This window comes from Rhizobium sp. M10, from assembly GCF_002531955.1.
Taxonomy (GTDB): domain Bacteria; phylum Pseudomonadota; class Alphaproteobacteria; order Rhizobiales; family Rhizobiaceae; genus Rhizobium; species Rhizobium etli_C.
The window spans coordinates 563183-620853 of sequence record NZ_NWTA01000002.1; the positions used below are offsets into that span (position 1 = coordinate 563183).

Sequence of the window (57671 nt, forward strand, 5' to 3'; positions counted from 1 at the left end):
TTTCCTCAAGCACGCCAATTGCTTGTTTCAGATCGAAAACAGCGCCTTGCGGCGCTCAAAACACAGGAGAGGGAAATGAAAAACACTGCTCTGAAAAGCCTGCTGCTTGCCTCCAGCCTGCTGACGTCGGCCGGTCTCGTGCATGCCGCCGACGTTACGCTGACGGTCGAAAGCTGGCGCAATGACGACCTGCAGATCTGGCAGGAGAAGATCATTCCGGCCTTCGAAGCGAAGAACCCGGGCATCAAGATCGTCTTCTCGCCGACCGCGCCGACCGAATACAACGCCTCGCTGAACGCCAAGCTCGATGCCGGCTCGGCAGGCGACATCATCACCTGCCGTCCGTTCGACGCCTCGCTCGAACTCTTCAACAAGAAGCAGCTCGTCGACATCACCAGCCTGCCGGGTATGGAGAACTTCTCGCCGGTCGCCAAGGCCGCCTGGACGACCGATGACGGCAAGTCGACCTTCTGCGTGCCGATGGCATCGGTCATCCATGGCTTCATCTACAACAAGGATGCCTTCGACAAGCTCGGCATCTCCGTGCCGAAGACCCAGGACGAGCTCTACGCAGCGCTCGACAAGATCAAGACGGACGGCACCTATATCCCGCTCGCCATGGGCACGAAGGACCTCTGGGAAGCCGCCACCATGGGCTACCAGAACATCGGCCCGAACTACTGGAAGGGTGAAGAGGGCCGCGAAGCCCTGATTGCGGGCAAGCAGAAGCTGACCGATCCGGAATGGGTCAAGCCCTATGAGGAGCTTGCCAAGTGGAAGCCCTATCTCGGCGACGGTTTCGAAGCGCAGACCTACTCGGACAGCCAGAACCTCTTCACGCTCGGCCGCGCCGCGATCTATCCGGCCGGCTCGTGGGAGATTGCGCTGTTCAACACGCAGGCGCAGTTCAAGATGGGCGCCTTCCCGCCGCCGGTTCCGAAGGCCGGCGACACGGGCTACATCTCCGACCATCCCGATATCGGCGTTGCCCTGAATTCGAAGAGCAAGCATGCCGAGGAAGCCAAGAAATTCCTCAGCTGGGTCGCTTCGCCCGAGTTCGCCGATATTTACGCCAATGCGCTGCCGGGCTTCTTCAGCCTGAACTCCACCCCGGTCAAGATGTCCGATCCGCTCGCTCAGGAATTCGTTTCCTGGCGCGGCCCGTACAAGTCGACCGTGCGCTCGACCTATCAGATCCTGTCGCGCGGCACGCCGAACCTTGAAAACGAGACCTGGGTCGAGTCGGCCAACGTGATCAACGGCACAGATACGCCGCAGGTCGCTGCCGAAAAGCTCCAGAAGGGCCTCGACAGCTGGTACAAGCCGGCCAAGTGACGATGCGGAGGGGCGGCGTTTGCAGCCCCTCATCCGGCCTGCCGGCCACCTTCTCCCCGCTCGCGGGGAGAAGGAGACTCGCAGCGACCTCCCAGAGCCCAATGTCATCAGGGCGTGTACCCTCTTCCAGGCGGATAGAGGGTTAGGGCGGGAGCATATTTTCCATCTCAGCTGCGCCTCGCGGCCATTCGACAAGAACAGGCAAAAGCCATGAGCGAAACCGACAAGGCGATCGATATCGTCCCGATCAAGCGCCCGGTGCGCTGGCACATCTTCGTCTTCATGCTGCCCGCGGTGATCGTCTATTCCGCCGTCATGGTGCTGCCGCTCATCGAGACGCTCAGGCTTTCGCTCTACAATACGGTCGACGGTCAGCCGGCCTTCGTCGGGCTCGCGAATTTCAAGGTGCTGTTCGGCGATCCGCGCTGGGCGCGTGATTTCTGGAATGCGCTCGTCAACAACCTCATCTTCTTCGCCATCCATATGTGCGTGCAGAACCCGATCGGCATTGCGCTTGCTGCCCTGCTTTCGGTGCCGAAACTGCGCGGGGTGGCCTTCTACCGCACGGCGATATTCCTGCCGACGCTGCTTTCCTTCGTCATCGTCGGCTTCATCTGGAAGCTGATCCTGTCGCCGATCTGGGGGGTGGCGCCCTGGATGCTCGATCTGATCGGGTTGAAATTCCTGTTCGCGCCCTGGCTCGGCAAGCCTGGCTCGGCGCTGATCGCCGTGTCGCTGATCTCCAACTGGCAATATATCGGCATCCCGATGATGCTGATCTATGCTGCGCTGCTCAGCATTCCCGAAGAGGTGATCGAGGCGGCCGAGTGCGACGGCATCACCGGCTGGGCGCAATTCTGGAAGATCAAGCTGCCGCTCATCCTGCCGGCGATCGGCATCATCTCGATCCTGACCTTCGTCGGCAATTTCAATGCCTTCGACCTGATCTACACCGTGCAGGGGGCGCTTGCCGGGCCCGACATGTCGACCGACATTCTCGGCACGCTGCTCTACCGCACCTTCTTCGGTTTCCAGCTGCAGCTCGGCGACCGCTCGATGGGCGCGACGATCGCTACCGTGATGTTCCTCATCATCCTCGCCGGCGTCTCGCTTTATCTCTTCGTCATCCAGCGGCGCATGCGTCGCTACCAGTTCTGAGGAGCGCGCATGTCCAAGGCACGCACATCTCCCATCCGCACCGGCCTCGTGCATCTGGCGCTCTCCGCCTACACGCTGGTCGCGCTGTTTCCTGTCTTCCTGACCATCGTCAACTCGTTCAAGGATCGCGCTTCGATCTTCCGCGCGCCTTTGATGATCCCGACGCCGTCGACCTTCAGCCTGGTCGGTTATCAGACGGTGCTGGGGCAGGGCGATTTTGCCACCTATTTCCAGAACAGCTTCATCGTGACCATTATCTCGATCCTGCTGGTGCTGCTGTTCGGCGCCATGGCGGCCTTCGCGCTGTCGGAATACCGTTTCCGCGGCAATGCGCTGCTCGGGCTCTATATGGCGATCGGCATCATGATCCCGATCCGTCTCGGCACGGTGGCGATCCTGCAGGGCATGGTGGCGGCCGGCCTCGTCAATACGCTGACGGCGCTGATCCTCGTCTATACCGCGCAGGGCATACCGCTGGCGATCTTCATCCTGTCGGAGTTCATGCGCACGGTTTCCGATGATCTCAAGAATGCCGGTCGCATCGACGGGCTTTCCGAATACGCGATTTTCTTCCGTCTGGTGCTGCCGCTGGTGCGCCCGGCCATGGCAACCGTCGCTGTCTTCACGATGATCCCGATCTGGAACGATCTCTGGTTCCCGCTGATCCTGGCGCCCTCCGAGGCCACGAAGACGGTCACGCTCGGCTCGCAGATCTTCATCGGCCAGTTCGTCACCAACTGGAATGCGGTGCTGGCGGCACTGTCGCTGGCGATCCTGCCGATCCTCGTCCTCTACGTCATCTTCTCGCGGCAGCTGATCCGCGGCATCACCTCGGGAGCCGTCAAGTGAGCCAGGAAAAACCGATCCGCGTTCTCGTTGCCGGTCTCGGCAATATGGGCCGCAGCCATGCGCTCGCCTATCACAACAATCCCGGCTTCGAGATCGTCGGTCTCGTCAACCGCTCGACGCCGAAGCTGGAGCCCGAGCTGCAGGCCTATACGGTTCATCCCGATTTCATGACGGCGCTGGCCGAGCTGGAGCCGGACCTCTGCTCGATCAACACCTATTCCGACAGCCATGCCGATTATGCCGTCGCCGCCTTCGAGGCCGGCTGCGACGTCTTCGTCGAAAAGCCGCTGGCGACCACCGTCGCCGACGCCGAGCGTGTCGTGGCGGCGGCGAAGAAGGCGGGGCGCAAGCTGGTGATCGGCTATATCCTTCGGCATCACCCGTCCTGGACGAAGCTGATCGAGGAAGCGCGCAAGCTTGGTCCGCCTTACGTCTTCCGCATGAACCTTAACCAGCAGTCCAGCGGCCCGACCTGGGCGACGCACAAGTCGCTGATGCAGACGACCTCACCGATCGTCGATTGCGGCGTGCATTATATCGACGTCATGTGCCAGATCACCGATGCCAGGGCGGTCGAGGTGCGCGGCATGGGACTGCGGCTCTCCGATGAGATCGTCGCCGGGATGTATAATTATGGCCACCTGCAGGTGCTTTTCGAAGACGGTTCGGTCGGCTGGTACGAGGCCGGCTGGGGGCCGATGATTTCGGAGACCGCCTTCTTCGTGAAGGACGTGATGTCGCCGAAGGGGGCGGTGTCGATCGTCATGGATCCGAACGCCAAGTCCGACGATATCGACACGCACACCAAAACCTCGGTGATCCGTCTGCACACGGCCGAGACCGGCCCGGACGGCAAATTCATCCGGCCCGACCAGGATATGAGGATGACGGGCGAGCCCGGTCATCAGGCGCTCTGCGACCTGGAACAGGCCTTCATGCTGAGGGCGATCCGCGAGGATCTCAACCTCGACCGCCATATGGCGGATGCGGTGGCGTCGCTGCGCATCTGCCTTGCCGCCGACGAGAGCGTGCGTACCGGCCAGCCGGTCAGATTGTAAGGAAAAATCAGTGGGATCGCTTCAACTCAAATCCATCCGCAAGACCTATGGCACGCATGAAGTGCTGAAGGGCATCGACCTTGAAGTCAAAGACGGCGAATTCGTCATCTTCGTCGGGCCGTCGGGCTGCGGGAAGTCGACGCTCTTGCGCAGCATTGCAGGCCTCGAGGACGTCTCCTCGGGCGCCGTCGTCATCAATGGCCGCGACGAGACGCTGACGCCGCCGGCCAAGCGCGGCATCGCCATGGTGTTCCAGTCCTATGCGCTCTATCCGCATCTGACGGTCAAGGACAATATGGGCCTCGGCCTCAAGCAGGCGGGCACGCCCAAGAACGAGATCGACAGCCGTGTCGGCAAGGCTTCCGGCATGCTGTCGCTCGCGCCCTATCTGGCACGGCGTCCGGCCGAACTCTCCGGCGGTCAGCGCCAGCGCGTCGCGATCGGCCGCGCCATCGTGCGCGAACCGGAACTCTTCCTGTTCGACGAGCCGCTGTCGAACCTCGATGCGGCGCTGCGCGTTCAGACCCGCCTCGAAATCGCCCGGCTGCACCGTAGCCTGAAGGCGACGATGATCTATGTCACCCATGACCAGGTCGAGGCGATGACGCTGGCCGACAAGATCGTCGTGCTGAATGCCGGCACGATCGAGCAGATCGGCTCGCCGATGGAGCTTTACAATCGCCCGGCCAATGTATTCGTCGCCGGCTTCATCGGTTCGCCGCAGATGAATTTCATCGCGGGGGAGAAGGTCGGCGACCACAGCGCCAAGACGATCGGCGTGCGTCCCGAGCATATGACGCTGTCGCGCGAGCAGGGGAGCTGGGCGGCGAAGGTCGTGCATGTCGAGCATCTCGGCGCCGACACGATCATCTATCTGGAATCCGATCAGTACGGCCTGCTGACGGCACGCCTCTTCGGCGAGCACCAGTACGAGCCCGACGAGATCGTCTATGCGACGCCGGACCAGGCGCGTGTGCATCGCTTCGACGCGGATGACCGGGCGATCCGCTGAACGATCCCATCATTCCGAGCGATGAAAAAAGGCGCCGTTTTCGCGGCGCCTTTTTGCATGAACGGTATGCGCGAAATCAGTCGCGGATGACCAGCAGATCAGCTGCCATAAAGCGCAGCGTCACGGTTTCGCCGGCCTGCGGCGGGGTGACGCCGGGGCTGTTGAACATGTCGAAGGAGATGACGTTGCCGCCGACATTCATGCGGGTGCGGATGACCGAGCCGAGGAAGTGGGCCGAGACGACCTGGCCGGTCAACGCGGTGTCGCTTCTGGCGGTGTCGGAAAGCGAGCCCGCTTCCGGGCGCAGCGCCAGCGAGATGGTTTCGTCGGCCTTGTGAGCTGCGACCGACTGCTTCAGTGTGATCTTCTGATCACCGATCTGGATGCGGTTGGCGTCGGGATCGACGACCTTGGCCTCGATCAGGTTCAGCGTGCCGACGAAGGAGGCGACGAAGCGCGTGGCCGGCTTGTTGTAGATCTCGAAGGGCGAGCCGATCTGGTCGGCCTTGCCGGCATTCATCACCACGATGCGATCGGAGATCGACAAGGCTTCTTCCTGATCGTGGGTGACGAAAACGGTGGTGATGCCGAGCTGCTGCTGGATCTGGCGGATTTCCTCGCGTAGCGACACGCGGATCTTGGCGTCGAGGGCCGACAGCGGCTCGTCGAGCAGCAGCACCTGCGGTTTCACCGCGAGCGCGCGGGCAAGGGCGACGCGCTGCTGCTGGCCGCCCGACAGCTGGTAGGGATAGCGGTCGGCCAGGTGATCGAGCTTGATCAAGCCGAGCATCTCCTTGACGCGGGCGTCGATCTCAGGCTTCGGCGCGCCGGCGACCTTAAGGCCGAAGGCGACATTGTCGTGCACGGACATGTTGGGGAATAGCGCATAGGCCTGGAAGACCATGCCGATATTGCGCTGGTTCGGCTTCAGCGCGCTCTGGTCCTTGCCGTTGATGGTCAGCGTGCCGCCGGTCGGCGTTTCGAAGCCGGCGATCATGCGCAGCACGGTCGTCTTGCCGCAGCCCGACGGCCCGAGGAAGGAGATGAATTCGCCCTTCTCGATGTTCATGTTGAAATTCTTGACGACCTGGACCGGGCCGAAGGATTTCTGGATGTTGTTCAGTGTGAGAAAAGACATGAGCCAGTTACCTTAAGCCTTTGCCGGGCGGGCTTTGCCGAAACGGGAAACGAGATTGAGCAGGCCCATGCTGAGCCAGGTGATCGAGAAGGCGATGACGGCGAGTGCCGAAGGCTCATAGGCCTTGTTGGCGCCGACGAGCTGCAGGTAGGGGCCGAAGGCCGGGCGGTTGAGCAGGGCGGCGAAGGTGAACTCGCCCATGACGATCGCGAGCGTGATGAAGGCGCCGGAGAGCACGCCGCTCATGACATTAGGGAAGATGCAGCGGAACATGATGGTCGTCCAGCGGGCACCGAGGCTTTCGGCCGCCTCCGTCAGCGTGCGGACGTCGATGGCGCGCATGGCGGTATCGACGGCGCGGTACATGTAGGGCAGCGACAGAGTGATATAGGAGAAGACCAGCAGGGCGTTGGTGCCGGTCGTCGAACCCGTCAAGGGCAGGTAGGACGACGAGTTGTACATTCTGAGGTAGCCGAAGACGATGACGATCGCCGGAATGACCAGCGGCAGCAGCGTGATGAATTCGACGACCGGGCGCATCTGCGGCAGCCGCAGCCGCACCCAATAGGCCGTCGGCACGACGAGCAGCATGCCGAAGACGATGGTCAGCAGCGCCATCAGCATGGAGTAGCCGAAGGTCTCGCGGAACTGGGCGTCCGAGAAGACCGACTGATAGGCGTCGAGGCTGTATTCGCCGCGGCGCATGCGTAGCGAAAACTCGATCGTGCCGAGCAGCGGAATGATGAAATAGGATGCGCCGAGAATGATGGCGATCCAGGCTCCAAGGCGTTGTGTTTTCATTTCTGCCACCGCTCGGCGCGCATGCGCAGCATGAGGTAAAGGACGTTGGAGACGCCTGTGATGACGATCATGCCGAGGGCGATGGCGTAACCAAGATTGGCGTTGTGCAGAACGTCGCCGCGGATCTGCGCGTAGAGCAGGATCGGCACGATGTTGAGCGAGCTGCCGGTCAGCGCGAAGGCGGTGGCGATGGCGCCGAAGGCGTTGGCGAAGAGCAGGAGCGTGGTGCCGAGCAGGCTCGGCCAGAGGATCGGCAGGGCAACCATCGTCCAGTATTGCCGGTTGGTGGCGCCGAGAATCTCAGAGGCCTCGCGCCATTCCTTCTTCATGCCGTCGAGTGCCGGCGTCAGGATGAGCACCATCAGCGGGATCTGGAAATACATATAGGTGATGGTGAGACCGAAGAAGGACAGCAGGTTGAAGCCGGTGCCGTAGAGATTGAAGTCGAACCATTCCCTGAGGAAGACCGTCACGAGGCCCGTGCGGCCGAGTGTTGCCAGGAAGGCGAAGGCAAGCGGCACGCCGGCGAAATTCGAGGCGACGCCGGAAAAGGTCAGCAGCGTCGAGCGCACCGAGGCGGGCAGACCGCCGAGCACGACGGCCCAGGCGAGGAAGAAGCCGATCAGCGCGCCGCCGAGAGCGGACGCCACCGAGACCTTGATACTGATCCAGTAGGCGCTCATGATCGATGGAGTAAAGAGATCGCCGATATTCTTCAGCGTGAAATCGCCCTCGGGCGTCAGGAATGCGCCCGCCACGAGATAGAGCGTGGGGATGATCAGGAACAGCAGAGAAAAAATGATGAAGGGTGCAATGCCCAGCCAGTCGATCACGCGGTCTTTGTTGATCAAGGGGGCGCTGCTCACCATCGGCGTTGAAACGGTACTCATGAAAAGCTCATCCTGGGCATCGGAGTGAGAAAACCTCCCCGCCTTTGGGGCGGGGAGGCAGGATCGGAGTTTACTTAACGTTGGCGCCGACGACGCTATCCCAGTTCTTGGTGATAGCTTCCTTGCCGGCGGCCTGCTCTTCGAGCGTCGGGAAGACAGCCTTTTCATAGGCTGCTGCCGGCGGCAGCTTGTCGAGCAGTTCCTTCGGGATCTTGTTGTTCTTGGCAAGATCGTTGAAGCGGATGGGGTGGCAATATCCCTTCAGCCAGCCGAGCTGACCTTCGTCGGAATAGAGGTATTCCATCCAGAGCTTGGCAGCGTTCGGGTGCGGAGCGAAGGCGGAGATCGCCTGGACGTAGACGCCGGCGACGACGCCCGTCTTCGGAACGACGACTTCGAACGGCGGGTTGCCCTTCAGGCTTTCACCCCAGGACATTGCGTTGTAGTCCCAGGCGACGATGATCGGCGTGGAGCCCTGCGCGAAGGGAGCAGCCTTGCCGACGACGGGCACGAAATTGCCGTTCTTGTTCAGTTCGGCGAAGAATTTCAGGCCTTCTTCGCCTGCCTTGGCGGCGTCGCCGCCCGATGCGGAAAGACCAGCGGCATAAACGCCCTGGACAGCCTGGTTGGCGGTGCGCGGGTCACCTGCCAGCGCGACGCTGTTTGCATAGTCGCTCTTCTTCAGGTCGGCCCAGTCGGCCGGCGATTCCTTGACGAGGTCCTTGTTCACGAGGAACGAGAGAACGCCGTAATAGTCGCCGTACCAGTAGCCTTCGGCATCCTTGGCGCTGTCCGGGATCGAATCCCAGGTGGAGACCTTGTAAGGCTGGATCAGGCCGTCCTTCTTGGCGGACGGGCCGAAGGAGAGGCCGACGTCGATGACATCGGGGGCCTGCGGGCCGGTGTTGCCCTTGTTGGCCTTGATCGCTTCGATTTCGTCGCCCGAGCCGGCATCCGGGTTCAGCTCGTTGACTTCGAGGCCATACTTGGCCTTGAAGCCGGCAATGACGTCGCCGTAGCCGCACCAGTCGTGCGGGAGAGCGATCGTGGTCAGCGTGCCTTCCTTCTTGGCGGCAGCGATAAGTTCTGCGCTCGGTTCTGCAGCGGCAATCGCGGTCGAAGCCACGATCATCGCAGTAGAAAGCGACAGAAGTCGAGAAATGTTAGAGATCACTGTTGTTCTCCTTCGGGTTTTCAGTGTCTGGCGATGCTGTTAATGAGCTTACATGAAGCTTGTGTGACGGCTGCATGACGGTGGTTTTGCATGAATAGCAGGCGCTTGTGACAGATGTTTCATTTGCGACAGCGCGGTCTGTTTCCGCAAAAATCCGCCATTGTTTTTCCTCCCTTTGGTCTTGTCCTCCTAACCCGGTTTGCGGAAGAGCTTGCTCTGCTCGAACAAGCCCTCCAGTGTCTTCATGCGTTCCTTCGTCTCATCCCAGGTGGAGTTCTGAACGGCCTCGATCAGCGCCTCGACGATGAAGAGAGTGACGACGGAGGAATCCCAGGCCGACGGCGCTTCGATCCGGACGCGGAAGGCGTGGCGGGCAAGTTTGGCGGCGGGTGAACCCCATTGATCGGTGAAGACGACGATTTCGGCGCCGCGCTTTCGGGCGGCGGTGGCGAGGCTCACCATCTCCTGCTCGTAGCGGCGGATGTCGAAGATGATCAGAATGTCGCCGGCATTCATGTTGAGGACATATTGCGGCCAGCTGCTGGAATTCGCCGACAGCAGCGTCGTCGCCGGCCGGATCACCTGCATATGGGTGAAGAAATATTCGGCAAGCGCGCCGGTGATGCGGCCGCCGACGAAATAGAGGCCGCGCTTGCGATTGGAAAGCAGCGAAGCAACGCTGTCGAAGGTCGCGGTGTCGAGATCGGTCAGCGTCTGGCGCAGATTGCCCATGATCGCATCGGCAAAACGGTTGAGAATATGGGTGCCCGGCGCGTTCTGCGCCCAGCGATCGTGCTTGGCGATCGGGTTGGAGATGGTCGCCTCGACCTCCAGATGCAAATGCGCCTGAAAGTCCGGATAGCCCTTGAAGCCGAGCTTCTGCACCATGCGCACCACGGTCGGCGTCGAGACCCCCGCATTCTCGGCGATTGTGGTGATGCTGCCGAGGCCGGAAACCGGATAATTGTCGAGAAGGCTTTCGGCCAGTTGCTTTTCAGCACGCGTCAACAGCCCGAAATGCGAGTGTATGACGTCCGAAACCGTCTTCGACGCAACTGTCACCTGATTGCTCCCCGGGATGGTCTGGCGCCATTTTCCCAATCGAAGTTAACAACGCTGTCACAATCCATGTCAACTGCTGTCATGAAAAGAAATTTTCAGAGAATGCTTGACACTCGTCAGAACCTGAAGAATTCTTTTCTAATAAGGAATTTGTTAAGGAGTGGCGCCTTTGGTGCTGGCCCGGCCGAAAATCCTCAGTGAAGCCGACGGCGATTGCGTCGGGATCGAACGCGCCGGCGGCCGGAGCCCGGTGCTTCTCGTCTGTGAGCATGCTTCGAACACGCTTCCCGTCCAATTCGGCGATCTTGGCCTGCCAGGCGAAGCGCTCGCGAGCCATATTGCCTGGGATCCGGGGGCGCTTTCGGTCGCCCGCGGCATATCGCAGGGGCTCGATGCGACGCTCGTCTACCAGCGTTTCTCCCGGCTCATCTACGATTGCAACCGGCCGCCGAGCTCGCCCGGCGCCATGCCTGAGAAAAGCGAGATCTATGCCATTCCCGGCAACAAGGATCTGACCGCCGAGGAACGGCTTGCGCGTACCGACGCGCTCTACGTGCCTTTTCACGACGCCGTTCGCGGGCTGATCCGCGATCGCCGGGCGAGGGGGCAGGACAGCGTCATCGTGACGATCCACAGCTTCACACCGATTTATCACGGCCGCGAACGTGCGGTCGAGCTCGGCATATTGCACGATGAGGACAGCCGGCTTGCCGACCGCATGCTGGACGCCGCCGCCGAGGCACCGCTCTACAGGACGGAACGCAATCAGCCTTACGGACCCGAGGACGGCGTGACCCACACGCTGATCCTGCACGGGCTTTCGAACGGTTTGCGCAATGTAATGATCGAGGTCCGCAACGACCTCATTTCAGACGATGTCGGCCAAGGGGTCATGGCCGACTATCTAAAGGGGCTGCTCCAGCAAAGTCTGGACGCCTGATAAAAAAAGAAGACCCGAGGGAGCAGTTTAACTGCGGACGTCCGCACGGCGCAAATGCCGCGGGCAATTGGCACTGAACCGGCCCGCAATCCCGCGGCCGGTCGTGAACAGGGGGAAGTCATGTCGGACTATACCGATCTGGACAAGAAGCAGGATGTGCACATCCTGCATTCCATGGGCTATGCCCAGGAACTCGAACGACGAATGAGCTCATTCTCGAATTTCGCCGTCTCATTTTCCATCATCTGCATTCTCTCCGGCGGCATCAACTCGCTGGCGCAGGCGACCTCCGGTGCCGGCGGTGCGGCGATCGGCATCGGCTGGCCTGTGGGATGCTTCATCTCGCTCGTCTTCGCCATCGCCATGGCGCAGATCAGCTCGGCCTATCCGACGGCCGGCGGCCTCTACCACTGGGGATCGATCCTCGGCAACCGCTTCACCGGCTGGCTGACCGCCTGGTTCAACCTGCTCGGTCTCGTCACCGTGCTCGGCGCCATCAATGTCGGCACCTATTATTTCTTCATGGGCGCGTTCGGCACCAGCTATCTCGGGCTGACTGACTCGACGACGGTGCGTATCCTCTTCCTCGTGATCATCACCGGCGCGCAGGCGCTCGTGAACCATATGGGCATCGGACTGACCGCGAAGCTGACCGACTTTTCCGGTTATCTGATCTTCGCGACGTCGATCGCTCTGGCGGCCGTCTGCCTCATCGCGGCGCCCTCCTACGAGATCGGCCGCCTTTTTACCTTCGCCAACTATTCCGGTGAAGTCGGCGGCAACGTCTGGCCCTCCACCTCGGGCGCCTGGGTCTTCCTTCTCGGACTGCTGCTGCCGATCTACACCATCACCGGTTATGACGCCTCGGCCCATACCTCGGAAGAGACGGTCAAAGCCGCAGAATCGGTTCCGCGCGGCATGGTTTCGTCGGTGCTGTGGTCGGCGCTGTTCGGCTATATCATGCTGTGCGCCTTCGTGCTGATGCTGCCGAACATGGACGACGCGGCAATACAGGGCTGGAACGTGTTCTTCTGGGCGATGGACAGCCAGGTCAATCCTGTCGTCAAGGACATCCTCTATCTCGCGATCTTCATCAGCCAGTGGCTGTGCGGCCTTGCGACCGTCACTTCGGTCTCCCGCATGATCTTCGCCTTCTCGCGTGACGGCGGCCTGCCGGCGTCGAAGGCGCTGTCGAAAGTCAGCCCCCAGTACCGCACGCCGGTCGCTGCGATCTGGACCGGTTCGATCTTGTCGGTCCTATTCGTCTGGGGTTCGTCGCTGGTGTCGATCGGTGATACGCCGGTCTATACTATCGTCGTCTCGTGCACGGTCATCTTCCTGTTCTTCTCCTTCGCGATCCCGATCACGCTCGGTCTGTTCGCCTGGGGGACAGCGAAGTGGGACAAGATGGGGCCGTGGAATCTCGGCGAAGGCATGTTCAAGCTCTTCGCAGTGCTCAGCGTCATCGCGATGATCCTGATCTTCGTTCTCGGCATCCAGCCGCCGAACGGGTGGGCACTCTACATCACCGTCGGTTTCCTCGTGGTCACGGCGATCGTCTGGTTCGGCTTCGAAAGCCGTCGTTTCAAGGGTCCGCCGATCGGTGCTGAAGTGGCAAAGCGCCAAGCCGAGATCGCGGCTGCCGAAGCGGCTGTCGGCGAAAGCGGCGAAAACTAGGCGTCGACACTTCCCTCTCGAATGGCGGGGCCGCTCCTGCGGCCCCGCCACCGGTTCAACGAAAAGGCATCAGGCCCGCCATCCGGTCGAGCGCATGCGATTTCGTTGCCCCGATTTTCTCAATTCCAATTCAGGCGGATCAATCATGAGCAGCAGCTACACAATCGACGATCTCAGGAAGGATGTCGCCGAAGGGCGCATCGATACGGTTCTGGCCTGCCAGGTGGACATGCAGGGCCGGCTGATGGGCAAGCGGTTCCAGGCGGAATATTTCGTCGAGAGCGCCTGGAAGGAAACGCACAGCTGCAACTATCTGATCGCCACCGACATGGAGATGGAGACCGTCTCCGGCTACAAGGCGACGAGTTGGGAAAAGGGCTACGGCGACTATACGATGAAGCCGGATCTTTCGACCTTGCGCCGCATTCCCTGGCTTGACGGCACGGCGCTGGTGCTCTGCGACGTGCTCGATCATCACACGCATGAGGAGGTCGCCCATTCGCCGCGGGCGATCCTGAAGAAGCAGGTGAAGCGCCTCGAAGATATGGGCATGAAGGCCTACATGGCCTCCGAGCTCGAATTCTTCCTGTTCGACCAGAGCTACGAGGCGGCGCATATGGCGGGCTACCGCAACCTCAAGCTCGCCAGCGCCTATAACGAGGACTACCACATCTTCCAGACCACCAAGGAGGAAGAGGTGATGCGGGCGATCCGCACCGGCCTGCAGGGCGCCGGCATTCCGGTCGAAAACTCCAAGGGCGAGGCTTCCGCCGGCCAGGAGGAGATCAATGTGCGCTATGCCGACGCACTCGCCATGGCCGACCGGCATGCGATCATCAAGAATGGTTGCAAGGAGATCGCCTGGTCGAAAGGCAAGGCCATCACCTTCCTTGCCAAGTGGAATTACAACGCCGCCGGCAGTTCCTCGCATATCCACCAGTCGCTCTGGAGCTTGGAGGAGAAGCCGCTGTTCTTCGACCATACCGGCAAATACGGCATGTCGCCGCTGATGCATAATTATGTTGCCGGGCTTCTCGCCCATGCAAGCGAGATCACCTATTTCCTGGCGCCCTACATCAACTCCTACAAGCGCTTCATGGCCGGCACCTTTGCGCCGACCAAGGCGATCTGGAGCAAGGACAACCGCACTGCCGGCTATCGCCTCTGCGGCGAGGAAACCAAGGGCATCCGTATCGAATGCCGCGTCGGCGGCTCCGATCTCAACCCCTACCTCGCCTTCGCCGCGCTGCTTGCCGCCGGCATCGACGGGATCGAGAACAAGCTGGAGCTCGAGGCTCCCTTCGTCGGCGATGCCTATGGCGGCAAGGACATTCGCGAAATCCCGCGCACACTGCGCGCGGCGACGACGGCGATGACCGAATCGGCGATGCTGCGCAAAGCCTTCGGCGACGACGTCATCGACCATTACACCCGTGCCGCCGAGTGGGAGCAGGAAGAATACGACCGCCGCATCACCGATTGGGAAGTGGCGCGCGGGTTCGAAAGAGCCTAGTACGGGATTGCTGGTTGCGGCCCCTCACCCTAACCCTCTCCCCGTAAAACGGGGAGAGGGGACGTGCCATACGAGACGTAGATGGGACGGAGAGGTTGCGGCTATCCCCCTTCGCCCCGTTTACGGGGAGAAGGTGCCGGCAGGCGGATGAGGGGCTATGGCCCTCGACGGAGTTTTTGATCAATACGAGGACGGAAATCGATCATGGCAATGATCCAATGCATTTCACCGGTCGACGGATCGGTTTACGCGGAGCGTCCGGCGCTTTCGCTCGAGGCCGCCAAGGAAGCTGTCTTGCGCGCCCGCAAGGCGCAGAAGGCCTGGGCGAAACGGCCGCTCGAAGAGCGTGTGCAACTGGTGCTGAAGGGCGCCGCGCGGTTGAACGAGATGTCCGACACCGTCGTACCGGAGCTTGCCTGGCAGATGGGCCGGCCGATCAAGTATGGCGGTGAATATAAGGGCTTCAACGAGCGTTCCAACTATGTCGCCTCGATCGCGGCCGATGCGCTGGCGCCCGTTGTCGTCGAGGAAAGCGAGCGGTTCGAGCGCCGCATCGAGCGCGAGGCGCATGGCGTCGTCTTCGTCGTCGCGCCGTGGAACTATCCCTATATGACGGCGATCAACACGATCGCGCCGGCGCTGATGGCGGGCAATACCGTTGTGCTGAAACATGCCTCGCAGACGCTGCTCGTCGGCGAGCGGCTGGTGCAGGCCTTTACCGAGGCCGGCGTTCCCGAGGACGTGTTCCAGAACGTCTTCCTCGATCACGAAACGACCTCGGCGCTGATTGCCGCCGGCAGTTTCAATTTCGTCAACTTCACCGGATCGGTCGAAGGCGGGCGGTCGATGGAGAGGGCGGCTGCCGGCACGTTCACCGGGCTTGGCCTCGAACTCGGCGGCAAGGATCCCGGTTACGTCATGGAGGACGCCGATCTCGAGGCGGCCGTCGATACGCTGATGGACGGCGCCACCTACAATTCCGGCCAGTGCTGCTGCGGCATCGAACGCATCTATGTGCACGAATCCCTCTACGATGCCTTCGTCGAAAAATCGGTCGCCTGGGTGTCGAACTACAAGCTCGGCAACCCGCTCGATCCCGAAACGTCGCTCGGGCCGATGGCGAACAAGCGCTTCGCCAAGGTGGTGCGCGAGCAGATCGCCGATGCGGTTGCCAAGGGTGCCAAGGCGCTGGTCGATCCGAAGCTCTTCCCGAGGGATGACGGCGGCGCCTATCTTGCACCCCAGGTTCTCGTCGATGTCGACCATTCCATGGCCTTCATGCGCGAAGAGACTTTCGGCCCGGCGGTCGGCATCATGAAGGTGAAGAGCGACGAGGAGGCACTCGCCCTGATGAACGACAGCCAATACGGGCTGACGGCTTCGCTCTGGACCAAAGATGCCGAGCGGGCAGGGCGTCTCGGCCGCGAGATCGAAACCGGCACCGTTTTCATGAACCGCGCGGACTACCTCGATCCGGCGCTTTGCTGGACCGGCGTCAAGGAAACCGGCCGCGGCGGCTCGCTGTCGATCATCGGCTTCCAGAATCTGACCCGTCCGAAATCCTATCATCTCAAGAAGGTCACAGCATGAGCAGCAACATCACCGCAAACTGGAGCTATCCCACGTCCGTTAAGCTCGGCCGGGGCCGCATCAGCGAACTGGCCGACGCCTGCAAGAGCCTCGGCATGAAGAAGCCGCTGCTCATCACCGACCGCGGCCTTGCCTCGATGGCGATCACCAAGAACGCGCTCGATATCCTCGAAGATGCCGGCCTCGGCCGGGCGATCTTCGCCGAGGTCGACCCGAATCCGAACGAGAAAAACCTCGAAGCCGGCATCAAAGCCTTCAAGGATGGCGGCCATGACGGCGTCGTCGCCTTCGGCGGCGGCTCCGGGCTCGACCTCGGCAAGTGCGTCGCCTTCATGGTCGGCCAGACCCGGCCGGTATGGGATTTCGAGGATATCGGCGACTGGTGGACGCGTGCGAGCCTCGAGGGCATTGCGCCGATCGTCGCGGTGCCGACGACGGCCGGCACCGGTTCGGAAGTCGGCCGCGCCAGCGTCATCACCAATTCCGAAACGCATGTGAAGAAGATCATCTTCCATCCGAAGTTCCTGCCTGGAGTCGTCATCTCCGATCCGGAACTGACGGTCGGCATGCCGAAAATCATCACGGCCGGCACCGGCATGGACGCCTTCGCCCATTGCCTGGAGGCCTATTCCTCGCCCTTCTATCACCCGATGTCGGCCGGCATCGCGCTCGAAGGCATGCGGCTCGTCAAGGAATTCCTGCCGCGCGCTTACAGGGAAGGCACCGATCTCGAAGCCCGCGCCAACATGATGGCGGCTGCCGCCATGGGCGCGGTCGCCTTCCAGAAGGGGCTCGGCGCCATCCATGCGCTGTCACACCCGATCGGCGCCGTCTACAACACCCATCACGGCATGACCAATGCGGTTGTCATGCCGGCGGTGCTGCGCTTCAACCGCAAGGCGATCGAGGAGAAGATCGGCCGCGCCGCCGCCTATCTCGGTATTTCGGGCGGTTTCGACGGCTTCTACGATTATGTGCTGAAGCTTCGCGCCGAACTCGGCGTGCCGGAGACGCTGACGGCGATGGGAATCGCCCCCGACCGCATCGACGAATTGTCGGCCATGGCGATCGAGGATCCGAGCGCGGGCGGCAACCCGGTTGCCATGACGCTCGAAAATACCAAGGCGCTGTTTAGGGACTGCTTCTGAGATCAGAGTAGCTATCCCGCAGATTAGCCCGGAGAGCCTTGGCCTTCCGGGCTTTTTCAGTTTTGGGGAGATCCTGAATTTTAGGGATGTGAAAAATACCGGCTGCAATTTCGCCGCGCGTGTTTGGAATTTGTTAACCATGATTAGAAAGGATGGATTAACCGCACGATGCTCCGATGGTGCGTAAAAGAGCAATTCCGGCTCGCACCATTTCCTTCCGAGGACCGAACATGCCTGTCATCACATTCGCAAACACCAAGGGCGGCGCCGGCAAGACGACCGCTGTTCTGCTGCTCGCGACCGAGCTTGCCCGCAAGGGTTTCCGCGTCACCATTCTCGACGCCGACCCGCAGCACTGGATCTCGCGTTGGCACGAAATCTCGGGTCATGTGCCGAATGTTTCGGTGATCGATTTCGTGACCACCGCCTCGCTGCCGCAGCATATCAGCGAGAACAAGCACAATACCGATTATTTCATCGTCGATCTGCCGGGTGCGCGCAATCCGCTGCTCGCCACCGCCGTCGGCCTTTCCGACCACGTGCTGATCCCGATCCAGGGCTGTGCGATGGATGCGCGCGGTGGCGCGCAGGTGCTTGAACTGCTCCAATATCTGGACGAGAAGGCAGGCATCAAGATCGGCCATTCGGTGGTGCTGACCCGCGTCAATTCGATGGTGACGACCCGGGCGCTGCAGCTCGTCAAGTCGCTGCTCAGCGAGCGCCACGTGCCGGTGCTCGACACCGCGATCATCGAACGCTCGGCCTTCCGCGACATCTTCGACTGTGGCGGCACGCTGCACACGATCGACCCCGCGCGCGTCAGCAATCTCGACAAGGCGCGTGAGAACGCAACCTGTTTTGCCGAGGAAATGATGCGCAAACTGCCGGTCCGGCTGCCTGCCTCGGCCCGCATGGCGACGGCCGCCTGACTAAAGCGCGTCGCGATCTTTCAGATTCGCTCCTTGCGCTTTAGTTCTTTGTTTACGCATGTCGTTGACGCAAAACCGCTGCACACTTTTGCGCGACATGCTTTATCCCCTGCGATGAAACGAAAAAGGCCGCCGGAGCGATCCGGCGGCCTTTTCACATTGCAGCAATAGAGATCAATCGACGAATTCCACCGTCACGCCCGGCTTGACCATCTTGGCGAGTTCGGTCGCGTCCCAATTGGTCAGGCGGATGCAGCCGTGGCTCTGGGTGCGGCCGATCTTGGAGGGCTCGGGCGTGCCGTGGATGCCGTAGGTCGGCTTGGAGAGCGCCATCCAGACGGTGCCGACCGGGCCGTTCGGGCCGGGTGGAATGTTGAGGATCTTATCGTTGGCACCCTGCTGGAAATTGATCTTCGGATTATAGGTATAGCCGGGATTGAACGCGACGCGCTCGACCGTCACGGTGCCCGACGGGGAGGGCGTGTCGGTGGAGCCGATCGATGCCGGATAGGCGGCAATGAGATTGCCGGCGCCGTCATAGGCGAAGACCTGCTTGCGGCCCTTGTCGGCGATGATGCGGGCGACCTCGCCGCTCTTCGGCTCGCCCGGATTGACGACCTTGATGACCGTGCCGGGGACGCTGAAATCGGCGCCGGGGTTCATCTCCTTGAGGAAGGCCTCGTCCATGTGGAAACGCTCGGCCAACATTTCGGTGGTCGAGGTAAAGGCAAGCGACGGCAGCAGCGCCTTATGCGAATAGTCTTCCGGGATCGCCGCGACGAAGGGGCCGGCGGCATCGGCCGGCGTGATCGTGTAGCTGACGACCGGCAGACCGCCGTTCATGCGCAGTTCTTCAAGGATGGCGTCGGTATTGTTCGGGTCGAGCTTCGAGCCGGTCATTTGATCATAGGCATAGATCGACTTGGTGACGTTCGAGCCCATATGGCCGTCGATGACGCCCGGCGAGATGCCGGCGCGATCAAGGAAGACCTGCAGCGCGACGATTTCAGGCTTCGACTTGTTCTTCAGCGTGATGACGGGTTCGTCGGGTGCGGTCGTGGGCGCGTCGGCAGGCGGAATCTGCTGGTCAGGCTCGATCGAGGCGTAATCGTCGCCCGACTGCGGATTGCCGATGCTGTTGTCGTCAGGAAAGGGCTCCTCGCCGAGCGGTCGGCGTTCGATCGCAGCGTCGCGCGGAATGCCGCCGGTGACGGCGCCGCGTTCGGAATAACGCGTATCGCCATAGGAATTGTCGTCGGCATAATAGGGATCGTTGCCGTTCTGGTCGGCGTAGACGTCGCTCGGGCCGGGCCGCGGCGGGTAGTAGCCGCGGGCGCGCATCTCGGTGGCGACGACATTGCCGTAGTCGTCGATCAGCACGCGATTGCCGCTGCGGTCGCGGGCGTAGATATAGCCGCGCGGGACATAGTCGAGGATTTCGCCGGTCGGCGTGACCAGGACGACGTCGCTCTGCCGGCGGTCACGAAACTGCTGCGCGCCTGCCTGCGGTGCTGCAGCCGCAAAGGCTGCCAGCACGGCCGCAAGCGAAAATGCCGACTTCAAAAAGCGATTCACGTCTCACACCTCGAACAGTGACTGGGCCGACACACACCCGCGAATTTTGACGCTAGTGTGGAATTTATGAAACCGTGCTGAACAAAATATGAAAATCACTAAGATTTCCTTTTACTCATAAACGTTTGCGTCTCTGCGTCAGTTCCGCAAAATCCATGGTTGCGGCAAAAACACAAGATGGAAACGGCGCGGATTGACGAATGGCAGTGCGAAACCTAACCCTACGGCGGCCGATAAATCCCTGAGGAGACCCGAGATGATCGAATTTGCCGCCGCAAGCGGGCCGCGTCTGATGCTCGATGAAACATCGGTGCTGGATATCGCAGGATGCATCGTCGAAGGCGTCGACATCGCCCCGAAGCGGGCCATTCCCGATGACGGCGATCCGCGAATCGATCACTCGCTCGAAGGCTTCCTCTTCACCTGCGGGCCGGATCATATCCGCCATCGCCAGCCGATTGCCGGCCGGGCCGACGGCAAGGTCTATCCGCTGCACGGATCGGCCTCCGGCCATGCGGCCAAGGTGCTGTGGACGAAATACGAAAACGGCCATGCCGAATGCCGCGCCGATATCGACATTGTCACCGTCGAGGGACTGCCGCAGCGCATCGAGCGGCTCTGGCGGATCGACGGGGCGACCGGCGAAGTGCGGCTCGAGGACCGGGTCATCAATACCAGCGACCGGACAGTGCCGACCTTCCTGATGTATCACATCAACACCGGCGGCAAATGGCTCGACGCGGGCACGCGGCTCGAAGGGCGGATGCTGGAGAATGGCGGTTTCCCCTGGGCATTCGGCGAGGAGCCGGGCGGTATCTTCTGCGTGCCGGCGCCGGCGACGGAGGCGGGCCTGGCGGAGGTCCGCCTCGGGCCGATCGCCGCGATCGGTGGCAGGACACTGAGTGTGCGCTTCCGTGCCGATACGCTGCCCTATCTGCAGGTCTGGCGGAACCAGAAGGCGCCGGCCCACATTATCGGAATAGAACCGGTCTCGCATCGCTGGGTGTTGCGTGACGAGCTCGAGGCGGCCGGCGAATTCAATATGCTGGCGCCCGGCGAAAGCCGCAGCTACGTGCTGACCTTTGCCTTCCTGTGAGTGAAGTGTTGTTGACGCTCGCCGGCCTCCGTCGTAGACCTTCAGCCCAGGATTTATGAGGAGACAGGACGATGGATATTCGCCAGATCGACGATGAATATTCGGTTTCGGGCCAGATCACGCTCGAGGACCTCGACGAGATCAAGGCGCTGGGGTTCAAATCGATCGTCTGCCACCGCCCCGACCATGAGAGCCCGGATCAGACCGCGTTCTCGGTCATCGAGGCGCGCGCGCGGGAACTCGGCCTCGAGATCACCCATGTGCCTGTCGGGCCGATGGGCGTGACCGAGGAGGCGGTGCAGGGCATGGTCGATGCGCTCGATGAATTCCCGCGGCCGATGCTCGGCTATTGCCGCTCCGGCGCCCGCTCGACGGCGATCTACCAGAAGACCCACCATATCCGCAGCTAGGCCCGGTCCGGCTGCCGATTTTCCGGCGCTGCACCGCAGCGCCGTCACTTTTCCATTCACTCAGGAGACTATGATGAGCATTAAGCGTATCGACGTCGGCGCACGCATGAGCGGCGCCGTCATTCACGGCAACACGGTTTATCTGGCAGGCCAGGTCGGCGAGGGCGAAAGCGTCACCGATCAGTGCAAGTCCTCGCTTGCCGAAGTCGACCGCCTGCTGGCTGCATCAGGCAGCAACAAGTCGAAGATCCTGCAGACGATCGTCTATCTCTCCGATATCGCTTATTTCGCCGAGATGAACGCCGCCTGGGAAGCCTGGATCGATCCGGCCAACCCGCCGGCCCGCGCCACCAGCGAAGCCAAGCTCGCTGCGCCGAAATACAAGGTCGAGTTCATCGTCACCGCCGCGATCGACTGAGGTTACTGCTGAATTGCATCAAAGCCGGTAGGTGCGTGACCAATCCAAATGGGGGCGGTCACGGGCTTACCGGCTTTTTGTTTGCGCGATTTCCGAGAGCGTGCGGGTCGGCGTGATCGCCTCGGGATCGAGTTTGACTTCGATGATCGCCGGCTTGCCGCTGTTGCGAGCCCGCTCGAAGGCAGGAGCGAATTCTTCCGTCCGTTCCACCGTCTCGCCGTGGCCGCCATAGGCGCGGGCAAGGGCGGCGAAATCGGGATTGGTCAGATCGGTGCTGCTGACGCGGCCGGGATATTCGCGCTCCTGGTGCATGCGGATGGTGCCGTACATGCCGTTGTTGACGACGATTGCGATGATTGGCAGCCCGTAGCGGATGGCGGTGGCGAATTCCTGGCCGTGCATCAGGAAACAGCCGTCGCCGGCAAAGCAGATGACCTCGCGCTCGGGAAAGAGCCGTTTGGCGGCGACGGCGGCGGGCAGGCCATAACCCATCGAGCCGGAGGTCGGGGCGGCCTGGGTGTTGAAACGGCGGAAACGATGGAAGCGGTGCAGCCAGGTGGCGTAGTTGCCGGCGCCGTTGGTGAAGATCGTATCCGCCGCGGTATTGGCCTCCAGCCATTCCATGATCGGGCCCATTTGAACGGCGCCCGGACCTGTTGCCGGCGGCTTCGACCAGGAAAGATAGGCCTGATGCATGCGCTGCGTGCGCTCCGCCCAGTGCGGTTCGGCCGGCGCTTCGAGATCGGCGAGCGCGGCGACGAAATTATCGGGAGCGGCGCAGATGGCGAGATCCGGGCGGTAGACGCGTCCCAGTTCGGAAGCATCGGGATAGACGTGCACCAGCGATTGCTGGGGGTAGGGGATATCGATCAGCGTATAGGACGAGGACGGCATTTCCGACATGCGGCCGCCAAGAAGGATCAGCAGGTCGCTTTCCTTTATTTCCTTGGCGAGGACAGGATTGATGCCGATGCCGACATCGCCGGCGTAACAGGGATGGAGATGATCGAACAGCATCTGCCGGCGGAAGGAGCAGCCGACGGGAAGCTGGAAACGCTCGGCAAAGCCTGCAAAATCGGCGACGGCATCGGCATCCCAGCGCGTGCCGCCGAGGATCACCATCGGCCGCTCGGCCTTCAGCAGTCTGACATAGAGATCGTCGATCTGGCTGCGGCCGGGATGTGCCTCGACGCTGACGTAACGCTTGGGGCGGGGCGCCTCGACTTCGTCGCGCAGCATATCCTCCGGCAGCGTCAACACGACGGGGCCGGGGCGGCCGGAGGTTGCGATTGCAAAGGCGCGGGTGACGAACTCGGGAATGCGGGCGGCATCGTCGATCTCACCCACCCATTTGGCGAATTCGGTGAAGGCGCGGCGGAATTCGACTTCCTGGAAGGCCTCGCGCTCGCGGGCTTCGCGTTGCACCTGACCGATGAAGAGGATCATCGGGATGGAATCCTGCTTGGCGATGTGCAGGCCGGCGGAGGCGTTGGTGGCGCCGGGGCCGCGGGTGACCATGCAGATGCCGGGTTCACCGGTCAGCCTGCCCCAGCAATCCGCCATCATCGCCGCTCCGCCCTCCTGGCGGCAGACGAGGACATCGATATCGCTGTCGCGCAGGGCATCGAGGACCGCAAGGAAGCTCTCGCCGGGCACGCAGGAGAGGCGTTTGACGCCATTGGCCTTCAACGCCTCGACGATCAGTTCCCCACCGGTCTTCTTCATGACGATGCCTCCCTCTCGCGCTCGGCGAGCTCCGCCAGAATTTCTTCCCTGTGTTCGTCGAGGCGCGGGCTCGGCCTGACGTAATGCAGCGGCGTCTCGGACAGCACCACCGGCGTCCTGACCCCGGGGATGAGCGTGCCGGCGGCATCCGCAAGGTCGATCCGCAGACCGCGGGCGCGCACCTGCGGATCGGCGAACATCTCCTCGATCGTATTGATCGCGCCGGCAGGCACCCCGTTCTCTTCGCAGGCCTTCAACAGGTCCGCTTTCTGCCATTTCAGCGTCTCGGTCGAAACGAGCCGACGCAGCTCGGCCCGATTGCCGACCCGGGCCCTGTTGGTGGCGAAGCGTTCGTCGCCGGCGATCGTCTCAAGGCCGAGGATGGTGCAGAGGCGAGCGAACTGGCCGTCATTGCCGACGGCAAGAATGAGGTAGCCATCGGCCGCCGGCACGACCTCATAGGGCGAGATATTCGGATGGGCGTTGCCGAGCCGGGTCGGTGCAGCGCCGGAGACGAGGTAGTTCATGTTCTGATTGGCGAGCACGGCCGATTGCACGTCGAGCAGCGCCATGTCGACGAGCTGGCCTTCGCCGGTTTTCAAGGCATGGATCAGGGCCGCCTCGATTGCCGAGACGGCATAGATGCCGGTGAAGATATCGGCGATCGCCACACCCGCCTTCATCGGCTGGCCGTCCGGCTCGCCGGTGATCGACATGAAGCCGGACATGCCCTGAACGATGTAATCGTAGCCGGCGAGGCTGGCATAGGGGCCGGTCTGGCCGAAGCCGGTGATCGAGCAGTAGACGAGCTTCGGGTTCAGTCTGCGCAGGCTGTCGTAATCGAGCCCGTATTTGACGAGGCCGCCGAGCTTGAAGTTCTCGATCACCACGTCGGCAGTGGATGCCAGGCGGCGGACGAGATCCTGGCCCTCGGGACTTTTCAGGTCGGCGGCGATGGAGCGTTTGCCCCGATTGGCGGCGTGGTAATAGGCGGCCGAGAGATTTTCGCCGTCGGCACCTTCGACGAAGGGCGGGCCCCATTGGCGCGTATCGTCGCCGCCGTCGGGATTTTCGACCTTGATGACATCGGCGCCGAGATCGGCGAGCATTTGTCCCGCCCAGGGGCCGGCCAGCACGCGGGCGAGCTCGATCACCCGGATGCCGGCAAGCGGCGGTTTTTTCGTCAGGCTCTCGGTCATGGTCCTCCCGGGCAATCTACGGCGCCAGCGTCACCTCAGATGTATCGGATACGGGTTTGGAAGCAAAGCGGCGCTCGCGCCAAAGGATGTAGATGCCGGAGGCGATGATGATCATGATGCCGAGCCATTTGATCGCGTCCGGAAAGTCGCCGAAAACAAGCCAGGCGAAGATCGTGGCCGAGACGATCTCGAAATATTGCAGCGGCGCCAGCGTCGAAGCCGGTGCGGCGCGATAGGCGTAGACGCCGAAGATGCCCGCTATCGCGGCCATGGCGCCGACGCCGGCGACATAGAGCCAGGCGCTGCCTGCCGGCATGACGGGATCGAAGATATCGGAGCCGCTGCCATCGCCGGCAAAAAGCAGGAGGGTGCAGAAGAGGAGGCCCCAGATGCCCATCTGGAACTGCATCGCCCAGGGATCTTCCTTGTGCGACAGGACGCGGGTCATCAATACGAAAATGGCGATGCAGAGGGCGCTGAGGATGGGCAGGAGTGCGATGTAGCCGACTTCGTTGAAACTCGGCTGGATGATCAGCATCGCTCCGAAGAAGCCGACGCCGCAGGCGGTGTAGCGCCGCCAGCCGATCGTTTCCTTCAGGAAAATGCCGCCGAGGATCGTCACCATGATCGGCTCGACGAAGAAGATCGCGATCGCATCGGCGACCGCCATGTATTTCAGCGTGGTGACGAAGGAGATCATCGAGATGGTGATGATCGCGCCGCGGATGGCATGGAACTGGCTCTGGCGCCAGGAGAAATCGGCAAAGCTGCGCCGCCAGATGACGATCGGCAGCATGCAGAGCGCCTGCACCGCGAAGCGGCCGGCGGTGATCTCGGCGGAGGGGATGGTGACGACGGCAAGTTTGGCGAAGATGTCGATGAGCGGCGAAAACATCACCGAAAGAAACATCAGCGCAAGCCCCATCGTCACGTCGGAAGGGGACGAAACGGACCGGGCGGAGGTGCTGCTCATGGTGGAATTCTCGTTATCCGGGATTTTGGCCGTTCCGGCTTTTGCCGACCGCGCCGTCACACCAGTCCGCGAAGGCGGTAATGGCTGCATCTGCGCCAATCTCATTCAGCGTTTCGTGCCGCGTGTCCTGATATATCTCAGTGCTGATACGGGAGAAACCCTGGCTTTTCAAATGGTTTGACAGCCAGAGCACGGCTTTTCCACGCTCGGTCGCCGGATCTTCTGCGCCGCCGACCAGATGGATCGGCAGGTCGCGCCGCAGCCGGTCGAGATGGATCTTTTGCGGTGCACGGAAGGTTAGTTCGAAGACATCGAGCCAGAGTGAAACCGAGGCGTCGAAGCCGCAAAGAGGGTCGGCGACATATTTGTCGACTTCGTCGGGAATATGCGAAAGCCAGTCGAATTCCGTGCGGCGGTTGGCAATGGACCGGCCCCAGGCGGCGAAGGTGAGTTTCGGCAGGAGGCCGCTCGGCACGTCCGAACCTTTCAGCATCCTTTCGCCGATGAGGATCGCCTGGGCGGCGCGACCGGCAAGACCGACGGCGAAATTGGAGTTCCAGACGGCGACCGCGTCGAACTCGGCCGGAGCGGCGACGGCGGCATTGAGCGCGATGAGGCCACCCATCGAATGGCCGAAGAGGATCACCTTCAGGCCGGGATGGCGCGAGGCCGCATGAGTGCGCATGGCGATGATGTCGCCGATCACCCGTTCGACGCCGTCCCGCCGCGCGAAGCGGCCGATCGGAGCGTCGGGCGCCGTCGTCTCGCCATGGCCGCGGTGATCATGGGCATAGATGTGATAGCCGCGCGCCGCCATCGCCTCGGCAAAGCGGCGATACCGCTTCGAGTGCTCCGCCAGACCGTGCGATATCAACAGAATGCCGCATGCGGGGCCGGTGGCTTCGGCATGGTGATAGGCCAGCGATGCTCCCGGCACGGAGAGCCATTGCGTTTCAGAAAACATTCGGATCCTCCCTGCCGCCGCAGAACAGATCGCTAGCGCATAATTTCCTAAAGCGAAATCGATTTGAGCGATTATGCTTCAACTCAAAGTGACAAAGTGTCGGTTGGGTGACTTTAAGGCGCTGAATGCAGTCGATAACAAATTAAAGGAATATTGCGATTCAGGGTTGCTGCCGTTTACTCTTTGTGCTTATCTGTTCCTGCATTGTTCTTCTATGGGGGTTGAAATGAGCAGCATGCAGTTGCGTACCTTGACGTTCGCCGTATCGATGGCCGTTGCCGGCGCCGCCATGGCGCAGGAGGCCACGGGGCGCACCCGTTTCATTCTTGCGGCGAGCTGGCAGCCCGCCTTCTGTCAGACGAACCAGAAGAAGGCCGAATGCGCAAGCCAGACCGGCGAGCGCCACGACGCAACGAATTTCTCGCTGCACGGCCTCTGGCCGATGCGGCAGGATTATTGCGGCGTCAGCGACGACCAGAAGGCTGCCGACAAGGACGGCAAATGGGCTACATTGCCGGCGGTCACGCTTTCGGCCGAGACGCAGGCGGCGCTGGCCAAGGCGATGCCCGGCACGCAGTCCGGCCTGGAACGGCACGAATGGACAAAGCATGGCACCTGCACGAAAATGAGCGCGGAAGATTATTTCGGCGTCAGCGTCCATCTCGTCAGTGCGCTCAATGCATCGGCCGTGCGCGACCTCTTCGCTGCCAATATCGGCAAGACGGTCAAGTCCGATGCGATCAAGGCGGCTTTCGACAAGAGCTTCGGGCCGGGGGCGGGCGACCGCGTCAAGATGAGCTGCCGGCGGGCCGGCAATGTCAGGATGATCAGCGAGCTGACGATCGGGCTGTCTCAGGATGCGGGAACCGCGGCGGCAAAAAGCGGTGGCCTTGGCGATCTGATCCAAGGGGCGGGAAAAACCTCTTTCGGCTGCGATGAAGGTGTCGTCGATGCGGCGGGCTTCTGACCGGAATCCTGCCTAAACCGGGTTTCGGCGTTGCCCACAGGCGCTGTTTCGCCTACATAGCGGCACGAAACGAAGTTTCCCGCCCGGAGCAGCGCAGCATGGCACGTCAATTCATCTATCATATGTCCGGCCTCAACAAGGCCTATGGCAACAAGAAGATCCTGGAGAACATCCACCTTTCCTTCTACCCGGATGCCAAGATCGGCATCCTCGGGCCGAACGGCGCCGGTAAATCCACTGTGCTGCGCATCATTGCCGGCCAGGACAAGGAGTATACCGGCGAAGCCTGGCTGGCCGAGGGTGCCACGGTCGGCTATCTCGAGCAGGAACCGCGTCTCGACCCGAACAAGACGGTGTTCGAAAACGTCATGGAAGGCGTTGCCTCGAAGACGGCGATCCTCGATCGCTACAACGAATTGATGATGAACTATTCCGACGAGACCGCGGAAGAGGGCGCCAAGCTGCAGGACATCATCGACAGCCAGAACCTCTGGGATCTGGAAAGCCAGGTCGAGATGGCGATGGAAGCCCTGCGCTGCCCGCCGCGCGACGCCGATGTCACCAGCCTGTCCGGTGGTGAACGTCGCCGTATCGCGCTCTGCCGCCTGCTGCTTTCGCAGCCGGATCTGCTGTTGCTCGACGAACCGACCAACCATCTCGACGCCGAAACCATCGCCTGGCTCGAAAAGCATCTGCGTGACTATCCCGGCGCCGTGATGATGATCACCCACGATCGCTACTTCCTCGACAACGTCACCGGATGGATCCTCGAACTCGACCGCGGCCGCGGCATCCCTTACGAGGGCAATTACTCGGCCTACCTGCAAGCGAAGGCCAAGCGGATGCTGCAGGAAAACCGCGAAGAAGCCTCGCGCCAGAAGGCCATCAGCCGCGAACAGGAATGGATCGCGTCCAGCCCGAAGGCCCGCCAGGCCAAGTCCAAGGCGCGTATCAAGTCATACGAGCAGTTGGTGGATGCCGCCGAGAAGCAGCGTCCCGGCGACGCGCAGATCATCATCCCGGTCAGCGAGCGGCTCGGCCAGGTGGTCATCGAGATGGAAGGGATCACCAAGGGCTTCGAGGGCCGCACGCTGATCAACGACCTCTCGATCAAGCTGCCGCCGGGCGGCATCGTCGGCATTATCGGCCCGAACGGCGCCGGCAAGACGACGCTGTTCAAGATGATCACCGGCCAGGAAAAGCCGGACAGCGGTTCGATCCGCATCGGCGAGACCGTGCATCTCGGTTATGTCGACCAGAGCCGTGACGCGCTTGCGGGCGACAAGACGGTCTGGGAGGAAATCTCCGGCGGCGCCGAAATCATCAAGCTCGGCAAGTTCGACATGAACTCCCGTGCCTATTGCGGCGCCTTCAACTTCAAGGGTGGCGATCAGCAGCAGAAGGTCGGCAATCTCTCCGGCGGCCAGCGCAACCGCGTTCACCTCGCCAAGATGCTGAAGGCCGGCGGCAATGTCCTGCTGCTCGACGAGCCGACCAACGACCTCGACACGGAAACGCTGGGCGCACTTGAAAACGCGCTGGAGAACTTCGCCGGCTGCGCCATCATCATCAGCCACGATCGCATGTTCCTCGACCGTCTGGCGACGCACATTCTGGCTTTCGAAGGCGAGGGCCATGTCGAATGGTTCGAAGGCAACTTCGAGGATTATGAACAGGACAAGATCCGCCGCCTCGGCCCCGACGCCCTCAACCCGGGCAGCCAGGCGCATAAGCGTCTGACGCGCTGATCGCCTCTTGTCGGGTAGGGCTGCGACTGAGCCCGGCAACGCCTCTTTCGTCATGCTCGGGCTTGTCCCGAGCATCTGCGACGGCCGATGCGGAGCAGATCCTCGGCACAAGGCCGAGGATGACGTCGCGACAAAAAGTGAGGTTTTCAACAAGCTGAGCCCCGGCCGTCCGGGGCTTTTTCGTATAAGCGTGTCGCCTCGAACCTCACTCATGTGGCGCGTCTAAATCTTTGTTTCTGATGGATATCGTCCTCTTGAAACCGCTACAGGCGCTCGGGCAGCATCCATTGAGGCCTTGTCGCAATTTGAGCAGGCAATTTCGCGGAGAGTGCGAATTGCCGCTTGCCACCGCTTTTCAAATCACATAAAGATATCTTTATATCTTGATTGGGCTGAAGATGAGCGAACCTTTGAAGCTGGGACTGGATGGTTTGGTGGACGTCTTGAAGGCGGCCGGCGAGCCGACGCGTCTGCGGCTTCTGGCGCTTCTCGACGCGGGCGATCTGACGGTCACCGACCTGACCGAAATTCTCGGACAGTCCCAGCCGCGTATCTCCCGCCACTTGAAGCTGCTTGGAGAGGCCGAACTGATTGAGCGCTATCAGGAAGGCGCCTGGGCCTATTTCCGCCTCAAGCAGGACGGCAAGGCGGCAATGCTCGTGCGGGCCTTGCTGAAGCATGTCTCCGAAAACGATCCGACCGTCCTTCGTGACGGCGAGCGGCTGTCGGCGGTCAAACGCCAGCGGGCCGAGCGGGCACAAGCCTATTTCAGCCGCAACGCGGCGGAATGGGACGAGCTTCGCCGCCTGCATGCGGCCGACGAGGAAGTCGATGCCGCCGTCATCCGGCTGCTCGGCAGCCAGCCGATCGATTCGCTGCTCGATCTCGGCACCGGCACCGGCCGCATCCTCGAACTCCTGGCCGGGCTCTACCGCCGGGCGATCGGTGTCGACGCCAGCCGCGACATGCTGAGCGTGGCGCGCGCCAATCTCGACAAGTCCCGTATCACCAAGGCCACCGTGCGCCACGCCGATATTCTGAACCTGCCGTTCGAGGGACAGGATTTCGACCTGGTGACGATCCATCAAGTGCTGCATTTCTTCGACCAGCCGGAGATTGCCATCGCCGAAGCGGCGCGCATGCTGCGGCCGGGCGGCCGGCTCGTCGTCATCGACCTTGCGCCGCATACGCTCGAATATCTCCGCGACGAGCATGCGCATGTGCGTCTCGGCTTTTCGCACCAGGCGATGTCCGACTGGCTGCGCAAGGCCGGGCTCGACGTCGAGCAGGTCGTCGATCTTCATCCGGGTCAGCAGAGCGGGCAGGGGCTGACGGTCACCGTCTGGCTCGCACGCGATCCGAGGCGCCTCATGGCTTCGCAACTAAGCGAAGGCGCCGAACCTACATTTGCCGGGAGAGTATGACATGGCTTTGAAAAGCGAAGCGCAGGCGCGCGACATCGGGATCTCGTTCGAATTCTTCCCGCCGAAATCGGAAGAGATGGAAGGCCAGCTCTGGAATACCGTCAGCGAGTTGCAGGACTGGGATCCGGATTTCGTCTCGGTGACCTACGGCGCCGGCGGCACCACCAAGGCGCCGACGCTGACCGCCGTCACGCGTTTCCTGTCGCAGACGCCGCTTGCCACCGCTTCGCATCTGACCTGCGTCGGCGCGACGAAGGAAGAGACGCATCAGATGATCGAGACCTTCCGCAAGGTCGGCGTGACGCATTTCGTGGCGCTGCGCGGCGATGCGCCGGGCGGCGCCGGCGCGCCCTACCAGCCGCATCCCGGCGGTTACGCGAATGCGGCGGAGCTCGTGGCCGGCCTCAAGGCGATCGGCGATTTCGAAATTTCAGTCTCCGCCTATCCGGAGAAGCATCCGGAGAGCCGCGACACGGCCGCCGATATCGACATGCTGAAACGCAAGGCCGACAACGGCGCCGACCGGGCGCTGACGCAGTTCTTCTTCGACAACGACAATTTCGAGCGTTACCTGGAGCGGGTGCGCAAGGCCGGCATTTCGATCCCGATCGTGCCCGGCATCATGCCGATCCAGAACCTGACGCAGCTCAAGCGTTTTGCCGGCGCCTGCGGGGCGATCATCCCCGGCTTCCTTGACGCGCGTTTTGCGGGCTTTGACGACAAGCCCGAAGAACGGGCGAAGGTCGCAGCCGATGTCGCCGCCGAGCAGATCGAGGATCTCGTCCGGCGCGGCATCCGCGATTTCCATCTCTATACGATGAACCGTTCGCCGCTGGTTTCCGCCGTGCTCGACAATCTCGGCCTCTCCCGCCAGGCGGCAAAAAACGCCGGCGCGGCTGCCTGATTTTTCGCGTCCATCAAAGTGAAAAGCGCATGTCGGGCGGGACATGCGCTTTTTCTTTGGCGGATTGATCAGGGGAGTTCAGGTACTACCAGTCGTCACACCCCGCCGGCCAGCTCAGATAAAGAGCATGGACAGGACGAAGGCAAACGCTGCACTGACCAACAGAACATTCAAGGATTGCGTGAGTCCCATGTCTGTCTCCTCGCGTTAACCTGTCAATAATATGTCGGAAATGTGTCGGTTGGGAAGCGGAATCTATGCTGCGCCGCAGAACAGGGCGGTGGATAAGTCGAACACTGAATCCGCAAACTGTTGAAATTGAAGCCCTATTCACGACAAAATTTTATTCACAGAATTTAACATGCGGTTAAATCGGGCGATTGCCGATTTACCTATACGCCTGAAACATGGCGCGCAGCCAAGCGGTTGAAATCATGCAGGATTTGCAACCATTCTTCACGCTGCCCTGGCCAACAGGCGGTAGGCACGGCCGTCGAGAATGACAAGGCCGAAGCCGATCAGCGCCATGCCGGCGAGTTCGGCAAGGGTGAGCCGCTCGCCGAGGAAAAGCACGCCGAGAAGGATGGCGCTGGGTGGCACCAGCAGCGTGACGAGCGAGGCGTTGGTGGCGCCGGCCGCCGCCATGATCCGGAAATAGAGAATATAGGCGAAGGCGGTCGACACCAGCGCCAGCGCTAGTACGGCGACGACGATATCGAGCGACGGCCAGGGGAGCGTCCAGGGGCGATCGGCCAAGAGCGACAACGGCAAGGTGATCAACGAGGACGCCGTCAGCTGGCCGGCTGCGGTGACGGGGGCCGGAATAGTCTTGAACCGCTTGCCGTAGGTGGCTGCGAACCCATAGGAGACGGCGGCAAGTACCGGAAGCAGCAGCGCCCAGAGCGGCGCTTCGCCACTGGCCGACAGGCTGGGGCTGATCAACACGATCGTTCCGGCCAGGCCGACGAGGCAGCCGGCAATCTTGGCAGATGACAGCTTCTCGTCTGATGTGACGTAGTTGGCGATCAATACGGTCCAAATCGGCGTCGTCGCGTTCAGGATCGCCGCAAGTCCGGCGCCGATGCGGGTCTGGCCGAAGAAGATCAGAGCGTGCGGCAGCGCATTGTTGATGAGCCCGAGGATCAGGAATTCGCGCCAGCGGGCTTCCAGGATCGGATAGATGTCGAAACGGCCGGCGATGTAGATGTGCAGCGCAATCGCGGCCAGCAGCAGGCGCAGGAAGACGAGGGTCAACGGCGGGACATGCTGGACGGCGATGCTGGCAAAGAAGAAAGAGCCGCCCCAGATGAGACCGAGCAGGAGCAGTAGGCTCCAGGTCCAGGCATTCATTCTGTTGTCCATGTCGCCTTCCTCCATCCCCAGCCGCCGTCGCGTCGAAACCCGACCGCGGATCCTCACCATCAAGCTTTAACGCCGACGGCGCGCGGCGCCACCCGTTTCTTGCGAAGCGTGCGGCGCAGCGGCAGCGGCGATCAGAGAGCGTTGAGAAGCGCCGGCGTCGCCCAGCCGTCGGCCGGTATGCCGAGGCGCTGCTGTTCCTTCTGGATCGCGATACGCGTGCCGGAGCCGAGGATGCCGTCGATCTCGCCGACATCGTGGCCGAGCGACTGCAGCTTGGTCTGCAGCGTCTTCATCTGGTCGTTGGCAAGACCCTGTTCAGGCGTGCCCTTGAGATAGGTCGGGGCGCCGGAGAGCCGGGTCGCGAAATAGGCGGCCGACGTCGTATAGATGAACGACTTGTTCCATTCGAGATAGATCTTGAAATTCGGATAGGCGATGAACGCCGGTCCCATGCGGCCCTGCGGCAGCACAAGGTCGCCCTCGAGATCGCCGAAAGCAGTGTTGCCGTCGCGCGGCTTGACGCCGAGCGCGAACCACTCGCTGGCCTTCATCGTGCCGCCAAGGCCGGATTTCTCGAAGGGCAGATTGTCAGGCAGGGTGACTTCCTGCAGCCAGGGCTGTCCGCGCTCGAAGCCGAGGTGCTGGATGAATTTCGCCGCCGTCAGGACGGCGTCAGGGCTGCTCTGCTTCAGGCGGACATGGCCGTCGCCATCGCCGTCCATGCCGTAGGCGATGATGTCGCGCGGCAGCATCTGCACCTGGCCGATCTCGCCGGCCCAGGCGCCGGTGTTGGTGGCAGGGTCGAGGTCACCGTGCTGGACCATCTCGATGAGAGCGATCAGCTGCGGGCGGAAGAGCTCCGGGCGACGGCAATCGTGTGACAGCGTCACCAGCGCGTTGCGGGTGTTGAAGTCGCCCTGGACGGCGCCGAAATCGGTTTCCATCGCCCAGAAGGCGGTGATGACGCCGGAGGGAACGCCGAATTCCTGCTCGGCCCGGGCAAAGACGTCGGCATACTGTTTCATCTTCTGGCGGCCGATGTCGAGGCGGGCCTGGCTGACGGTACGCTGGGAAAATTCGAGGAAGGTCTGCTTGAAGACGCCCTGGGCGCGATCCCGGCTAAGCACCTTCTGGTCGATCTCGGCGCCGGCAAGCGCTTCGTCGGTTGCCGCGGCACTGGCGCCCGCGGCAACCGCATCGGCCTTGACGCCCTCAAGGAAGGCGGACAGATCGCCGCCGCAGGGCGCTGTCGAGGGGGCGGAGGCAGCAGGCGCCTGCTGGGCGGCCGCGCCGCCGGCGATAGTAAGGGCAAACAGGAGGGCGAGTGCAGAGCGGCTTGTGAGCGAGCGGTGCATGAATGCGGTCCTTATAGCAAAATAGCAAATGGATGCCGTCGCTTTCACAGAGGAATGTGACGGAAGCAAGAAAGATTGAAAGACGTTACTAAGAATTTCTATCCTTGGAAACGGTCGCGACCCAGTTGTTCCAGTTCTTTGCGCTGCCGGCAAAGACGTTGATGTCGGTCGGTCCCTTGATGCCGGGAATGACGCCGGTCGAGGTATATTGCCAGAAGGCCCAGCGGCGGTCGGAATAGGTCACCTCGGGATGTTTCGCCACCGAGCGGACCCAGAAATGATAATCTTGGAAATGGCCGGCAAGATTCTCGCGGTGGAAATCGACCGAGGTGTAGATGATCGGGCGCTTGCCGTAATAGGCTTCCAGCCGGTCCATGAAACGCTGCATTTCGGCGCGCACGGTTGTCGGGTCGGGGCGATAGCGGCAGGTCTTCGATTCGCCGTTCCATTCGACGTCGAGCACTGGTGGCAGGCGGATCGCCTCCTTCGGCACGTTGCTGATGAACCAGTCGGCCTGCTGATCGGCCGAAGAGCAGAAATAGTAGAAATGATAGGGAGCGTGCGGGATGCCGGCGGCGCGGGCCTCGCGCCAATATTCGTCGAATCGGGCATCGAGCCTGTCCTTGCCTTCCGTCGCCTTGATGAAGGCGAAGGCGACGCCCGAATTCTTCACGCTCGCCCAGTCGATATCGCCCTGCCATTTGGAGATGTCGATGCCGTGCACATCATTTTGATGCGGGTGCTTCGCGCCAAAATTCTGCGGATCGGTGTCCTTGAAGCGCGTTTTCGGGTTGACCGATGCCGTTTCGAGGTAGTCATAACCGGAGGAGGAGCAGCCGGCGAGCATGATGGCCAAGGGCACAACGCAAAACAAAAGCCGGCGCATGGGTATCCCGTCGTGAACCGAATGATCTCTTTGCCCCACAGCCTGACCTTCGAAAAAGACGAGTCCCGCAGAGGGAATAACCCTCTTTTCACCATATCAACGTAAAAAATCGGTTAGTTTCAAGCGAATTATGTGCGCTTGCTGATAATAGCCGCCCGCCAGGCATAACCGCCGCCGACGGTTTCGAACGACAATCGCGCATTGTGCTCCTCAGCCTGCGCTTCCAGAACCTCCCGCAGATCGGAGCGCGGGGTGACGTGGAATTTTGCAAGCCAGGACTGCAGCATGCGGCGGAACCAGCGCGGCAGACCTTCCTGCTGGCCGAAATCGACGATATGCAGCTGACCGCCGGGATTGAGCGCGGCGATCGACGCATCGACGGCGCGCTCCCAGTCCGGGATCATCGACAGAGCATAGGAGATCAGGATGCGGTCGAAACCGCTGACGCCGAATTCGCGCGGCGTGAAGGCCGTGGCGTCGGCGACGCGGAATTCCGGAATCGTCGCCTTGGTGGCGAAGGTCTTGCGGGCTGAAATCAGCATTTCCTGGGAAATGTCGAGGCCGAACAGCTTGGCGGTAGGGAAATGCCTGTGGGCGAAGGCCATGTTGCGACCGGTGCCGCAGCCGACTTCGAGCAGGGTGCCGCCTTCTGGCACGTCGAGATTGCGAATCGTGCTGTCGCGGCCGAGAAGGTAATATTTGCGCGTCAGGTCGTAGATATGGCGCTGGTAGCGGTACATGCCATCCATCAGGCTGGCATGTTCGTCGCTCATTCCCGTCGTCTCGGTGCCGACCTTGCTCACGCCTTCTTCCCGTAGATGTGGAAACCGCCATAGATCGCCGAGCGATCGAGCGCGGTCAGTTCGCGTGACTTCTCTTCGAAGTATTCCCATTGGTCGCGGATCGAAGGAGACAGGCGGCCTTCGATGATGCTCTTCTCGGCGGCGGTGCGGAAGATCACCCGGGCGCCGTCGCGCGCCGTGCGGGTGATTTCCCGCCAGACGTCGTTCAACTGCCCATCGGTCATCCAGTCCTGTGCGTCGAGCAGGATGTAGCGGTCGCGCGACGCGGCCGGCTCGCGGGCCAGAAGCTCGGTGAAGCTTGCGTGGTGAACGTTGACGCGGTCGACATTGGCGCGGATCACCTCATAGTGCTCCGGCTTCAGATAGGTCGGCAGCGGGCCTTCCTCTTCAGTGCCGTAGCGGCGGCCGAAGGCCTGCCAGGCGAAATAGTTGTCGCGCATCGGGAAATGACAGGCGAGCTTTTCCAGGCGGTGCTTCAGCACCGGCGCGATCGAATGATCGGCGGCAAGGCTTGCGAGTTCGTCATATTGCTGCGGCGGAATGCCGAGCCCGAAGAGCGAGCTCTTGCGGCCGGTGATCCAGCGCACGACCGGCCTTTCGAAAAGCGGCGCGATCTGCTCGTCGAAGAACTGGCGCTGCTCGCGGATCGAGCGGGTCTTGGTCATCTCGCGCAGCTTGACGCCGTGCAGGCGGGCAAGAAGGTGAGCTGCGCCGATGAAGCGGCCGAGCAGGCCGGTTTCATAGATGTTGCGGTCGAAGACGGTGACGCGGCGGCGGCCGAACTTGCGGCCGTTCCAGTAGCTGCGGGTCGCCTCGTCGAGCCTGGCGGCAAGATGCCGGTCGTAGGCGCGGCTGTTCGACTTTTCGTTCGGCATCGCCAGGAAGCGGACGAGGTCGGCATGATCCGGCAGATGCTTGAAGGCGGCAAGCTTCAGGCGGTTCAGCGCGATATGGTGCGGGTTGAGATCGACGACGTCGATCGAGGCCGGCGCCTTGGAGAGATAGGCGAGCATGTTGCAGCCGCCGGAGCCGATGGTGACGATGCGATGGTTGGGCTTCAGCTCCATCGCCTGCATGTCGAGATCCGGATCTTCCCAGATCTGTGGGTAGACGAGGCCGGAGAAGAGGAGGCCGAAGAGACGCTCGGAAAAACCTTCCTTCGAAAAAGCCTTGTGGCGGAGAAGGGCGTCCTTGAGTTTCCGGTTCTTGCGGAAGCCGGCATCCGGTGCAAATTCTGACATGAGTCTGTCACCTTTTTAGCGTTCAGGGCGTGTAGCGCGCCACTGCTACAGTTTGATGACGCGGGCTGTGGGCGCCGGTCCCGGGAGGCTCCGGCATCAATGAAGAGTGATCGGAATGGGGCGCCTTCTTCGCGCCGGCCCCTTTCCGACCGGCGCGATTCCTGCTTCTCTCCCGGCATGGAGGAATGCCATGCGATTTGTGCTGCGTGTCCTGAAGGCGCTTGCTCTCCTTGTGGTTCTCATCATCGCCGCCGGGACCGGCTGGCTCTTCGCCCGGCCGCCGGAGCTGTTGCGCGTCGGGGACGGCTACGCCGCCAAGATCGTCTGCTCGAATGTCTTCATTGCCGGCCGGGATGCCGACGATGTGCTGCATGACGACGTCCAGGCGCCGGGAAATCCACTGCTGAGGCTGGTGCGCGTCAGTGTCGAGCGCGACAGCGGCCGGGTGACGGCGCGCTTCATGGGGCTGTTCGCATCGAGTTATGCGCTCTATCGCGGCAGTCTCGGCTGCACCAGCGTGCCGGACGGCAATTTCGAGGCGGCGATTAACGCGGTGCCGTTCGATGCACCGGCCAAGATGCAGGCGAACGACGCGGTATGGCCGCAAGGCGAGAGCAGCGGCAATCAGCCGGACGGGAAGATCGCCGCGGTGCTGGCCGATTCCCGCTTTGCCGGCCCGGCGATGCGGGCGATCGTGGTCGTGCGCGACGGCCGTATCGTCGCCGAAGCCTATGGCCGCGGATTTTCGGCGAAGACGCCGCTGATCGGCTGGTCGATGACGAAGACGGTGAACGCAGCCATCCTCGGCCGCCTGATGCTCGACGGCAAGGTTTCCTTCGACGACGATCACTTGATGGCGCAATGGAAGGACGATCAGCGCTCCAGGATCAAGGTCTCCGACCTGCTCGGCATGGAGAGCGGCCTTGCCTTCAATGAGGATTATGGCAGCGTCGCCGATGTGACGCGTATGCTTTATCTCGATCCCGACATGGTATCGCTGCCGGCCAATGCGCCGATGGAGGCGGCACCCGGCCAGCGCTTCCGCTATTCGAGCGGCACGGCGGTGCTCTTGTCACGCATCTGGATGGACAAGGTCGGCAATGCGCAAGCAGCTTTTTCTTATCCGCATGACGCGCTCTTCTCCCCGCTCGGCATGAGCAGCGCCGTCTTCGAACTCGATGCGCGCGGCACCTTTGCCGGAAGCTCCTATCTCTACGCGACGGCGCATGACTGGGCCCGCTTCGGACAGTTCCTGCTGCAGGATGGCGTCTGGAATGGCCGGCGATTGCTGCCGGAGGGGTTCGTCGGCGCCATGCGCACGCCGACGGCAGCGTCGAACGGCCGCTATACGCAAGGCCAGGCGTGGCTTGCGCCCGGCAGCTCGAACGCCGCGTTCGGGCTGCCGGAGGATACGTTCTGGCTGTCGGGGCATGACGGGCAGAGCATGGCGATCGTGCCCTCCGCCAATCTGGTCGTCGTCCGGCTCGGCCTGACGCCGGGCTGGCTCGGCTATCAGCCGCAGGCGCTTCTCAAGGCGGTCCTGGAGACGTCGCCGCAAACGCGAGTGCCGCAACAGCAGGCCGGACCAGAGCGGCAGGTCGAGACGCAGCCATAGGCGGCAGCGTCGAATCCGTTTCTAGAGCCTTTCCTGGTTAGATTGAAGCATTCTGTTGGCTCAAACGGAGTCGGATGGTCGACCGGCCGGCGCGCGTCGTAGCCCAGCTCTACGGCCAAGCCGGCCGGTCGAGCAGGCGGCCCGTTTCAGCCAACCCTCCCGCAGATTTGCCTGGCAAATCTGCAAGACTTGGGAAGCGCCGGACGCACTGATCGCTTCGCCATGGCGAAGCGATGCGGCCGGTGGGCCGGGCATCTCTAGCCAGGATCAGAGGCGATCGGCTCGGACGTACCAAGGGGTATGCCCATCGCCAATCGCCTCTGCCCTGACGAAAACCTGCTCCGGCAGAATGCTTCAATCTAACCAGGAAAGGCTCTATTGTGGTTGTCAGTAATTGCCCTGGGCGATGTCGTTCATGCCCTTGCGCTTGGCGTCATAATAATAGCCCCGCGCATAGAGGCGGACGGCATCATCTTCCTTGTTGTCGGAAACGAGCCAGGCGCCACGCAGATATTTCGCGGCATATTTGATGTTGGTCTCGGCATCGAAGAGGCCGCCCGGCGCACCGGCATAGCCCATCGATTTGGCAGTATTGTACTTGATCTGCATAAGGCCGAAATAGCCGCGCTTGTTGTACGCCTTCGGATTGTAGCGGCTCTCGCGATGGACGATGCGGTGGAGCAGCGTCTCGGGAATCGCATAAATCTTCGAATATTTCTGGATGAGCTTGGTGACGAAACTCTTCTCGACGGTCGGCGCGTCGTCCTTATCGTCGTCGCTGAACATTGGGGGAGCCGTCGGGGGATCGATCGGACCGGATTCGTCGAAGCCGTAATCCATGCTGGAACGCGGCGTTGTGTCGACTGCCGCAAGTGCCGCAAGCGCATTGTTCTGCGGTGTCGCGGCAAAGGCAAGCTGCGTCGCCGGCTGTGCCGGGGTCACCGGACGCGGCGTCGGCACGACGGATTGGATCGCCGTCATCTCCGGCGTCAGGGGGATCTGCGCATAGGCCGCCGGCTGTATGCCCGCCTGCATGGTGAGATCGGCGGGCTGAGACGCGCCAACCGTCGGCATCGCCGTTGCGGTCAGAGAGGGCGACGTCTGCGTTTGCGGAAGCATGGCGCCTGCGGCGGCCTGGCCAGTTGCACCCTCGGCCGTCGGGATTGCGGCCAATGTGACGTCTTCGCCGGGCTTGGGTGTCGGCACCACGGTCTGAGCGGCTGTCAATTCGGCTTGAGAGGTGTATTCGACGCTCGTGCAGCCGGTCATCACGCCGCAGCAGAGCACCGTAGAAACGACAAGACTGCGTTTCAGGCCGGACAATCCGATCGCTACCATTCCGTCACTTTCGTGAAATCGCGCCGCCCAGCAGCGTTATAAAAGTTACTAAAAAGCTTAAACCCTGCCGACCCCATTAACGTATTCGTGGCATTCCGGCAACCACGGAAAATTTTTAGAGCCTTTCCCGGTCAGATTGCATCATTCTGTTGGCTCAAAGGGAGTCGGATGCGACCGGCCGGCTCGTATCAGCCAACCTTGCCGCAGATTTGCCTGGCAAATCTGCAACACTTGGGGATTGCCGGACGCACTGATTGCTTCGCCATGGCGAAGCGGTGCGGCCGGTGGTCAGGCATCTCTCGCCAGGATCAGAGGCGATCGGCTCGGACATACCAGGGGATGCCCATCGCCCATCGCCCATCGCCTCTGCCCTGACAAAAATCTGCTCCGACAGAATGATGCAGCCTGACCGGGAAAGGCTCTAAGCCGCAATACGGCGATAGCCGGCCGTTACGGCGCCCGCAGCGATCAGCAGGGTGCCGCCGGTGCGGTTTACGGCGCGCTGGACGCTCGCCTTGCGAATCAGTCCGCGCGCCCTATGGGCGAGGAATGCGTAGGTGGAAGCGTTGAGGATCGCCAGCACGAGGAAGGTCGCTTCCATGATCGCCATCTGCCCGAAGAAGGGGAGGGCCGGATTGAGAAACTGCGGCACGAAGGCGACAAAGAAGACGATGCTCTTTGGATTGAGGGCGGTGACGACGTAGGCGTGGAGGAAAATCCTGAGCGATCTTTCCTCCGGAAGATTGTCGTTGTCGGCAACCGGCTCACCGATGACAGGAGCCCGCCAGAGCTTGATTCCGAGCCATATCAAGTAGGCGCCGCCGATCCACTTGAGGACAGTGAAAAGAGTGGCAGAGGCGGCAAGGACGGCGCCGAGACCGAAGAGTGAAGCCGTCATCGCGGTGAAGTCACCGAGCGCCACGCCGCTCACCGTCGCAAACGCCATCCTGCGTCCATGGCCAAGCGCATATGAGACGACGAGCAGTATCGTCGGTCCCGGTATGGCCAGCATAATGGCGGATGCGGCTGCAAAAGCGAGCCAGGCTTCAAACGACATGGTGTCTCCTCCCATTCCTCAGGAACAAGCAAAGACACCTTATTAACCATCCGTCAATCATGCTTCTTTGTATTTCTGGCCTATATTGTCCATGACTTCGGCAAACCATGCCGTCGAAAGGTCAAAAGCCTTCCCGCCCTTGATGCGCGGGAATTCTATAGTGCGCAATTTACCATTCTGCGATTCATCATGGCCGGTGACGCCGGACACCTTATTGAGGGCGCTTTCGACGGCAAGATCGACCATGCTCTGGATCAGCCTGAGGTCGTCGCCGTTCGCCGGCGCCGACCGGGCGAAATAGCCCGATTTCTGCACGAGGGAACGCTCGGCGTTCAGGAGGCTGGCGAACTGCTTCTGGAACCATGCGCCGACGTTGATCGTGTCGATCTTCACATGGCCGAAGGCATCACGTTTGACGGTCTCGCCGGCGGCTTCGCGCTCGGCGACAATGGCGTCGAGGCAAGCGCCTTCCGACACGAAGACGGTGGCATGGCCGGTGCGATCCATGACCTCCTTCAGCCGGGCGGCCTCGGCATCGAGATCGAACGCCATTTCGGGCAGATAGACCGCGTCGATACCCTTCAGCTGCGCATCCATCATCAGACCGTCGACATATTGATTGCGGCTGGTGCGCTGGAGATAGGCGCGGGCGGTGGCGGCCGTCAGCCAACCACAATGGCGTCCCATGACCTCGTGGATGACGAGGGTGCGGGGGGCGGCGGTCTGCTCGTTGCCGACATTATCGAAGAAATGGGCGCCAACCTCGGCGGCCGTCCAGGCGCCCAGCGACTGGCGGATCGGCACGACATCGTTGTCGACGGTCTTCGGCAAGCCGACGACGGTCAGATCGTAACCGTTGGCGGCGAGGTAGGCCGCAAGGTCGGCGGCTGTCGTGTTGGTGTCGTCGCCGCCGATCGTGTGGAGAATGGTGATGCCGTCATCGGCAAGGCGTTCGGCGGCGACCCTCAGCGGGTTCTCGCCTTCCTTGACGAGGCCGCGCTTGACGCAGTCGGCGGCGTTGGTGAGCTTGACACGGCTGTTCCCGATCGGCGAGCCGCCATGGCGGTGCAGCAGTGGCGCCTTTTCACGCATCTGACGGGTGATCTCGATGCTGTCGCCGAGCAGCACGCCCTGGTAGCCGGACTTATAGGCGACGATATCGAGCTCGGGGGCAACGTCGCTGTAGCGTTCGATGAGGCCGCCGACAGCGGAGGAAAGACAGGGTGCGAGGCCTCCGGCGGTCAGCATTGCAACTTTCTGCTTGGCCATGATTCCTCCTATGGCGTTTCGATGCGGCGGCGCTGGCTAAGGCGCATCGCATCGAACTTCGTTTATGCGATGCGTTTGCCCGTTGTATGTGCATGCCGTGTCCCCGGTGCCGCCGTGGAGTTCCGGGGCGACATGCATCAGCGCATGGATGCGGCAGGGAAGGGGGCCTGTAAAGTAAAGAATTTGCGAAAAATGCAGCCTTTTTCCGCTTTGCGGCCGGAAGGGCTGATATAATCGTTTCAAGCCCGACACGCGGACCGAGAACTATTGTGGAAATTGCGGCGTCGCGTCGCGCGCCCGTCAGAACGGTGCGGCGGTGCGCGCCATTCCCTCAATCGAAAGGGGTGAATCGTTTGCTGCGGTGCGACAATTACCAAATCGTGAAAACTGTGTTCGCGCCTAGGACCAATCGTCGCCTTGCAAAGGCTACGATTCTTTGATCAAGCTGTTTGCTTATAAGTTGACAAGTACGCGAGATTTTCAATGTCCTTCTGGGAAAAACTGGTGAATGCCATTGGCAATACTGCGGGCAATGCGCTGTCCGCGGTGGTCGAGGCCATCCGCACGGTTTTCGAAGGCGATCCGGAGACACGGCGGAAGGTCGCTTTCTCGGTGGCGATCATCGCGCTTTCGGCGAAGATGGCCAAGGCCGACGGCATCGTCAGCGAGAGGGAGGTCGAGGCTTTCCGGGAAATCTTCGAGTTTCCGCAGGATCAAGCGAAGAACGTCGCCAGACTTTATAATCTCGCGCGTCAGGATGTCGCCGGCTATGAGGCCTATGCCGAACGTCTCTCCGCGCTCTGCATGACCTGTGCGGCCAATTGCACGGTGCTGGAAGACGTGCTCGATGGCCTCTTCCATATCGCCAAGGCCGACGGGCTGATTCATGAAAAGGAATTGAATTTCCTCAGTCACATCGGCGCGATCTTCCAGATGAGCGAGACCCGCTTCGAGCAAATCGCCGCCCGCCATGTCTCGTCCGGCGGCGATCCCTACAAGGTGCTCGGCGTGTCGCCCTCCGACGATTTTCCGACGATCCGCCGACGTTACCGCGGCCTCGTCAGCGAACATCATCCCGATCGACTGATCTCGCGCGGCGTGCCGAAGGAATTCCATGTGATTGCCAATGAGCGCATGGCGGCACTCAACGCAGCCTATGCGGCAATCGAGAAGGAACGCCGCGCCGCATGACCTCCTTCGAGGCGGATTACACGAGGGCTTGCGTGCGGCCGTCGCCCAATCACGGAGAGCGGGCCGACGGGCGTCGCCCGGATATGATCTTGCTGCACTATACCGGCATGCCGACGCCGGAGGGCGCGCTCGACTGGCTCTGTCGGGACGAAAGCCAGGTTTCCAGCCATTATTTCGTACATGAGAATGGCGAGGTGATCCAACTCGTGCCGGAGGGCAGGCGGGCGTGGCATGCCGGAAAGAGCAGCTGGCATGGCGAGAGCGACATCAATTCGCTGTCGATCGGCATTGAGATCGCCAATGCCGGCCATCCCGGCGGCCTTCCCGACTATCCGAAAGAGCAGATCGCGGCGGTGATCGAATTGTGTCGGGACTGTGTCAAACGTTGGTCGATCGCGCCGGAACGGGTGCTTGGGCATTCCGATGTCGCCCCGATTCGCAAGGTCGATCCGGGTGAAAAGTTCCCCTGGGCGGCGCTCCACCGGGCGGGCATCGGGCACTGGGTCGAGCCGGCAACGATCACCGGCGGACGCTTCTTCCAGCGTGGCGATGCCGGCCAACCCGTCGAAGCACTGCAGTCGATGCTGTCGCTCTATGGTTACGGCACTGAAATCACGGGGCAATTTTCGGAAAAAACGGCAGGCGACGTGGAAGCTTTCCAGCGGCATTTTCGGCCCGAACGGATAGATGGCATCGCCGATTTCTCGACGATCGACACGTTGCACCGGCTACTGTCGGCTTTGCCGCGTTATTCCTGATTCCTCGACAATTGCAGAAACGCCGAATATCGCACTGCAGCGCGAAATTCGGCCTGCCACATCATTTCCCTATTATCTCCTCATTGCGATGGTCTAAGAACCTCCGCCAAGCGGTACTCGGGGTTGTTTTCGAGTTAAACTGCGGGCGCTATGTGAAACGATAAGAATTGCCGCGAATCCAGATCGGTCATTGATCTGGTATTCATTATGACAGCGAGGCGCGCCGTCCGGAAATTCTTTGGGTCGGAGTGTTCAAGACTACATGAGAAAACTGATTGTTGTTGCTGCAACATGCGTTGGCATGGTGCTGGCCGGAAATAGCTTTGCCTTTGCGAATGATTGGGGTGTGCGAGCTGATGCGCCGGTGAAGAAAGTCGAGCGTCCTTCGAAGAAGACAGAGCGTCCATTGAAGAAAGCGGAGCGTTCGGTCAAGCCGGCGAAGCGTCCGCTCAAGACGGCGGAACGCACACTGAAGACGGTCGAGCGCCAGAGCGGTTATCCCGTCGCCAATGTTTCCGGCAATTCCTATTCCGCACTGATCAGCAAATATGCGAACCAATATAATGTACCGGTTGCGCTTGCGACCGCTGTCATCCGTATCGAAAGCAATTTCAATCCGAATGCGCGCGGCAGCCACGGTGAAATCGGCCTGATGCAGATAAAGCCTGCGACTGCCCGCATGATGGGCTATTCCGGCAGCGCCAAGGGCCTTTTCGATCCGGAAACCAACATCAAGTACGGCATGAAATATCTGGCTGCCGCCCATGATCTCGGTGGTGGCGAGACCTGCAACACCATCCTCAAATACAATGCCGGTCATGGCGCCACGCGCATGAACCCGGTGTCCAAGTCCTATTGCGGCAAGGTTCTCGCAATGCTCTGAGCCTGAAGCGCCTATCCCTGACAAGAGCCGGATGATTCAAGATGATTGCCATGGTATCGCTGGGATTTAGCGAGGTGGGATATGGCAGTCGATTTCAGGTTCATCATCATCGGACGCGGCATGATGGGTGCCGCGGCCGCCCGGCATCTCTCTTCAATGGCCGACGGTATTGCGCTGATCGGTCCGCGAGAGCCGGCTGAGCGCAAAGCTCATGATGGCGTCTTCGCCAGCCACTACGACGAGGCGCGTATTACACGGACGTTCGATGGCAATCTGGCCTGGGGAACCTTCGCCGACCGCGCGCTCGACCGCTACCGTGAGATCGAGGCAAGGAGCGGCATTTCCTTCTTTTCGGAAGTCGGCTGCCTCTTTGCAGCGCCTGACAAGAGCGAGCAGGACTATATCGATCGGGCGTTGACCGTCAGCCGGACGCTCGGCAGCGACATCGAGACCATCACATCGTCGGACCTTTCGCGGCGCTTTCCCTATCTTGCCGTCGATGCCGATTTCAGCGGCTATTTCGAACGCAAGCGCGCCGGCCATATCAATCCGCGGGCGCTCGTGCGCGCCCAGGCAATGCTCGCGGAACAGGGTGGCGTTGCGCTGATCGAGGCAACCGCGACATCCGTGCGCGACGCCGGTGCCCATGTCGAGGTGACGGTCGACGGAAGGCGCTATAGCGCCGAGAGGGTGCTGGTGGCGGCTGGCGGCTTCAGCAATTTCCATGCGCTGCTGCCGCGTCCCGTCGATACCAAGGTGATGGCGCGCACGGTCGTCTTCTATGAAATCGGTGAGCGCGAAATGGCGGTCTTCGGCGACATGCCGTCGACGATCGTGCTCGGCGGCCGGGAAGAGGATCACATTTATATTCTGCCGCCGGTGCGTTATCCCGACGGCAAAATCTATCTGAAGCTCGGCGGCGATACCGAGACGCTTTCCATCAATCGGCTGGAGGATGCCGGCGCGTGGTTCCGTTCCGACGGCAGCGCTGCCGAGCGCGATCATCTCTGCCGCATCGCCCTGCAACTAATGCCGGCGCTTGCCGGCTGCCCGGTGACATCAGGGCCGTGCGTGGCGAATTTCACGCCGACCGGTTATCCCTATGCCGGGTTTACGCAGTCGCCGCGCATCGCGGTGCTGACCGGCGGCAATTTCGTCGCCGCCAAATCCTCCGACGAACTTGGACGATTGGGCGCGGTGCTTCTGACCGAAGGGCGGCTTGGCGACACGGATTTCGGCGGCGAACTGACGCCGGTCTTTGCCTGAAAGGGAGCATCATGACAGTCGATTTCAAATATATCGTCGTCGGCCGCGGGTTGATGGGAGCGGCAGCCGCGCGGCATCTGGCGCGCCAAGTGGATGGCGTGGCGGTGATCGGCCCGGACGAGCCGGCCGACCGCAAGGCGCATCAGGGCGTCTTCGCCAGCCATTACGACGAGGGACGCATCACCCGTACCATCGATCCCAACGGCAACTGGGCTCTGCTCGCCAACCGCTCGATCGGCCGTTATGGCGAGATCGCTCGCGACAGCGGCATCGATTTTTATCGCGAGGTCGGCTGCGTCGTCGCCGCGCCCGGTGGAAGCGAATACCTCGAGGAGACGCGACAGGCCGCCGTTTCGCTCAGCGTCGAAACCAGCTTTCTCGACCGGGCGGGGCTGAAGGCCGCCTTTCCTTTCTTTGCCTTTCCCGATGACTGCGCCGGGGTTTTCGAGGCGAGGGGCGCCGGACATATCAGCCCGCGCAAGCTGGTCAAGGCGCAGTCGCTGCTGGCGGAAAAGGCGGGTGCCGCCGTCATCCGCGACCATGCCGTTTCCATCCGCGAGGAGGGCGGGTCGGCTGTCGTCAGAACTGCCGGTGGCCTGACCTATCGCGCCGAAAAGCTGCTGCTCGCCGCGGGCGGATTTTCCATTGCGGAGAATCTGTTGCCGCGTCCCCTTGCAATGACCGTTTATGGCCGGACGGTCACGCTTTTCGAGGTGAGCGAGGCCGATGCCGAGCGTCTTGCGGCCATGCCGTCGCTCATTCTCGATATGCCCGGCATCCATATCTATCTGCTGCCGCCGATCCGTTATCCCGACGGCAAATTCTATCTGAAGATCGGCGGTGATCCGGACGATCTGGTGCTCGGCGACGAGGCGGAAATGCGCGCCTGGTTCAGAACGGAGGGGCGCGAAACCGTGCGGACGCATCTTGAGCGCATCGCTGCCCAGCTGGTGCCCGATCTGGCGCCGATTTCGATTTCGACGGCCGCCTGCGTGGTGTCCTATACGGAAAGCGGCTACCCGATGATCGGCTACACCTCGTCGCCTGCCATTGCTGTGTTGGCGGGTTGTGCCGGCACGTCGGCCAAGAGTTCGGACGAAATCGGACGGCTCGGGGCGGAGCTGCTTTTGTCAGGCAGGATCAGCCAGCAGGGTTATTCCACGGATTTCACACCGCAATTTTCCTAAGCCTATCATTTTTGATGGCAATTGCGCGCTCTCTCGTTTATGGGAGCCCTGCCAGTTGGCCGGGCAGCCGCGCTTTACCAATGCCGAAAGGCGGTAGGGTGAGGAAAGTCCGGGCTCCACGGAGACACGGTGCCGGATAACGTCCGGCGAGGGCGACCTCAGGGAAAGTGCCACAGAAAGCAAACCGCCTGTCATGACAGGTAAGGGTGAAAGGGTGGGGTAAGAGCCCACCGCATTTCCGGCAACGGATATGGCACGGTAAACCCCACCGGGAGCAAGACCGAATAGGGATGACGCGGCGGTCCGAAAGGCCTTCCGGCCGGTTTCCAGGCCAGTCATCCGGGTGGGTTGCGCGAGGCAGCGTGCGAACGCTGTCCCAGAGGAATGGCTGCCACGTTCCGGTTCACGCCGGAGCCATACAGAACCCGGCTTACAGGCCAACTGGCGATTAACTTTCGTGGCGCGAAAATCTCCGATTTGACGAATCACCTCCAGGTAAGCCGCTGAAATCGACAGTTTTCAAGCGAATGCTCATGCAATCCTCTGCGCGAAAATTGTTTTTGCGATAGCGCCGTCGCGCGTCTCTTGCGGGAGGGTGATCCTAACCCTTTGTTAAACTTAACGGCTTATAAATTTTTGATCATGCGTCTGTTGCAAAGCAGGCGCATCCCATTGACGCCCATATGGTCCCATGCTATCCCAAACTCGCACTGCACCAGGGCAATCACCTGCCCATTCATCGCAAAGCAAAGGCGTCTTCCTCTCCGGAAGCGTCGGAGGGGTTTTTACTCATCCGGCTTGCGAAGCTGTGCCTGATATCGGGAGTTTCGGGCGTCTTTTGGTCCGGATCCCTGCGGGAACGGATGTTTCGTGTGATGAGCCGCTTCCTTTCGAATGCGACCAACAGGATCGATGCCAAGGGCAGGGTTTCCGTGCCTTCGGCGTTTCGTTCCGTGCTGGCGCAGCGCAATGTCCAGGAGCTTTATTGCTTTCAGGACTTTGTGTTTCCGGCGATCAGCGTCGGCGGTCCGGATCTTCTCGAAAGATTCGAACGGCAGATTGCTGCGGAGGATCCGTTTTCGCCGGATGCGAACGAGATGTCGCTTCTGATTCACGGAGGCGGGGTCTTCATGCGGCTCGATGCCGAGGGGCGGCTGATGGTCACGGATTTCATCCGCGGCTTCACCGGTATCTCGGACGAAGTGACCTTCGTCGGTCGGGCGGATCATTTTCAGCTCTGGCAGCCGCAGGCTTTTATGGCTGCGCAGGCGCAGGCACGAGGGGAGCGCAAGCTGGCGGGCAAGCGTTCCTGAAAGAGCGAGGGAACGGAATGGCGGCGAATCCTGGCGGAGGTTCAACTGATGCCGGTGGCGGACCGGTTCGTCACATTCCGGTTCTTCTCGACGAGGTTCTCGCCGCGCTGGCGCCGGCGCCCGGCAAGCTCATCCTCGACGGTACGTTCGGTGCAGGCGGCTACACCTCGGCCATTCTTGCCGCCGGCGCCGAGGTGATTGCGCTCGACCGCGATCCGACGGCGATTGCGGCGGGCCAGGCGATGGTTGCCGCCCATGGCGGCCGTCTCAAGCTCGTTCATTCACAGTTCTCGCATCTGGCCGATCATGCGCCGAAAGGCGGCCTCGACGGCGTCGTGCTCGATATCGGCGTTTCCTCGATGCAGATCGACGAGGCCGAGCGCGGCTTCTCCTTTCAGAAGAGCGGACCGCTCGACATGCGCATGTCGGCGACAGGTGTTTCTGCCGCCGATGTGGTCAACCGCGCCAAGGTCGCCGATCTCATCCGCATTTTCCATTTTCTCGGCGAGGAGAGCCAGGCGCCGCGCATCGCGCATGCGATCGAGAAGCGCCGCGCGGAAAAACCATTTGAGACGACACGTGATCTCGCCGGCCTCGTCGAACTGGTCACGCCGCGCAAGATGAAAGACAAAATCCATCCGGCGACGCGCGTCTTTCAGGCACTTCGCATCTTCGTCAATGATGAGCTCGCCGAACTCGCGCAGGCATTGTTTGCGGCGGAAACGGTGTTGAAGCCCGGTGGGCGGCTCGTCGTCGTCACCTTCCATTCGCTCGAAGACCGCATCGTCAAGAAGTTCTTTTCCGACCGCGCCGGCAAGGCGTCGGGTTCGCGGCACCTGCCGGCCGCACATGAGCGGGCGGCAACCTTTGCGGCTGTGGGCAAGTCGATGGTTTCGGCAAGCGAGGCGGAGGCTGAGGCCAATCCGCGCGCCCGCTCGGCCAAGCTGCGCGCCGGCCGAAGAACGGACGCCGCCGCCGAGGCTGCGGATATGTCGCTCTTCGGTTTTCCCAATCTTGCCAGCCTTGGAAAGCTTGGAGGTTGATATGCTGAAAACGTTCGATCTCGTGCTCATCGGCGTCATGACGGCAACTGCCGCCGTCACCTACACGATTAAGCATCGCGCCGAATTGAAGCTCGAGGAGGTTCATCGCCTCGAAGCCGAGATCAAGCTCGAGGAGGACACGATCGACCTTCTCAAGGCCGACTGGGCGCTGCAATCTCAGCCGAACCGTCTGGAGCGGCTGGTCAAGGCCTATGAGGGCGAACTGCAGCTTCAGCCGACGGATTCGACGGCGCTGGTGCATGCCAAGGAATTGCCGATGTTGAAATCCGAGGTTCCCGTGCCTGACGTGACGGAGGCCAAAGCCGGCGCCAAAGGCGCGACCGAGGCCAGCGCCAAAGGCGCGACCGTGGCCAGCGCCAAGGGCGTGCCGGGCGCCGTCAAGGCCCAGCCGGTTCCAATGCCCGCGCCGCGCGGCGAGGCAGGGGATGATGCAGACCAGATCGAAACGGGGTCGGTGGAATAATGTCGTTTCTTTCCCGCATCATGGTCTTGAAGAGCCAGGCGCATTTCTCCGCCGGAGTCTATAACCGGTTCGGTGGTCCGTCCCCCGCCGGACTGGCGATCGAGGGGTCGCGCAAGAAGAAATCAGGACAGGCAAAAAGCCGCGTCGGCCTGCTGATCCTCGGCTTCATGGGCGTCTACGTCATCATCGGCGGCCGTCTCGTCGAATATGCGATGAAGGATCAGGAGGTCGTCTCCAGCATCCTGCCGCCCGATCGGCTGATGGCGTCGCGTCCCGACATTCTCGACCGCAACGGCGAAGTTCTGGCGACCGACATCCGCACCGTCTCGCTGTTTGCCGAACCCAACAAGATCGTCGATCCCGACGAGGCGGTCGAGAAGCTTGCGACGGTTCTGCCCGAGCTCGACGTTCGGGATACCTATAAAAAGCTCTCGGTCAAAACCTCGCATTTCGCCTGGCTGCGCCGGCAGCTGACGCCGAAGCAGCAGAGCCAGATCCTGGCGCTTGGCATTCCCGGCATCGGCTTCCGGCCGGAGAAGCGCCGCTTCTATCCGGGCGGCCCGACCGCCGCGCATATCCTCGGTTACGTCAACATCGATAACCGCGGCGTTGCCGGCATGGAGAAGTTCATCGACGATCAGGGGCTTGCCGATCTCGCCTCGGTCGGCATGACCAGCGACCAGCCGCTCGAGCCGGTGCGGCTTTCGATCGACCTGCGCGTGCAGAACATCGTCCGGGATGCGGTCGTCAACGCCGTCAACAATTTTCAGGCCAAGGGTGCGGGTGCAGCTGTCATCGACGTGCATACCGGAGAAGTGCTGGGCATGGCATCGGCGCCGGATTTTGATCCGAACGATCCGCAGGAAGGGGCCAAGGAGGGTTGGCTCAACCGGATGACCAACGGCACCTTCGAAATGGGCTCGACCTTCAAGACCTTTTCGCTGGCGATGGCGCTCGACAGCGGCAAGGTGAAGATGACCGACAGTTTCGATGCCAGCAAGTCGATCTATATCGGCGGCTTCACCATCCACGATTTTCACGGGCAGCGCCGCTGGCTGACCGTGCCTGAGATTTTCCAGTATTCGTCGAATATCGGCACGGCGCGCGTCATCGACATCGTCGGCATCGATTCGCAGAAGGACTATCTGACCAAGCTCGGCCTGTTGACGAAAATGCAGACCGAATTGCCGGAAGTGAAGATGCCGAGCCAGCCGCGCGTCTGGAAGAAGATCAATTCGATCACGATTTCCTTCGGTCACGGGGTTTCGACGACGGCGCTGCAGACGGGGGTGGCGGCGGCTGCTCTCGTCAACGGCGGCAAGCTGATCGAGCCGACATTCCTGCCGCGCACGCGCGAACAGGCCGATCAGATCGCCACGCAGGTCCTCAAGAAGTCGACCAGCGACGCGGTCCGCTATCTCCTTGATTTCAACGGCTACAAGGGCTCGGGGCGCGTGGCCCGTGTGCCCGGTTTTGCCGTCGGCAGCAAGACCGGCACGGCCGACAAGGTGGTGAACGGGCGTTATTCCTCGACGCTGAACTTCAATTCCTTCATTGCCGCCTTCCCGATCGACAATCCCCAATATGCCGTGATCACCTTCTGCGACGAGCCGAAGACCGGCGAGAAACAATATGGCGGAACGCTCTCCGCCGGTACGGCCGGTCCGATTGCCCGTGATATCATCCGCCGCGCGGCGCCCATCCTCGGCATCGAGCCGAAATTCGGGGACGGCGGATCGGCCTTGCTGGTGTCTTATTGAGCGTGAATGAATATCGGCGCCGATTCGCGAGGGGCGGACCGGCTTCAAGAGGGAAAAGTGCATTCGATGAAATTGCGAGACTTGGCCGGAGATCAGTTTCCGGAACTTGAAGCACAGCTCGAAGGCCCGGCAGGCCTGCTTGATATTTCAGGCCTGTCTTCGGACAGCCGTCATGTGGCGCCGGGCAACGCCTTCGTTGCTGTCGCCGGCACAAAGGCGGACGGCGCGGGCTTCATCGTCGATGCCGCCGGCCGAGGCGCTGCCGTCGCGATCGCCTCCCAGCCGGTCGATGCTTCCATTCCGGTGCTTGCGGTCAAGGAGCCGCGTCGCTTCCTTTCGATCGCCGCCGCGCGGTTCTACGGCAGGCAGCCCGAGACCATGGTCGCCGTCACCGGCACGGCGGGCAAGACCTCCGTCGCCTCGTTCACCCGTCAGATCTGGGCGCATGCAGGCCATGCGGCCGCGATGATCGGCACGACGGGCGTGGTTTCGCCGACGCGCAACGAATATGGCGCGCTGACGACGCCGGATCCTGTGTCGTTGCACAAGCTTCTGGCTGAACTTGCCGACGACGGCGTCACGCATGCGTCGATGGAGGCTTCCAGCCACGGTCTCGACCAGAGCCGGCTCGACGGCGTGAAGCTTGCCGCCGCCGCCTTCACCAATCTCGGCCGCGACCATATGGATTATCATCCGACCGTCGAGGCCTATATGGCCGCCAAGATGCGGCTTTTCGATAGGCTGCTGCCGAAGGGTGCGCCGGCGGTGATCTTCGCCGACGATCCCTGGTCGCGCCAAGCGGTCAAGGCCGCTGCCGATGCCGGTCACGATGTGCGCACCGTCGGGCGCAAGGGCGATTATCTCACGCTCAAGCGCGTCGAGCATTTCCGTCACAAGCAGATGGCCGAGATCCATATCGGCGACGAGATCTTCGAGGTGGACATTCCGCTGGCCGGCGATTTCCAGGTCGCCAATGCACTGGTCGCCGCAGGCCTTGCCATGTCGACGGGCGTCGAGCCGAAAGTTGCGATGGCCGCGCTCGAGAAACTCGTCGGTGCGTCCGGCCGCCTCGAGCTCGTCGGCCATACCAAGGACGGCGCGCTCGCCTATGTCGATTATGCCCATAAGCCGGATGCACTGGAAAACGTGTTGAACTCGGTCCGGCCCTTCACGACCGGCCGCGTCGTCGTCGTCTTCGGTTGCGGCGGCGACCGCGACCGCGGCAAGCGGCCGATCATGGGCGAAATCGCCTGCCGTCTTGCCGATGTCGTCATTGTTACCGACGACAATCCCCGTTCGGAGGAGCCGGCCGCGATCCGGGCGGAGATCATGGCAGCCGCGCCTTGCGCCTCGGAAATCGCCGACCGCGCCACCGCCATCCGCGAGGCGGTCGCCATGCTGACATCGGGCGATACGCTGATCGTTGCCGGCAAGGGACATGAGGAAGGACAGACGATAGGCGCCGTCACTTTGCCGTTCTCCGATCATGCGGAGGTGCGCAAGGCGTTGGAGGAACTGAAATCGTGAGCTGGCTCTGGACAACCGATGACATGATCGCAGCGATGGCAGGGCGCCCTTTCGGCACGCTGCCGGAAGGCATCACCGGCATCTCCATCGACAGCCGATCGATCTCATCAGGCGAAGCCTTCTTCGCGATCAAGGGTGACCGCGTCGACGGTCACGACTACGCGTCGATGGCGATGGCGAACGGCGCCTCCCTGCTTGTTGTCAGCGAGGCGAGGCTCCCCGCCATGGGCCGCCTGACGGTGCCGATGATCGTCGTGGAAGACGTGCTCGCGGCCCTTGGCAAGCTTGGCCTTGCCTCGCGCGAGCGTTCGAAGGCCCGGATCATCGCGGTGACGGGATCGGTCGGCAAGACCACCACCAAGGAAATGCTGCGGCAGGTGCTGTCGCCTTCCGGCAAGGTGCACGCGTCTGTTGCCTCGTTCAACAACCATTGGGGCGTTCCCCTGACGCTGGCGCGCATGCCTGGCGACACCGACTACGGCGTCTTCGAAGTCGGCATGAACCATCCGGGCGAGATCCGGCCGCTGGTGGCGATGATCCGCCCCGATGTCGCCGTGATCACGACGATCGCACCGGCCCATCTCGGAAATTTCAAGAGCATCAAGGAGATCGCCGCCGCCAAGGCGGAGATTTTCGAGGGGCTCGAACCCGGCGGTCATGTCGTGCTCAACCGCGATAACGACCAGTTCAATTTCCTCGATCGCACGGCGCAATCGCTCGGCATCGAGCATATTCATTCCTTCGGCCAGCATGCCAAGGCCGAATTTCGCCTGGCAGAATTCAACGGTGCGGACGAGAACTCGACGCTGTGGCTGACGATCGGCGGCGAGACGCTGGAGGTCGCGCTCGGCGCGCCAGGCCGCCACATTGCCGAGAATGCGCTGGCAGCGCTCGGCGTCGTCAGCATCGTCGGCGCCGACATGGGCAAGGCAATCGAAGCGCTTGCGACGCTGAAGCCGGAAAAGGGCAGGGGCAAGCGTCACCGGCTGTCGATCGGCGGCGGCAACGGCAGCTTCACGCTGATCGACGAGAGCTACAATGCCAATCCGGCCTCGATGCGGGCGGCGATCGCGTTGCTGGCGGCCGCCGAGCCGACCGGCCGCGGCCGCCGCATCGCCGTGCTCGGCGACATGCTCGAGATGGGCGAATATGCTGAGAAGGTCCATGCCGATCTCGCCGGACCGCTGCTTGCTGCCGGCATCGAACATGTCTGGCTTGCCGGCGCCGACATGGCTGCGCTCAAGGAATCGTTGCCGGAAAGCGTCCATGTCGAATACCGGGAAAAGACGGACGAATTGACGGACTACGTGTTGAACTCGGTCGTCCCGGGCGACGTGTTGATGGTGAAATCGTCTCTGGGCATCGGTTTCGGCAAGATCGTCGCCGCGCTTCTTGACAAGTTCCCGGCATTTGCCGACACGCAACGCGAACTTTGATCGGGTAACAAGGGGCCCTGAATGCTGATCTGGCTTGTCGAACTGTCGGAATATTTCAAGTTTCTGAACCTGTTCAGATATATTACCTTCCGCACGGGCGCCGCTCTTTTCACCTCCGCACTGATCGTCTTCCTGTTCGGGCCGACGATCATCAATTCGCTGCGCATCCGGCAAGGCAAGGGCCAGCCGATCCGCGCCGACGGGCCGCAGACGCATTTCAAGAAGGCCGGCACGCCGACCATGGGCGGACTGATGATCCTGGCCGGCATCGTTGGCGCCTCGCTGCTCTGGGCCGATCTTTCCAACGTCTATGTCGTCGCCACCCTGCTGGTGACGCTGGGTTTCGGCGCGATCGGCTTCTACGACGATTATCTCAAGGTGACGAAGCAGAGCCATAAGGGCTTTTCCGGCAAGGCCCGCCTCGGCATCGAGTTCGTCATCGCCGGCATCGCCGTCTACTTCATGATGCGCACGGCCCTTGCCTCGGGGACCGCCGGCTCGACCTTCGGCTCCTCGATCGCCTTTCCCTTCTTCAAGGACTTCCTGATCAATCTCGGCATCATGTTCGTCGTCTTCGGCGGTTTCGTCATCGTCGGCGCCGGCAATGCCGTCAACCTGACGGACGGGCTCGACGGGCTCGCCATCGTGCCCGTGATGATCGCCGCCGCCTCCTTCGGTGTCATCGCCTATCTCGCCGGCAACGTGGTGTTTGCGAACTACCTGCAGATCAATTTCGTGCCCGGCACCGGTGAGCTTGCCGTCGTGCTCGGCGCCGTCATCGGCGCGGGCCTCGGCTTCCTCTGGTTCAACGCGCCGCCGGCCGCCATCTTCATGGGCGACACCGGATCGCTGGCGCTCGGCGGCACGATCGGTACCGTCGCCGTCGCCACCAAGCACGAGATCGTCATGGCGATCATCGGCGGCCTCTTCGTCATGGAGACGCTGTCGGTCATCATCCAGGTCGGCTTCTTCAAGATGACCGGCCGGCGCGTCTTCCTGATGGCGCCGATCCACCATCACTTCGAGAAGAAGGGCTGGACCGAGAGCCAGGTGGTGATCCGCTTCTGGATCATCGCGGTCGGCCTTGCCATGCTCGGCCTTTCGACGCTGAAGCTGCGGTGAGGCGGCGATGATCCCGGTCACGACGCTCAAGGACAAGAAGGTTGCGCTCTTCGGGCTCGGTGGCTCCGGTTTCGCCACCGCACGTGCCTTGATCGCTGGCGGCGCCGATGTGACTGCCTGGGACGACAATCCCGACAGCGTCGCCAAGGCTTCCGCCGAAGGCATCCGGACAGAGGATTTGCACAGCATCGACTGGAGCCAGCAGGCGCTCTTCGTGCTGTCGCCCGGCGTGCCGCTCACCCATCCCAAGCCGCACTGGACTGTCGATCTTGCGCGCGCGGCCGGTGTCGACGTCGTCGGCGACGTCGAGCTTTTCGTGCGCGAGCGCCGCGCTCATGCGCCGGACTGCCCGTTCATCGCCATCACAGGCACCAACGGCAAGTCGACAACGACGGCGCTGATTGCCCACATCCTGAAATCATCAGGCTACGACACGCAGCTCGGCGGCAATATCGGCACGGCGGTGCTGACGCTCGATCCGCCGAAAGCGGGGCGTTATTTCGTCGTCGAATGCTCGTCCTACCAGATCGATCTGGCACCGACGCTGAACCCTTCGGCCGGCATTCTGCTCAACCTGACGCCCGACCACCTCGACCGTCACGGCACGATGCAGCATTATGCCGACATCAAGGAACGGCTGGTCGCCGGCAGCGACGTCGCGGTCGTCGGCGTCGACGACAGCCATTCGGCGTTGATCGCCGACCGCATCCAGCGGACAGGCGTCAAGGTGGTCCGCATCTCGCGCCGCAACGTGGTGGCCGAGGGGATCTATGCCGAGGGCACGAAACTCGTTCAGGCCGCAGGCGGCGCCATGTTGCCCTTCGTCGATCTCGACGGCATTCAGACGCTGCGCGGCAGTCACAATGCGCAGAATGCCGCGGCCGCCGTCGCCGCCTGCCTTGCGGTCGGGGTTTCAGCCGACGACATCCGCGCCGGCCTTGCCTCGTTCCCCGGCCTCAAACATCGCATGCAGCCGGTCGGCCGGCGCGGCCGTGTCGTCTTCGTCAACGATTCCAAGGCCACCAATGCCGATGCGGCAGCACCCGCCCTTTCGAGCTACGACCGTATCTACTGGATTGCCGGCGGCCTGCCGAAATC

General features: G+C 61.9%; 50 protein-coding genes and 1 other RNA gene (1 of these 51 cut by a window edge). 33 read left to right on the forward strand and 18 right to left on the reverse strand.

Translation table 11 applies throughout. The features are described from left to right. Window positions 1-75 precede the first annotated feature (75 nt). The 5 genes from CO671_RS04530 (at window position 76) to CO671_RS04555 (ending at window position 5412) form a co-directional block, all read left to right on the forward strand. A complete protein-coding gene (locus CO671_RS04530) occupies window positions 76-1335 on the forward strand; it encodes an ABC transporter substrate-binding protein (RefSeq protein ID WP_097604804.1) in 1260 nt (419 codons plus the stop codon). Between the two features lie 210 nt (window positions 1336-1545). Then, on the forward strand, window positions 1546-2493 hold the full coding sequence (locus tag CO671_RS04540; RefSeq protein ID WP_097604807.1) for a sugar ABC transporter permease: 948 nt from the start codon (window positions 1546-1548) through the stop codon (window positions 2491-2493). A 9-nt stretch (window positions 2494-2502) separates the two neighbouring features. Beyond that, a complete protein-coding gene (locus CO671_RS04545; RefSeq protein ID WP_097604810.1) occupies window positions 2503-3342 on the forward strand; it encodes a carbohydrate ABC transporter permease in 840 nt (279 codons plus the stop codon). Next, entirely contained in the window at window positions 3339-4400 is a 1062-nt protein-coding gene (locus tag CO671_RS04550) for a Gfo/Idh/MocA family oxidoreductase (protein WP_097604813.1), read from the forward strand. Before CO671_RS04545 ends, CO671_RS04550 begins: the two co-directional genes overlap by 4 nt. 10 nt (window positions 4401-4410) lie before the next feature. Beyond that, a complete protein-coding gene (locus tag CO671_RS04555; protein ID WP_097604816.1) occupies window positions 4411-5412 on the forward strand; it encodes an ABC transporter ATP-binding protein in 1002 nt (333 codons plus the stop codon). Window positions 5413-5488: 76 nt separating this feature from the next. Here the strand turns inward: CO671_RS04555 and CO671_RS04560 are convergent, their stop codons facing one another. The 5 genes from CO671_RS04560 to CO671_RS04580 all read right to left on the reverse strand — a co-directional run bounded on the left by CO671_RS04560 (window position 5489) and on the right by CO671_RS04580 (window position 10477). After that, entirely contained in the window at window positions 5489-6550 is a 1062-nt protein-coding gene (locus CO671_RS04560) for an ABC transporter ATP-binding protein (RefSeq protein ID WP_097604819.1), read from the reverse strand. 12 nt (window positions 6551-6562) lie between these two features. Beyond that, window positions 6563-7351, reverse strand: a complete 789-nt coding sequence (locus tag CO671_RS04565; RefSeq protein ID WP_097604821.1) for an ABC transporter permease — start codon at window positions 7349-7351, stop codon at window positions 6563-6565. After that, window positions 7348-8241, reverse strand: coding sequence for an ABC transporter permease subunit (locus tag CO671_RS04570; protein ID WP_097604824.1), 894 nt, complete (start codon window positions 8239-8241; stop codon window positions 7348-7350). The genes CO671_RS04565 and CO671_RS04570 overlap by 4 nt, the downstream gene beginning before the upstream one ends. A gap of 70 nt (window positions 8242-8311) precedes the next feature. Beyond that, on the reverse strand, window positions 8312-9415 hold the full coding sequence (locus CO671_RS04575) for an ABC transporter substrate-binding protein (protein ID WP_097604826.1): 1104 nt from the start codon (window positions 9413-9415) through the stop codon (window positions 8312-8314). 189 nt (window positions 9416-9604) lie between these two features. After that, window positions 9605-10477, reverse strand: a complete 873-nt coding sequence (locus tag CO671_RS04580; protein ID WP_010032517.1) for a MurR/RpiR family transcriptional regulator — start codon at window positions 10475-10477, stop codon at window positions 9605-9607. 169 nt (window positions 10478-10646) lie between these two features. Between CO671_RS04580 and CO671_RS04585 the strand changes: the two genes are divergently transcribed. The 6 genes from CO671_RS04585 to CO671_RS04610 all read left to right on the forward strand — a co-directional run bounded on the left by CO671_RS04585 (window position 10647) and on the right by CO671_RS04610 (window position 18274). Further along, window positions 10647-11417 (forward strand): N-formylglutamate amidohydrolase, encoded by a 771-nt coding sequence (locus CO671_RS04585; RefSeq protein ID WP_010032518.1) that lies wholly within the window; start codon window positions 10647-10649, stop codon window positions 11415-11417. Between the two features lie 120 nt (window positions 11418-11537). After that, window positions 11538-13094 (forward strand): amino acid permease, encoded by a 1557-nt coding sequence (locus tag CO671_RS04590; protein ID WP_097604829.1) that lies wholly within the window; start codon window positions 11538-11540, stop codon window positions 13092-13094. Between the two features lie 145 nt (window positions 13095-13239). After that, a complete protein-coding gene (locus CO671_RS04595; protein WP_097604831.1) occupies window positions 13240-14607 on the forward strand; it encodes a glutamine synthetase family protein in 1368 nt (455 codons plus the stop codon). A gap of 204 nt (window positions 14608-14811) precedes the next feature. Beyond that, on the forward strand, window positions 14812-16197 hold the full coding sequence (locus tag CO671_RS04600; RefSeq protein WP_097604833.1) for an aldehyde dehydrogenase family protein: 1386 nt from the start codon (window positions 14812-14814) through the stop codon (window positions 16195-16197). Next, window positions 16194-17345: an iron-containing alcohol dehydrogenase gene (locus CO671_RS04605; protein WP_097604836.1), complete on the forward strand. Its 1152-nt coding sequence runs from the start codon at window positions 16194-16196 to the stop codon at window positions 17343-17345. Before CO671_RS04600 ends, CO671_RS04605 begins: the two co-directional genes overlap by 4 nt. A gap of 230 nt (window positions 17346-17575) precedes the next feature. Then, window positions 17576-18274: a ParA family protein gene (locus tag CO671_RS04610; protein WP_088690193.1), complete on the forward strand. Its 699-nt coding sequence runs from the start codon at window positions 17576-17578 to the stop codon at window positions 18272-18274. A gap of 174 nt (window positions 18275-18448) precedes the next feature. Here CO671_RS04610 and CO671_RS04615 read toward each other — a convergent pair whose 3' ends face one another. Then, on the reverse strand, window positions 18449-19849 hold the full coding sequence (locus CO671_RS04615; protein WP_010030589.1) for a L,D-transpeptidase: 1401 nt from the start codon (window positions 19847-19849) through the stop codon (window positions 18449-18451). A 256-nt stretch (window positions 19850-20105) separates the two neighbouring features. Between CO671_RS04615 and CO671_RS04620 the strand changes: the two genes are divergently transcribed. The 3 genes from CO671_RS04620 (at window position 20106) to CO671_RS04630 (ending at window position 21773) form a co-directional block, all read left to right on the forward strand. Further along, window positions 20106-20945 carry a DUF4432 family protein gene (locus tag CO671_RS04620; protein WP_097604838.1) on the forward strand — a complete coding sequence of 280 codons (840 nt, stop codon included), beginning with the start codon at window positions 20106-20108 and terminating at the stop codon, window positions 20943-20945. A gap of 71 nt (window positions 20946-21016) precedes the next feature. Next, a complete protein-coding gene (locus CO671_RS04625; protein WP_097604841.1) occupies window positions 21017-21355 on the forward strand; it encodes a TIGR01244 family sulfur transferase in 339 nt (112 codons plus the stop codon). Between the two features lie 73 nt (window positions 21356-21428). Further along, complete coding sequence (locus CO671_RS04630) at window positions 21429-21773, forward strand: RidA family protein (RefSeq protein ID WP_003580917.1); 345 nt, start codon at window positions 21429-21431, stop codon at window positions 21771-21773. A 66-nt stretch (window positions 21774-21839) separates the two neighbouring features. On the opposite strand, the gene CO671_RS04635 is transcribed toward CO671_RS04630, so the two are convergent. The 4 genes from CO671_RS04635 to CO671_RS04650 are packed head-to-tail and all read right to left on the reverse strand — an operon-like array spanning window position 21840 to window position 26634. Further along, a complete protein-coding gene (locus CO671_RS04635) occupies window positions 21840-23498 on the reverse strand; it encodes a thiamine pyrophosphate-binding protein (RefSeq protein WP_097604843.1) in 1659 nt (552 codons plus the stop codon). Continuing rightward, window positions 23495-24697, reverse strand: coding sequence for a CaiB/BaiF CoA-transferase family protein (locus CO671_RS04640; RefSeq protein WP_097604846.1), 1203 nt, complete (start codon window positions 24695-24697; stop codon window positions 23495-23497). Before CO671_RS04640 ends, CO671_RS04635 begins: the two co-directional genes overlap by 4 nt. 16 nt (window positions 24698-24713) lie before the next feature. Beyond that, the gene (locus CO671_RS04645; RefSeq protein WP_097604849.1) at window positions 24714-25670 is read right to left on the reverse strand and encodes a DMT family transporter; all 957 of its coding nucleotides are present in this window, start codon (window positions 25668-25670) and stop codon (window positions 24714-24716) included. 13 nt (window positions 25671-25683) lie between these two features. Next, on the reverse strand, window positions 25684-26634 hold the full coding sequence (locus CO671_RS04650; protein ID WP_097604852.1) for an alpha/beta hydrolase: 951 nt from the start codon (window positions 26632-26634) through the stop codon (window positions 25684-25686). A 226-nt stretch (window positions 26635-26860) separates the two neighbouring features. Here CO671_RS04650 and CO671_RS04655 point away from each other — a divergent pair, with 226 nt between their 5' ends. The 4 genes from CO671_RS04655 (at window position 26861) to metF (ending at window position 31677) form a co-directional block, all read left to right on the forward strand. Continuing rightward, window positions 26861-27601: a ribonuclease gene (locus CO671_RS04655; protein WP_097604855.1), complete on the forward strand. Its 741-nt coding sequence runs from the start codon at window positions 26861-26863 to the stop codon at window positions 27599-27601. A gap of 98 nt (window positions 27602-27699) precedes the next feature. Beyond that, window positions 27700-29349: an energy-dependent translational throttle protein EttA gene (gene ettA, locus CO671_RS04660; RefSeq protein WP_097604856.1), complete on the forward strand. Its 1650-nt coding sequence runs from the start codon at window positions 27700-27702 to the stop codon at window positions 29347-29349. A gap of 398 nt (window positions 29350-29747) precedes the next feature. Next, window positions 29748-30773, forward strand: coding sequence for a metalloregulator ArsR/SmtB family transcription factor (locus CO671_RS04665; RefSeq protein WP_097604859.1), 1026 nt, complete (start codon window positions 29748-29750; stop codon window positions 30771-30773). Window position 30774: 1 nt separating this feature from the next. After that, entirely contained in the window at window positions 30775-31677 is a 903-nt protein-coding gene (gene metF / locus CO671_RS04670) for a methylenetetrahydrofolate reductase [NAD(P)H] (RefSeq protein WP_097604862.1), read from the forward strand. 456 nt (window positions 31678-32133) lie between these two features. On the opposite strand, the gene CO671_RS04675 is transcribed toward metF, so the two are convergent. The 5 genes from CO671_RS04675 to CO671_RS04695 form a co-directional block, all read right to left on the reverse strand. Beyond that, window positions 32134-33039: a DMT family transporter gene (locus tag CO671_RS04675; protein ID WP_097605075.1), complete on the reverse strand. Its 906-nt coding sequence runs from the start codon at window positions 33037-33039 to the stop codon at window positions 32134-32136. Window positions 33040-33170: 131 nt separating this feature from the next. Beyond that, window positions 33171-34394: a lytic murein transglycosylase gene (locus tag CO671_RS04680; RefSeq protein ID WP_097604865.1), complete on the reverse strand. Its 1224-nt coding sequence runs from the start codon at window positions 34392-34394 to the stop codon at window positions 33171-33173. Between the two features lie 88 nt (window positions 34395-34482). Further along, window positions 34483-35280, reverse strand: coding sequence for a GH25 family lysozyme (locus tag CO671_RS04685; RefSeq protein WP_097604867.1), 798 nt, complete (start codon window positions 35278-35280; stop codon window positions 34483-34485). Between the two features lie 128 nt (window positions 35281-35408). Continuing rightward, complete coding sequence (locus CO671_RS04690) at window positions 35409-36083, reverse strand: class I SAM-dependent methyltransferase (RefSeq protein WP_097604870.1); 675 nt, start codon at window positions 36081-36083, stop codon at window positions 35409-35411. Beyond that, window positions 36080-37324 (reverse strand): DUF3419 family protein, encoded by a 1245-nt coding sequence (locus CO671_RS04695; protein WP_097604872.1) that lies wholly within the window; start codon window positions 37322-37324, stop codon window positions 36080-36082. The genes CO671_RS04690 and CO671_RS04695 overlap by 4 nt, the downstream gene beginning before the upstream one ends. Window positions 37325-37514: 190 nt before the next feature. Between CO671_RS04695 and CO671_RS04700 the strand changes: the two genes are divergently transcribed. Beyond that, window positions 37515-38939 (forward strand): serine hydrolase, encoded by a 1425-nt coding sequence (locus CO671_RS04700; protein ID WP_097604874.1) that lies wholly within the window; start codon window positions 37515-37517, stop codon window positions 38937-38939. A gap of 387 nt (window positions 38940-39326) precedes the next feature. On the opposite strand, the gene CO671_RS04710 is transcribed toward CO671_RS04700, so the two are convergent. The 3 genes from CO671_RS04710 to CO671_RS04720 all read right to left on the reverse strand — a co-directional run bounded on the left by CO671_RS04710 (window position 39327) and on the right by CO671_RS04720 (window position 42603). After that, window positions 39327-40277 carry a transglycosylase SLT domain-containing protein gene (locus tag CO671_RS04710; RefSeq protein WP_097604877.1) on the reverse strand — a complete coding sequence of 317 codons (951 nt, stop codon included), beginning with the start codon at window positions 40275-40277 and terminating at the stop codon, window positions 39327-39329. A gap of 421 nt (window positions 40278-40698) precedes the next feature. Further along, a complete protein-coding gene (locus tag CO671_RS04715; protein WP_097604880.1) occupies window positions 40699-41334 on the reverse strand; it encodes a LysE family translocator in 636 nt (211 codons plus the stop codon). Between the two features lie 57 nt (window positions 41335-41391). Then, window positions 41392-42603 carry a pyrophosphate--fructose-6-phosphate 1-phosphotransferase gene (locus CO671_RS04720; protein ID WP_097604883.1) on the reverse strand — a complete coding sequence of 404 codons (1212 nt, stop codon included), beginning with the start codon at window positions 42601-42603 and terminating at the stop codon, window positions 41392-41394. A gap of 483 nt (window positions 42604-43086) precedes the next feature. Between CO671_RS04720 and CO671_RS04725 the strand changes: the two genes are divergently transcribed. The 14 genes from CO671_RS04725 to murD form a co-directional block, all read left to right on the forward strand. Further along, a complete protein-coding gene (locus tag CO671_RS04725) occupies window positions 43087-43794 on the forward strand; it encodes a DnaJ family molecular chaperone (protein ID WP_097604886.1) in 708 nt (235 codons plus the stop codon). Next, on the forward strand, window positions 43791-44552 hold the full coding sequence (locus CO671_RS04730) for an N-acetylmuramoyl-L-alanine amidase (protein ID WP_097604888.1): 762 nt from the start codon (window positions 43791-43793) through the stop codon (window positions 44550-44552). Before CO671_RS04725 ends, CO671_RS04730 begins: the two co-directional genes overlap by 4 nt. A 262-nt stretch (window positions 44553-44814) precedes the next feature. Further along, entirely contained in the window at window positions 44815-45435 is a 621-nt protein-coding gene (locus tag CO671_RS04735) for a lytic transglycosylase domain-containing protein (RefSeq protein WP_064818640.1), read from the forward strand. A gap of 81 nt (window positions 45436-45516) precedes the next feature. Next, a complete protein-coding gene (locus tag CO671_RS04740) occupies window positions 45517-46701 on the forward strand; it encodes an FAD-binding oxidoreductase (protein ID WP_097604891.1) in 1185 nt (394 codons plus the stop codon). Between the two features lie 11 nt (window positions 46702-46712). Then, complete coding sequence (locus CO671_RS04745) at window positions 46713-47888, forward strand: FAD-dependent oxidoreductase (RefSeq protein WP_097604893.1); 1176 nt, start codon at window positions 46713-46715, stop codon at window positions 47886-47888. 51 nt (window positions 47889-47939) lie between these two features. Continuing rightward, window positions 47940-48337: RNase P RNA component class A (gene rnpB / locus CO671_RS04750), an RNA gene on the forward strand. A gap of 426 nt (window positions 48338-48763) precedes the next feature. After that, window positions 48764-49201: a division/cell wall cluster transcriptional repressor MraZ gene (gene mraZ / locus CO671_RS04755; RefSeq protein ID WP_064682764.1), complete on the forward strand. Its 438-nt coding sequence runs from the start codon at window positions 48764-48766 to the stop codon at window positions 49199-49201. A gap of 17 nt (window positions 49202-49218) precedes the next feature. Then, the gene (gene rsmH / locus CO671_RS04760; protein WP_097604896.1) at window positions 49219-50244 is read left to right on the forward strand and encodes a 16S rRNA (cytosine(1402)-N(4))-methyltransferase RsmH; all 1026 of its coding nucleotides are present in this window, start codon (window positions 49219-49221) and stop codon (window positions 50242-50244) included. A gap of 1 nt (window position 50245) precedes the next feature. Next, a complete protein-coding gene (locus tag CO671_RS04765; protein WP_097604899.1) occupies window positions 50246-50728 on the forward strand; it encodes a hypothetical protein in 483 nt (160 codons plus the stop codon). Continuing rightward, window positions 50728-52488, forward strand: coding sequence for a penicillin-binding protein 2 (locus tag CO671_RS04770; protein ID WP_097604902.1), 1761 nt, complete (start codon window positions 50728-50730; stop codon window positions 52486-52488). The genes CO671_RS04765 and CO671_RS04770 overlap by 1 nt, the downstream gene beginning before the upstream one ends. 6 nt (window positions 52489-52494) lie before the next feature. Further along, a complete protein-coding gene (locus CO671_RS04775) occupies window positions 52495-54015 on the forward strand; it encodes a UDP-N-acetylmuramoyl-L-alanyl-D-glutamate--2,6-diaminopimelate ligase (protein WP_170964924.1) in 1521 nt (506 codons plus the stop codon). Beyond that, on the forward strand, window positions 54012-55451 hold the full coding sequence (locus CO671_RS04780; protein WP_097604907.1) for a UDP-N-acetylmuramoylalanyl-D-glutamyl-2,6-diaminopimelate--D-alanyl-D-alanine ligase: 1440 nt from the start codon (window positions 54012-54014) through the stop codon (window positions 55449-55451). The genes CO671_RS04775 and CO671_RS04780 overlap by 4 nt, the downstream gene beginning before the upstream one ends. 21 nt (window positions 55452-55472) lie before the next feature. Beyond that, window positions 55473-56573 carry a phospho-N-acetylmuramoyl-pentapeptide-transferase gene (gene mraY, locus CO671_RS04785; protein ID WP_085737793.1) on the forward strand — a complete coding sequence of 367 codons (1101 nt, stop codon included), beginning with the start codon at window positions 55473-55475 and terminating at the stop codon, window positions 56571-56573. A 7-nt stretch (window positions 56574-56580) separates the two neighbouring features. Continuing rightward, a protein-coding gene (gene murD / locus CO671_RS04790; protein ID WP_097604909.1) for a UDP-N-acetylmuramoyl-L-alanine--D-glutamate ligase crosses the window boundary here: on the forward strand, window positions 56581-57671 show its 5' portion. 322 nt of this gene lie beyond the right edge of the window; only the first 1091 of its 1413 coding nucleotides appear in the window; its start codon is at window positions 56581-56583; its stop codon lies beyond the right edge, outside the window.

Coding starts and splice junctions, on each gene's coding strand:
- CO671_RS04530 (WP_097604804.1), top strand. CDS start 76: ATGAAAAACACTGCTCTGAAAAGCCTGCTGCTTGCCTCCAGCCTGCTG.
- CO671_RS04540 (WP_097604807.1), top strand. CDS start 1,546: ATGAGCGAAACCGACAAGGCGATCGATATCGTCCCGATCAAGCGCCCG.
- CO671_RS04545 (WP_097604810.1), top strand. CDS start 2,503: ATGTCCAAGGCACGCACATCTCCCATCCGCACCGGCCTCGTGCATCTG.
- CO671_RS04560 (WP_097604819.1), bottom strand. CDS start 6,550: ATGTCTTTTCTCACACTGAACAACATCCAGAAATCCTTCGGCCCGGTC.
- CO671_RS04565 (WP_097604821.1), bottom strand. CDS start 7,351: ATGAAAACACAACGCCTTGGAGCCTGGATCGCCATCATTCTCGGCGCA.
- CO671_RS04570 (WP_097604824.1), bottom strand. CDS start 8,241: ATGAGTACCGTTTCAACGCCGATGGTGAGCAGCGCCCCCTTGATCAAC.
- CO671_RS04590 (WP_097604829.1), top strand. CDS start 11,538: ATGTCGGACTATACCGATCTGGACAAGAAGCAGGATGTGCACATCCTG.
- CO671_RS04595 (WP_097604831.1), top strand. CDS start 13,240: ATGAGCAGCAGCTACACAATCGACGATCTCAGGAAGGATGTCGCCGAA.
- CO671_RS04600 (WP_097604833.1), top strand. CDS start 14,812: ATGGCAATGATCCAATGCATTTCACCGGTCGACGGATCGGTTTACGCG.
- CO671_RS04605 (WP_097604836.1), top strand. CDS start 16,194: ATGAGCAGCAACATCACCGCAAACTGGAGCTATCCCACGTCCGTTAAG.
- CO671_RS04610 (WP_088690193.1), top strand. CDS start 17,576: ATGCCTGTCATCACATTCGCAAACACCAAGGGCGGCGCCGGCAAGACG.
- CO671_RS04620 (WP_097604838.1), top strand. CDS start 20,106: ATGATCGAATTTGCCGCCGCAAGCGGGCCGCGTCTGATGCTCGATGAA.
- CO671_RS04625 (WP_097604841.1), top strand. CDS start 21,017: ATGGATATTCGCCAGATCGACGATGAATATTCGGTTTCGGGCCAGATC.
- CO671_RS04630 (WP_003580917.1), top strand. CDS start 21,429: ATGAGCATTAAGCGTATCGACGTCGGCGCACGCATGAGCGGCGCCGTC.
- CO671_RS04635 (WP_097604843.1), bottom strand. CDS start 23,498: ATGAAGAAGACCGGTGGGGAACTGATCGTCGAGGCGTTGAAGGCCAAT.
- CO671_RS04640 (WP_097604846.1), bottom strand. CDS start 24,697: ATGACCGAGAGCCTGACGAAAAAACCGCCGCTTGCCGGCATCCGGGTG.
- CO671_RS04645 (WP_097604849.1), bottom strand. CDS start 25,670: ATGAGCAGCACCTCCGCCCGGTCCGTTTCGTCCCCTTCCGACGTGACG.
- CO671_RS04650 (WP_097604852.1), bottom strand. CDS start 26,634: ATGTTTTCTGAAACGCAATGGCTCTCCGTGCCGGGAGCATCGCTGGCC.
- CO671_RS04655 (WP_097604855.1), top strand. CDS start 26,861: ATGAGCAGCATGCAGTTGCGTACCTTGACGTTCGCCGTATCGATGGCC.
- ettA (WP_097604856.1), top strand. CDS start 27,700: ATGGCACGTCAATTCATCTATCATATGTCCGGCCTCAACAAGGCCTAT.
- CO671_RS04665 (WP_097604859.1), top strand. CDS start 29,748: ATGAGCGAACCTTTGAAGCTGGGACTGGATGGTTTGGTGGACGTCTTG.
- metF (WP_097604862.1), top strand. CDS start 30,775: ATGGCTTTGAAAAGCGAAGCGCAGGCGCGCGACATCGGGATCTCGTTC.
- CO671_RS04675 (WP_097605075.1), bottom strand. CDS start 33,039: ATGGACAACAGAATGAATGCCTGGACCTGGAGCCTACTGCTCCTGCTC.
- CO671_RS04680 (WP_097604865.1), bottom strand. CDS start 34,394: ATGCACCGCTCGCTCACAAGCCGCTCTGCACTCGCCCTCCTGTTTGCC.
- CO671_RS04685 (WP_097604867.1), bottom strand. CDS start 35,280: ATGCGCCGGCTTTTGTTTTGCGTTGTGCCCTTGGCCATCATGCTCGCC.
- CO671_RS04695 (WP_097604872.1), bottom strand. CDS start 37,324: ATGTCAGAATTTGCACCGGATGCCGGCTTCCGCAAGAACCGGAAACTC.
- CO671_RS04700 (WP_097604874.1), top strand. CDS start 37,515: ATGCGATTTGTGCTGCGTGTCCTGAAGGCGCTTGCTCTCCTTGTGGTT.
- CO671_RS04710 (WP_097604877.1), bottom strand. CDS start 40,277: ATGGTAGCGATCGGATTGTCCGGCCTGAAACGCAGTCTTGTCGTTTCT.
- CO671_RS04715 (WP_097604880.1), bottom strand. CDS start 41,334: ATGTCGTTTGAAGCCTGGCTCGCTTTTGCAGCCGCATCCGCCATTATG.
- CO671_RS04720 (WP_097604883.1), bottom strand. CDS start 42,603: ATGGCCAAGCAGAAAGTTGCAATGCTGACCGCCGGAGGCCTCGCACCC.
- CO671_RS04725 (WP_097604886.1), top strand. CDS start 43,087: ATGTCCTTCTGGGAAAAACTGGTGAATGCCATTGGCAATACTGCGGGC.
- CO671_RS04730 (WP_097604888.1), top strand. CDS start 43,791: ATGACCTCCTTCGAGGCGGATTACACGAGGGCTTGCGTGCGGCCGTCG.
- CO671_RS04735 (WP_064818640.1), top strand. CDS start 44,815: ATGAGAAAACTGATTGTTGTTGCTGCAACATGCGTTGGCATGGTGCTG.
- CO671_RS04740 (WP_097604891.1), top strand. CDS start 45,517: ATGGCAGTCGATTTCAGGTTCATCATCATCGGACGCGGCATGATGGGT.
- CO671_RS04745 (WP_097604893.1), top strand. CDS start 46,713: ATGACAGTCGATTTCAAATATATCGTCGTCGGCCGCGGGTTGATGGGA.
- mraZ (WP_064682764.1), top strand. CDS start 48,764: ATGAGCCGCTTCCTTTCGAATGCGACCAACAGGATCGATGCCAAGGGC.
- rsmH (WP_097604896.1), top strand. CDS start 49,219: ATGGCGGCGAATCCTGGCGGAGGTTCAACTGATGCCGGTGGCGGACCG.
- CO671_RS04765 (WP_097604899.1), top strand. CDS start 50,246: ATGCTGAAAACGTTCGATCTCGTGCTCATCGGCGTCATGACGGCAACT.
- CO671_RS04770 (WP_097604902.1), top strand. CDS start 50,728: ATGTCGTTTCTTTCCCGCATCATGGTCTTGAAGAGCCAGGCGCATTTC.
- CO671_RS04775 (WP_170964924.1), top strand. CDS start 52,495: ATGAATATCGGCGCCGATTCGCGAGGGGCGGACCGGCTTCAAGAGGGA.
- mraY (WP_085737793.1), top strand. CDS start 55,473: ATGCTGATCTGGCTTGTCGAACTGTCGGAATATTTCAAGTTTCTGAAC.